This window comes from Chryseobacterium sp. BGA-UO-ETr-SB22 (assembly GCF_059567885.1).
The window spans coordinates 1,095,626-1,153,296 of record NZ_JCAQOV010000005.1 but is presented as its reverse complement, the minus strand read 5'-3'; the positions used below and the strand labels follow the sequence as shown (position 1 = coordinate 1,153,296).

The following is a 57,671-nucleotide window of genomic DNA, read 5'->3' as shown; positions in this document are numbered from 1 at the left end:
TGAAGATGCTTTTTGGAATTATGCTTCAAATAAGTAGTTATCAGATATAGCAAAATCGCATAAGCTTTTCAACCATAAAAGTCACAAATTTTGGTTCTAAAAACTTTTGTGTCTTTTATGGTAAAAAATACCCAGCCTTCAAGTATAAAGAGGAATCATTTCAGTAAGTCTTGCTTTTTAGTGATCAATGATCTGCATAAAAAAAACCGACAGGTAAAGGACCTGTCGATTAAAAACAAAAATTGATATGGATATGATTTAGATATGATGTGTCTATTTTTTGATAATCTTTTCTGTGACTATTTTGTGATTTTTTGTCAGGATTTTAATAAGATACGTTCCCGGAACAAAATTGTTCATAGAAACTGTCATCGAACTGCCTTCCAGCATCTTCTGCCCTGACATATTATAAATTTCATATTTCTCCAGCCCTTCTTTCATCCTGATTGTTACCGAATCTGTTGTCGGGTTTGGATATATTTTAACATTGGTTGAAGCATCTCTAGAAACTTCTACAGTGGAAAGGCTTTCCGGCTGAATATCAATCGTATAATCTTCTGCCTGTCCGATAAACCATCCTGAAGGGCAAGGAAGGTTTTCCAGAGTTCCCATCCATGAATTGGATTCATAGGCTTTTACCAATCTGAAACGGGTTGCTCCAAGCTGTGCTCCTGCCGGAATTGCAATACTGCCAGATGTAATTCCTGATTCTGTAGTAGTCACCGGATTGGAATTGTCCAGATACCCCAGATTAAACTTTTCATCCGCATCAAACTGATTATTATGGTTAAAATCAATATAAGCATAGGCTGATACGGTATTCTGTCCGTGTGTACCTCCTGTTACTGTTATAGGATAGGTATTTCCACGGTTAACCGTAAAGACAGTCGCTGTAAAATTTTCAAGAACGTCTGAGTTCCCATCAATAGCACTGTTTCTTACGGTTCCGGCAAATTCTACCTTGCTTATTTCGCTTACTGTAAGACTGGTTACATTTTCAGCACCACAGTAAGGAGCCGGGAAATTCACTGTATTTCCAATGATATTGACAGTATAATCTTCCGTCTGCCCTGCTCTTAAACCAGAATCACAGGCTGAACTGATAGAGTTGGGAGCTGAAGAATCAGAATAAGCCTGAACATTTGTATTTTTGAGAACGCGCATTCTTGTACTTCCATTGGCTGCAGTAGCAGGAATCATTATTGTATTGTTGATCGTAAATGCATTGGCTGGATTGGCTGCTTCAAGTCTTCCGATATAAAAGCTTTCTCCGGCATCGTCAAAATTACCATTCTGATTAAAATCTATAAAAACAACTACATCACTCGGAAATGTACTGGAAGGACCAGTTACAGATATATTATAATTACTTCCATGTTGCAAATCTGTAGACATTGATGTAAAATTCTCATAAATTTGCGCATTTCCGGACTGAACCGGTGATGAATTATTAATGCTTCCGAAAGTAACATTACTGATCATATTGCTGTCAGCTCCATACTGAAATGCAGGCATGCAATATTGCAATTGGGCATTCACCAGTGAGCAAAGTACAATACCAGAAAGAGTAGTTATTTTTTTCATTTCTTGTTTTAATTTCTTGGGACAAATTTATATTTATTTAGAATGAATAAAAATAAGAACGTGATGATATTTATCAGTTTAGCAAAAATAAGCCTTTTAACACCGAACCGGATTTGTAAAATAATTCATTTTACTATTGGGTAATCAATCTATTATAAATAAAAAAGACCCTTCTCAAATTTTGATTTTAAGAAAGATCTTTTTGTTGTAAAGAATGAAATCTAAAGAATTCTCCTTATTTTCAGCTTATATTTTCGATAAGAACAGCTGATGCTCCACCTCCTCCATTACAGATGGCAGCGATCCCAAGTCTACCCTTTTCCTGGCGAAGTACATTGACTAAAGTCGTCATAATTCTAGCTCCTGAAGCACCAATCGGATGTCCCAGAGCAACTGCTCCCCCATAAGCATTTACTTTATTCAGGTCATAACCCAATATCTGCTGATTGGATAAAATCACTGAAGAATACGCTTCATTAATCTCGAAATAATCAATATCGGATAAAGTAAGACCTGTTTGTTTCAGTAACTTTTGAATGGCAACAGACGGAGAAGTGGTAAACCATTCCGGGGACTGAGCCGCATCTGCATATGCTACGATTCTGGCTAAAGGTTTCAAACTATATCGTTGAACAGCCTCTGAAGATCCTAACAGTATTGCTGCAGCTCCGTCATTCAGATTACTGGAGTTGGCGGCTGTTAATGTACCATCTGCTTCAAAAGCAGGTTTCAAAAGAGAAATCTTCTCCGGAATAAGTTTGTCAATATCTTCATCCTTATCTACTATTGCAACCCCTTTCTTTCCTTCAATCGATATCTGGATCAACTCATCGCTGAAATTGCCATTTTTTGCCGCTTCCTGAGCCCGATGATAGGAAAACAAAGCATATTCATCAAGCTGCTGACGTGTTAATCCATATTTTTTTACCCCTAATTCAGCAGCACTTCCCATATGGAAATCATTATACACATCCCACAACCCATCTTTGATCACGCCATCAGTAAGATGGGTATCTCCTAGTTTTGTTCCCTGACGAAGCTTGACATAATGAGGAACATTGCTCATACTTTCCATACCACCAGTCATCACAATATGTTCCAGACCAAGCTGGATCTGCTGAGCACCAATCATTGCCGACTTCATTCCGGAAGCACAGACTTTGTTTATCGTTGTTGCATCTTTATCTACCGGAATTCCGCCAAAAATAGCGGCCTGTCTTGCAGGAGACTGTCCAAGTCCGGCACTGAGTACATTTCCCATATATACACTGTCTATATGTTCCGGAGCCAATCCGATGCTTTCATAAGCGTTTTTAATTGCTACAGCTCCCAACTGAGGAGCTGTAAATCCGGATAAGCTTCCTATAAAACCACCCACAGGAGTTCGCTTTGCAGCTAATATAAATACTTCTTTCATAGGATATTATTTTTAGTACCGATCGGTATATGTATGATTAAAAAAATTTCCTTTTATTTTTTAAGGAATAATACAAAGATAACTAAAATATACCGATTGGTATATTAAATATTTAAAAAAAACTTACTTAGTATAGTAAGATTTTAATTTTTATGTTCTACTCAACTGATCAAGTTTTTTCAGCAGCGTAGGCATTCTGTAAATACCATGCATTTGCTCTACTTTTAGCTGAACTTCATCTACATCCATTCCTTTGGCCGTTACAAAAAGTGGTGTTTTACTTTCTCCCCGAAATACACTTCTCCTTTGGGAATCCGGAGTTGTAAAACCATTTTTTGCGATCCCAACAATAGGAAACTGTTTTTCCAATGCTTCATAAAGGTGCCCGCCCAACCCAATTTTTCCATCATTATCAAGGGTAACATATCCGTCAACAATGATAATATCTTCTGGTTTCAGTGCTATTTTTGTCAGTAAACTTAAAATGCAGGGTAATTCTCTTTTGTAAAACGCTCCGCTTTCATATTCTGAACTCACAGCGGTCTGTTCTATAAAAACTTCCACTTCTTGTTCAGATGTCCAGTCTTTAAATGCAATACACACGGTATTGGCATAATCCTCATAATAATAAGTATCAAATGCGTAAATCATAGCTTTATTCCCTTAAAAAATTCACCGAAATGCCACAAAATCCCTGACGGATCGTGTACAAAACACTCTTTTCCCCATTCCATAGTCCTTACAGGAGTAAGTCTTACATTTTCATAAGTGTCTGTAAGCTTTAAAGAAAGAAGCTCTTCCCAGAAATCTTCTGTATTGGCCACTTCCATAAAGATCATCGTATTGTCAACCCAATCTTTTGTATAATAATCCTGCAGATAAAAGCCAATTTCCTCCCGTATAAACAAAGATAGTTTGGGCTCGATAACAACTTCTTCAAATCCCAGATCCCGGTAAAAGTTTCTGCTGATCTCAAAATTCTGTGCTCCGATAAAGGGTCTGATAGATTTCAGTTTCGGTGTCATAATTTTTTATTTTTCCAGTCTTCATAGGTCATTTCAAACCTGATCTCTCCTTTTCCATGAATTCCTGTTTCCTTCCAGCCAGATTTTCTATATAAGTTTTCAGCCCTGGTTCCGGGTGAAGTACCAAGCCAGACATCGTCTTTCTTTTGTTCAAAATACCAGTCGAGCATAATGTCATGAAGCTTTCTTCCGATTCCCTGATTTTCAAAACCAGGATGTACAAACAATGCCCAGATATTATTTTCTTTCAGGTCTGCAATAGAAAAGCCTACAATCTGACCTTCTGCTTCGCCTACCCATCCTTTTCCTCTATGAAACAAGAATTCTTCGCAGTCCTTATCTGTAACCAAACCTGGATCTGATAACGTGTTTTCTTTCACAGAATTTCTTACGACCTGAATTTGTGGGATGTCTTCCGGTCTTGCTTCCCTAATGATTATACTCATGGCAATTTGTTGATAAACGCAATTTTTATCTTAATCCTTGTCAAGATTTAAAACCTTGACAAGGATTATAATTACTGATTATTTTTTGTCAACGACAATTCTTTCTTCTCTGTTGGCAATATCCCAAGCTGTAGTAAAAACAAGCTGAGTTCTTTTTTCTAGTAACTGATAATCAATCTTTTCCGGATCATCCGTAGGTTTATGATAGTCTTCATGAATACCATCAAAGAAGAATGCTACAGGAATATTATGCTTGGCAAAATTATAGTGATCTGAACGGTAATACAGTTGCTCAGGATCATTCAAATCATCGTATTTGTAATTAAGCTCCAGATTATTGGTTCTCTTGTTTGCCGCTTCGTTGATTACTTTAAGCTGAGAACTTAACATTTCAGAACCAATCACGTAAACATATTGTTTTCCTCTGTTGGCAGGATCATCACGCCCTATCATATCAATATTAAGGTCAACAACGGTATTGGCTAATGGAAAAACAGGATTTTCGGAATAATATTCTGAGCCAAACAATCCGTGTTCTTCTCCTGTAACATGCAGAAACAGGATTGATCTTTTAGGTCCTTTACCTGCTTTTTTTGCCTGTTGGAATGCTTTTGCAATTTCCATTACAGCTACAGTTCCGCTCCCGTCATCATCAGCTCCGTTGTACACCACTCCATTTTTTGTTCCTACGTGATCATAGTGCGCAGAAACCACCACAATCTCCTCTGGTTTTTCACTTCCTTCTATAAAAGCTAAAATATTTTCAGAATCAGGAAGATTACCTCCACCTCTTTTTTTCATAAACTCAGATGGCACTTTCTGATAGTATGAACCTAATGCTTTAGGTCCTGAAATTCCAAGGTTTTTATAGTAATTAATCATATACTCTCCCGCTTTTTTCTGCCCTTTGCTGCCTGTATCACGGCCTTCCATATCATCTGCTGCAATGACATAGAGGTTTTTCTTCAAATCTTCAGCATTAATTTCCTTGTATGCATTATTAAATGCCTTGTTGTGTTTTGTAGAAACAGGATGTGAAGCATTTCCATCAGCTATTTTTGCTGTCCCACAGCTGGTTACTACAGCCATAGCAAATAACGGAATAAGTATTTTTTTCATAAAGAATAAATTTCTTAAAAATAACAAATTTTATTGAATTCCAATATGAGAAATCAATTATCACCAGATCATATGTTATCCATTGTAAAATTAACAATACGTCAATTTAAAACCCAATACGATATCGAATTTTTATTATATTTGATTAAATTACAAAATAAGTGGACAAGATTTACGGGTTTACTCATTATTCCTTTTTTACAGAAATGTCCGAACTGGCAATCAGGAACGGAAGTTTTGATCTTTCTCTCGGAATTCCCGATTTTGATATCGATGAACGTCTTAAAATATTTCTAAAAGAGGCTGCTGAAAAAGAGACTTATCATTATGAGCCTCTTGCCGGTAATCCCCTTCTGATTGAAAGTATCATCCGTTTCAATGCAAAACGAACTAACAGAATTCCTGTAACAGCTAAGGAAATCACCATTATCCCATGTGCAACCTTTGCTTTATATACTTCCCTCAAATCAATTTTAAATCAATATGATGAAGTGATTATTATTCAACCATCTTATTACACATATGGACCTGCTGTTGTCATGAATGGCGGAATCCCTGTTTATTATGATCTTGATGGCGATTTTATGATCAACTGGGATTTGTTTAAAAACTGTATTACTGAAAAGACCAAAGCCATCATTGTAAACTCTCCTCAGAATCCGACCGGAAAAGTATGGAAAAAGGAAGACTGGAATCAATTGTATGAACTAATTAAGGATCGTGATATTTATTTGATTTCCGAAGAGATATATGACACCTATTGCTATGACGAAGCTGAACATTACAGTTCTTTTATTCATCCTGGGCTTAGGGAAAAGACGTTCTGTATTTTTTCTTTTGGCAAAATGTTCCATACTTCCGGATGGAAAGTAAGTTACATGCTTGCTTCTGAAACTTTAACGGCAAGATTTCAGTGTCATCAACAGTATATTTCTTATAGTGCCAATGCGCCTGCACAATATGCGATTGCAAAGTATCTGGATGTATTTGACCCAGCCATCAATAAAGAAATAATGCAGAATAAAAGGGATATTTTTAATCAGCTGATTCAGGAAACTCCCCTGCAAGTAGAACAACAGGCAGAAGGAAGCGTTTTCCAGGTTGTTAATTTCAGGAATATTTCGTCAACAATGACGGATGTAGAATTTTCAAAATGGCTTACGATTGAGAAAAAAGTGTCTTGTCTTCCACTTTCGGCTTTTTATAATTCAAGACAGAACTCAGATTATGTAAGGTTTAGTTTTGCTAAAAAAGATGAACTGATTATTCAGGCTTTGGAGCATTTGAAAAGGAATCTTTAATTTTTCATGTATTTGTTTTTTTCCGCAGATTACACCGATTTTCACAGATGACTATGGATATCTAATTATTTATCATGCTATCCAAAAACATAATAACAAAAGCACCGCCTAGGCAGTGCTTTTGTTGTATTGTAATGATTTTAAAGAGCCAGAACTCTTACATCAATTCTTCTGTTTTTTGCTTTACACTCATCAGTGTCATTGGCTTCACATACAGGATGCTGTGATCCGTAGCCTTCAGCTTCTACTCTGTCTGCAGAAATACCCAGTTCCAGTAACTTAAGTTTTGCAGTCTGCGCTCTTAGATTAGATAATTTAAGATTACTATCCTCATTACCGCTGTTATCTGTATATCCGCCTAATTTTATTTTCAGGTCGGGATATGCATTTAAAATTTCAGCTAAAGTACTCAACTGGAGTTCATATCCTTCTTTCAAATCGCTTGAACCTGTTTCAAAATAAAGGTTTTCAATCGTGTACCATTTATTAGGATCTAAAGCTGATTTGTCTTTTTGTTTCACCACATTATAAAGCTGATAAAGCTGGCTTCCATCTCCAATGGCAATCGTTTTTCCTCCATCCAGCTTTATTTTCTGAACATTTCCTGTTTCGTATACAAAGTCACCGCTTTCATTAAGGTGCCCCCGAACTTCACCAGGAGAAACCGGAACTGCTGTAAGATCTGTATGACCAGCTGCTGTAGCAGATATTCCTGTAAGGCTTTCAATTTTTGCTTTTCTGTTGGCTTCGATTTTATCTTTATGCAATACTGCTAAAGTAGGCGCAATAACTAAAGAAACGATGGACATTAATTTGATCAGGATATTCATGGATGGTCCGGAAGTATCTTTAAACGGATCTCCTACTGTATCTCCTGTTACAGATGCTTTATGTGGCTCTGAACCTTTATAATAGGTCTGTCCATTGATATCCACTCCTTTTTCAAATGATTTTTTAGCATTATCCCAGGCTCCTCCTGCATTATTCTGGAACATTCCCATCAAAACACCACATACTGTAGCACCAGCCAAAAATCCTCCCAATACTTCAGGGCCGAAAATAAATCCGATTAATAAAGGTGAGATGATTGCTATAGCACCGGGCAGCATCATTTTTCTGATGGATGCATCGGTGGAAATGGCAACACATTTTTCATATTCAGGTTGTGCTTTTCCTTCTAAAATTCCCGGAATTTCGCGGAACTGTCTTCTTACTTCTTCCACCATGGCCATAGCAGCCTGTCCAACCGCAGTGATTGCCAATGATGAAAAGATAAACGGAATCATTCCTCCAATAAATAATCCGGCCAGCACATCTGCTCTGTAAATATCGATTCCGTCAATTCCTGCAATTCCTACAAAAGCGGCAAATAATGCCAGTGCTGTTAAAGCGGCTGAAGCAATTGCGAATCCTTTTCCGGTAGCTGCAGTTGTATTTCCTACAGCATCCAGGATATCTGTTCTTTCGCGTACTTCTTTGGGAAGTTCACTCATTTCGGCAATACCACCGGCATTATCAGCAATAGGTCCAAAGGCATCAATAGCCAGCTGCATAGCTGTAGTAGCCATCATTCCTGCCGCTGCAATAGCCACTCCGTAAAGTCCGGCGCACAGATAAGAACCATAGATTCCACCTGCCAGCACAATAATCGGGAGTAAAGTAGATTCCATACCAACGGAAAGTCCTCCGATAATATTAGTTGCATGCCCGGTAGAAGACTGTCTTACAATACTGGAAACCGGTCTTTTGCCCATTGCAGTATAATATTCTGTTATGATACTCATTAAAGTACCTACAACCAATCCTACCATTATAGCTCCAAACACCCCCATTTTAGTAAACTCATGACCTCTCAGAACCATTTTTTCGGGAAGGATATATGTTACTAGGAAGTAAGATGAAATGGCTGTAATAACAATACTTCCCCAGTTTCCAAGGTTTAAAGCATTCTGAACACTGGAAGTGGATGAGCCTTCGTTATCGTTAATTTTCACAAATAAAGTTCCGATCATTGAAAATATAATTCCTGTTCCTGCGATCAACATCGGTAAAAGGATTGGCGCAAAACCTCCGAAAGCATCATCGGAAATAGTTTCTCTGCCTAATACCATAGTTGCCAAAACTGTTGCAACATAAGACCCGAAAAGATCCGCTCCCATTCCTGCTACATCTCCTACATTATCTCCTACATTATCTGCAATTGTTGCAGGATTTCGGGGATCGTCTTCCGGAATACCGGCTTCTACTTTTCCTACCAGGTCAGCGCCTACGTCTGCCGCTTTTGTATAAATACCGCCTCCTACTCTTGCAAAAAGTGCTATGGATTCTGCCCCTAGAGAAAATCCGGTAAGAATTTCAATGGTTTTTTCCATTTCATGAGAATCTACTGTAGCATCAGGGGCAAAAATCTGTTTAACGATAAGAAATAAAGCTCCTAATCCTAAAACAGCAAGTCCGGCAACGCCCATTCCCATCACAGTACCTCCTGTAAAAGATACTTTAAGGGCTTTTGCCAATGAAGTTTTTGCAGCTTCTGCCGTCCTGACATTGGCTTTGGTAGCGATTTTCATCCCAATAAACCCTGCTAATGCTGAGAATACAGCTCCTACCGCAAAGGCAATACCGATACTCCAATGTGAGTTGGCGTTGCTTGATCCCATTACGGCAAGTAAAATGGCGACTACCACCACAAAGTACATTAAGATTTTGTATTCAGCCTTTAGAAAAGCCATTGCACCATCTGCAATATGACCGCTGATTATTTTCATTTTTTCATTTCCGGCATTCTGTTTATTTACCCAGTTGCTCTGAAGAAATGTATAAAGCAAAGCGACGACACCAAAAATTGGCACTAACATAAATAGATCCATAGTTTAATATTTTTTTGGTAATAGAAAATTAAATATAATAAATAATTACCATCAAAGCATTAAAAACTTTAACAGTATGATGCTTATCATCAAAAAAAATAAAAATATAACGATGGAATACCGATGATTAAAATTTATGAAATAATAGTACTGAACAAGGCTTTCAGAAAGATTATCTGAGTGAAGAATCTTTGAATAATTTGGATTATTAAGATGTTTTTCAGAGTTGAAATTGCTTCACATTCTGTTCGCAATAACTCTTAACCAACAAAAAAGGATAAGCAGAAAACTGCCTATCCTTTTTTGTTTTATGAATAAAGAGAATCTTATCCTCCGAATTTATCTGCGTAATCTGTTTGAGAAGCTTTAATCACTTTTCTTGCATGCTCAGCACCATAAACTTCCTGGATTCTGCATTTTGCAGGCTCATCCGGTAGGTTTTTATACGTAAGGAAGTAGTGCATTAATCTCTTTACCTCTGCTTCTGGTAATTCAGCAATATCTCTGAAGTGTCCGAAAGCGTGGTCATTGATCATTACTGCAACAATTTTATCATCAGCTTCACCTCCGTCGATCATTTTGAAACCTCCGATTGGAATAGCTTCCATCAATAAACCTCCAGCATGGATATTGTGAGAACTTAAAACACAAATATCAAGAGGATCATGATCTCCCATTGTAACATCAGTAGCTCCTGCTTCTATAGCAAGTCTCATCACTTCTTTATCACAGTATGTTCTTGGAACAAAACCATATAAAGCAGGAATAATGTTAGAGAATTTCTGTGGTCTGTCTACCTTTAAGTATCCAGTTTCTTTATCTACTTCATATTTAATAGTATCTGAAGGAACAATTTCCACAAATACGTTTACAACATTTGGCGCATCTTCTCCTGCAGAAATTCCGTGCCATGGATGTGCTTTAAAATTTGGAATCATTATTTATCTGTTATTTTTTAAGTTATTATTAAAATTTCTTTTCTTAAGTCTTCGATTGTTTCAACAATATAATCATTGCTTTCCATGTAGTTCATGATGAAAATCGTTTTGAATTCATCCAGCTGAACCTCTCCTTTCAATCCGTCATAGGTTTTGTGAAGCAGTTCTATGATCGCATTTTTAGAATCTACAATATTCTTCCATGAATTTTTTGTAATGTATAACTGCTGTGAAGAGTTATATTCAAATTCTTCATTGATTGTTTTTTCAGTAAGGAAAATAAACTCATGAACGGCTAGTTCTCTATCAAACCTCTGGATAAGGTTTGACGGCTTCATTCTATCAAGAAACAGGGTCATCCTTTCGTAAGAATGCGCCTTATTCTCTGAATTCGACTTCACGGTGAGTAGTTTGATTTCCTGGTTTTTAAGGGTAATGTACGAGTGTACAAATTGTCTCAGCAAAACCAGAAAAGGAATTGCAATAATCAATGCAAATGCATACGGTAGATATCCTGAAAGACTCGTCATAATTTTAGACTGCAAAATTACTAATTATTTTCCGTCTTCTAAAGAGTTTTTAAAGATATCCACTTTAGAAATCTGTATATAGATCAACGCGAGTATAATTATAAGATAAAAGCCCACCATCATCCTGTTTGCCAGAGACGGAAAAACCAAAAATCTCAGCATGACCGTTCCATAAATAATAGCAAAAAACAAGGCTTGAGCCTGATTATTTTTATTACGGAATGAAAAATGATTAGCCAGAATAATGATTATAAAAATCAACAGAACCGGAAAATAGGAGGAGTTAAACTCCAGCATCATTTTGCTTTTAATAAAGTGAATATAATCAGAAAAGATAAACGCATCAGGCTGTGACACAGGATAGATCTGAACTTTAGTAAACTGATTCATAAAGAGTGCAGACCACGAAACCTGATTAAAAGTCTGTATCAAAAAGAAAGAAAGCAACAGATATCCGTATGATATGAATAATGGACCAGTTTTCACCTGAAGTTTATTCCTATAAAGGTAAATAAGAGTATACAGGAAAGAATAAAAAATAAAATACTCCGGTCTGGTAAGAATACACAGCATAGCAAAAATTCCCGCAAGAAATAAATTTCTTCTTACTAAAAATACATAGAAGCTCAAAAGAAGCAACAGACATGATAATGAATCTGCTGAGACGTGTCTGGCTGATTCTGGAAGAGGTTTAAACAGAGAAATTAAAATCGTGATGATAAAAGCAAGAGGATAATTTTTCAGAATTTTTATCAGAAAACTGAAAATCAGAATAAGAATCAGGGCATAAGAAATAACTGAAATTAAAGAGTTAGAAGCAGACGCACTAAAACCTAATTTAAAGAATGACCAATTGATGAAATTATAAAAAGGTTTCACCACAAAAAGCTGCAATTCTTCTTCATAAGCTTTAGGATTTTGTGATAATACTTTGTAATAAGTACTTTCACCCTTCGCTACTTCTTTCACCATCGGATCTACAGGCCCTAATCCTGCAAAATCAGGATTCTTTTCCCGCAATTCATCATATACTTTCTGATGAATTTCTTCAATTTTCATATCGGGATATTCTGTTTTATACATCAATCCCATATAAGCTTCCATATCAGTATTGTAATAATGGTTGGTATATAGGTAGTATGACATGAGGCATACATAAATTGAAAATATAAAAACAAAAATATTTTCCCTTTTTTTCATACGTTGATATTATAAGTACACAAATGTAAAAAAACTATCATTTAAACTTATATTCTTATAAAAAGCTTTTATGATAAAGGATTACAATTCAAACAATGCCGGCCTTTGGGTCACTTCGTGATAGCAAACACTATTTTCGTCAAAGAAATGATATACAAGGCTTTTTCTTGTTCTCTTTTTATCTGTATGAGGTTCGCCGCCGTGAAGAATATTGGCATGCCAGATCAATAAATCTCCTTTTTTAGCTTTAAAAACTTCTTTTTTCAATCCCAACTCTTTTACTTTATCTTCAAGGAAAGTTTCATAAGCTCTGTAACTTTTCTTACCGATTTTCAGCGCTGTACCTTCATTATCATAATCAGAATTCAGGAAATATGGAAGTTTATGGCTTTTAGGAATATAATGCAAAGCTCCATTACTTTCATCCACATCTTCCAATGCAATCCAGACTCCCAGCAATCCTCCCAAAGGATAGGTGGTCATATGAATACTGTCTGAATGTGTTTTTTGCTGGCTTCCGTTGATGAAGTTGATACTTTGGAAAAGTTTAGATTTCCCATCCATTAAAATGGATAAAAAGTCTAACAGTTCTTTGTCACTTCCGATATTTTTAATGATTTCCGAATGATGAATGGCAAACATCAGTTTTCCTCCATAAATAAACTTCAGTGTTCCGTCTTCCATTAGCTTATCAATTTCTGTATTGATTTGATCAGCCGTTTCCGGAGTCAGGAAATTCTTTAGAATCAGGTAACCATTATCATCATACCGAAGAGTACTTTCTTTATTTTCTTCCGACAGCTTCTTAAAAAAAGGAGTTTCTGTTAGTTTTGCATAATCTACTCCTCTGTTGCTGGCGGGAAGATGAGCAAAATCTTTACTTGAAATACTTGAAAAATAGTTCTTGTTGATACCGTATTTTTTATATAGCGGAATGTTATGTTTTAACTTATTCTTTTTAAATAAGTTATAAAGCATATATGATAGTTTGTACTGACGAATCTGTTGTAACATAACTGTTTTACTAAGGATTTTATAAAGTTACGGAATATTACTTAATTAGAACCAATCTAAACAATGCTTTTCATCATAAAAAGGGCTTCCCTCTCATGATAAGATATCCTAATTTTTTAAAAAGGTTCTTTTTTGAATTTTCAATAATTCCGTAAGGTCTTAATTCTGGACGAAAACCTCTGAAAAACTCTTCAATATTGGGTAATTCTCCCCCTTCAAAATCAAAAATATGAGTTTCAATATTTTCTTTAATGGTATGATCAATCAATACGGATGCTCCCGATAATTTGACATAGTCTTTATCATTAAAATTACCTAAAAGCGCCACCATATTGCAGTCTGAATACGTCGCTATCACATTGACAATTTTATGCTGATAATAAAAAGCCGTAAATTTCAGGTAACCTAGCTTGTGGAAACTTTTGAAAATCCTCATGAATTCATACAGATCATTGTCTTTGCTCAGTCCAATTGTATTAGCTTCAATAAAAGTCTTTGCTTGGTCGTAGGAAATGGCTTGGATTTCTGTTTCTTTTAAAACTTTTTCATCTAACCGAAGTTTTCTTTTTCTTTTGGGAGAATAATTGGCAGATACTTTCTCATAAGTATCAGGGTACAGTAAAAAGTTCTTCTTGATTCTGATCTTGGTACGAAGCTGATTTACATCATTAAACGGATATGCCCTGATCATGTAATTTTTTTCCAGATATTCTAAAAAAGCTTCATTAAGGTCGACATCATCTTTAGTGGAAAAAACACCGAGCTGCTGGCAAAGTTTCGGATTGTGAACAATTTTCATCCCATATTTTCTTACAAAAGGTACGGGCATTACGGCTTCATAATCTTTATAAACCAGAATTTCCCATGGCATGGTAGAAGTTGTATCTAAAAAATCTTTTGCAGCAGAATATTTTCTTTGTTCGGAATTTTCTAAACATTGAGCATATTTTACAAAATCAATTTCATGGTATTTTAATCTTCTAATCATAGTAATCCTGCGTCTGAAAAACTAAAATAGGTATCCTGCGTGACAATAATATGGTCCAAAAGCTGGATACTTAATGTATTTCCCGCCTCTTTTATTTTTTGTGTAATGCTGATATCTTCCCTGCTTGGCTTTAAGCTGCCGGAAGGGTGATTGTGGGCAATGATAATGCCTGTTGAAAAATGCTCCAACGCTGTTTTATAGAGAATTCTGACATCTACAATAGACTGGCTGATTCCTCCTTGGGTAAGCTGCGAAACATGAATCACTTTGTTGCTGTTGTTAAGGAAAATAGCCCAGAACTCTTCCGTTCTTAAATCAGAAAGCTGATTTTTGAGAACCACATAAGCATCATTACTGTTCCCAATGATTGCTTTTTCCGGAATTTCCTGCCCTATTCTCCTTCTTCCAATTTCTAAGGCTGAGATGATCGAAATAGCTTTCGTCTCTCCAATTCCTTTAAACTTTATCAGATCTTTAACGGAAAGCAGACTTAACTGATGCCAGTTATTATTGACGGAAATTAATATTTTCCTTGCAAGTTCTACTGCATTCTCCTCTTTATTTCCACTTCCCATAATAATAGCCAGGAGTTCAGAATCAGAAAGTGAGCTTTTGCCTTTCTGCAAAAACTTTTCTCTGGGTCTGTCATCTTCTGCAAGAAATTTTATAGTCATGGAAAAGAGATTATGAATTAATAAAATGCATATAAGATCACCGGCTTTGTCGACTGATCAATATATTTTGCTGTTTCTTTAAAAGCATTTGCTGAAAGCATCGGGCACCCTAAGCTTAAACATGCCGGAGTCTGGGATTCCAAATCCGGAATACAGCCATAGGAATGAAGAACAATTGCCCTCTGCATTGCATTGCTGTTAGTAGAATCAAGGCCTTTTAAGCGGTAAGCTTTTCCAAATTTTCCTACATAGCTTTCTCCAATGGCATATTTCCCCAGAGATGACTGATAGGAGCCTTCAACATTACTGAATTGTAAAGCATCTGATTTTGGAATGACAGAACCTGAACCATGAGATACAACAGCCTGCTGTATAATTGTATTATTTTTCAGATTATAAATGAAATAACGGTATTTCCCAGAAGGAAGTTTAAAGTTGATAAAAACAGCCAGTTCCTGGTTATATTCTTTTCCTTTGATATAATTTTTAATCTCTGAAATCTTTGCCTGGGGCACAATCAGTGAATTCAACTGCTGGGATTCAGCTTTTGAACAGGAAATTAAAATTATAAAAAGAAAAATAAAGTGTTTCATCATCCGGTGCTGTATACTTTTATTCTATGATCATTCCGTCTTTCATGACCAATTTACGGTCTGTAATTTCTGCTAGATTCGGGTTATGGGTTACAATGACAAAGGTCTGGTTGTATTTGTCTCTCAGATCGAAAAATAATCTGTGAAGATCATCCGCGTTCTTGGAATCAAGGTTTCCTGTAGGCTCATCCGCAAAAATGATTTTAGGTGAATTGATTAAAGCTCTCGCTACTGCTACCCTTTGCGCTTCTCCACCTGAAAGCTGATTGGGTTTATGCTGCAGTCTTTGTTCTATTTTTAAATCTTCAAATAAAGCATAAGCTTTTTCAAGCGCCTCTTTTTCATTAGCTCCGGCAATCTTTGTCGGAAGTAATACATTTTCCAGTGCTGTAAACTCCGGAAGAAGCTGATGAAACTGAAATACAAAACCGATATTCTGATTTCTGAATTTTGACAGCTGCTTATCATTCATATTAATAAATGACTCTCCTGCTATTTCAATTTCAGTATCATATTTGTTTGATTGGCTCGGATGATCCAGCGTTCCTAAAATCTGCAGCAACGTAGATTTACCTGCTCCTGATTCTCCTACAATAGAAACCACCTCGCCCATTTTGATGTGAATATCAACTCCTTTCAGTACTTCTAAATTCCCATAAGATTTATGGATATTTCTTGCTTTAATCATGATTCAAAAATAGTAATTTGATTTTGAAATTCCATCAAAAAATACAGTGATAATTTTTAATTCTCAAATTGATATCATCATAAAAATCTTCGAATAATTCCGAAGGCATATTATATTTTAATTGATTTTCTAAAATTTGTTCTTGTTGATTATGAGAATCAGACATTGGTAGTATAAAATTCAATCTCCTAGTTTTTGCATTTATTTTACACCTATAAAGTTTATGAAATATTATGGCGTTATTCAGCCATTAACAAAAACAAAAAAACCTCCCGATTTGGGAGGTTTCAATATTCTTAATTCAGAAAATTACAGTAACAATGTTAATGGACTTTCTAAATATGTTCTTAATGTTTGTAGGAATTGAGCACCTGTAGCACCGTCTACCACTCTATGGTCACATGCCAATGAAAGTTTCATTGTATTTCCAACTACGATCTGACCATCTTTAACGATTGGCTTCTCGATAATTGCTCCTACTGAAAGGATAGCAGAGTTTGGCTGGTTAATGATACTTGTAAATGTTTCGATTCCGAACATTCCTAAGTTGGAAATAGAGAATGTAGATCCTTCCATTTCGTTAGCTTTAAGACCTTTGCTCTTAGCTCTTGATGCCATATCTTTTACGGATGCAGAAATCTGAGTATACGTCATCTGATCTGTATTTTTCAATACAGGAACTACCAATCCGTCAGGAATAGCTACAGCTACACCAATATTGATATTTCCTCTGTGGATGATCTTATCTCCTGCCCAGCTTGAATTCACCTGAGGGTGTTTTCTTAAAGCAATTGCAGTAGCTTTAATGATCATATCATTGAAAGAGATCTTAGTATCAGGTAAAGAATTGATTTCTTTTCTTGCTTCAATTGCTTTATCCATGTTGATCTCAACCATCAGATAGTAGTGAGGTGCAGAGAATTTACTTTCAGCAAGACGTTTTGCAATAATATTTCTTACCTGTGAGTTTGGAGTCTCTGTATCTTCGCCCTGAACGAAATTTACTGCAACCGGAGCAGCAACACTTACTGTTGGAGCCGAAGCAGCTGGTTTCGCAGCTGGCTGATAGTTTTCAATATCTTTTTTAACGATTCTTCCGTTTTCACCAGATCCCTGAACACTGTGGATATCAACTCCTTTATCCTGAGCCATTTTCTTAGCCAGTGGAGAGATTGCTACTCTGTCAGAAGATGAAGAGTCTACAGCAGGAGCCGTTTTTTCTTCTGTTCTAACTTCTGCTTTTTGTTCAGCTGGTTTTTCTGTTGATGCAGCTGCAGCTTTCGGAGCTCCTACAGCGGAAATATCCGTTCCTGCAGGGCCAATGATTGCTAATACTGAATCTACCGGAGCAGCACCACCTTCTTCTACACCTTGCTTCAATAATACTCCATTGAATTCAGATTCGAAATCCTGTACCGCTTTATCTGTTTCGATCTCAGCAAGAAGATCTCCTTCTTTTACTGTATCACCTACATTTTTGTGCCATTTAGCTACTTTACCTTCTGTCATTGTATCAGAAAGTCTTGGCATTGTAATAACTTCTACTCCAGCCGGAACTTCTGTTGCAGCAGGTACAGCAGTTTCTGCTTTAGGCTGTTCTTCTGATTTTTTTTCTTCAGTTCCTGCAGCGGGAGCAGCAGCTCCACCTGTCAATCCTGAAATATCTTCTCCTTCATTCCCGATAATAGCCAAAACAGAGTCTACAGCAGCAGCACCTCCTTCTTCTACGCCAACGTATAAAAGGGTCCCTTCTATTTCAGATTCGAAATCCTGTACCGCTTTGTCAGTTTCAATTTCGGCTAAAATATCTCCTTCTTTTACTTTATCTCCTACTTTTTTATGCCATTTTGCCACTTTACCTTCCGTCATAGTGTCGGATAGGCGGGGCATCGTAATTACTTCTGCCATAATTTTCTAATATGATAATTTGTTAATGTGATGATGAGAGAATTAAAAAATCTAATTCATTTTCAAATTCTCAAATTATCTAATTATTAATTTTCTAATTTGTCTAGGAATGGATAGTTTTCCTGAGCATATACATACTCATAGATCTTTTCTACTTCTGGATATGGAGAATTTTCCATAAATTCGATACACTCGTCAACAAAGTCTCTTGACTTATTGTCTGTAACTTCCAATTCTGCTTCCGTAGCCCATCCGTTTTCTAAAATTCTGTGTTTTACAAGCTCGATTGGGTCATCGTTTTTATGAATAGCCACTTCTTCTTTAGATCTGTATGGCTCAGCATCAGACATAGAGTGTCCTCTGTAACGGTATGTTCTTGCTTCAATGAATGTAGGTCCGTCTCCTCTTCTTGCTCTTTCAATAGCCTCATAAGCAGCTTCAGCTACTTTTTCAGGATCCATTGCATCTACAGCAAGACAAGGCATTTCGTATCCTAATCCTAATTTATAGATATCTTCGTGGTTGGCAGTTCTTTTTACAGAAGTTCCCATTGCATATTGGTTGTTTTCTACCACAAATACTACAGGAAGTTTCCAGTTCATTGCCATGTTGAATGTCTCATGTAAAGAACCTTGTCTTGCAGCTCCGTCTCCGAAGAAACAGATGTTCACTGCTTTTCTGTCAAAATATTTATCTGCAAAAGCAATACCTGCTCCCAAAGGAATTTGTCCTCCAACGATACCGTGTCCTCCATAAAAACGGTGTTCTTTGCTGAAAATGTGCATAGATCCACCCATACCTCCGGATGTTCCTGTAGCTTTACCGCAAAGTTCAGCCATGATTCTTTTAGGATCTACTCCCATCGCCATTGGATGGATGTGGCATCTGTAAGCAGTAATCATACTATCCTTTGTCAAATCCATTGCGTGCGTGAATCCTGCAGGGATAGCTTCCTGACCGTTATACAAATGTAAAAATCCTCTGATCTTTTGTTTTAGGTAAAGAGAACGGCATTTGTCTTCAAACCTTCTCCACATTGTCATATCTTCATACCACTTCAGGTATACCTCTTTAGAAAATTCTTTCATGTGTTAGCTCTTGCTTTTTTATGATGAAATAGTTGAGCAAAATTATGAAAAAAACTTTGTTTTTATTCTATACATAGATAACTTTTCGCTTTTTCTGTAAAATCTATTTGCAGGCCGAATGGATTATTCTTAATTTTCGACCCGGGGAAAGACTGATAAAGCCACGTTTTATCCCTTCCTTTCTTACCGTGATATATAAAAAATCGTCCTATTCATAAGGTTTTTCTGAAACAATCCATTAGTTGAGGATATCAGAATTCATTACTTTTTGTTCTCTTATTTCTTTCCTCTTTAATTATTGTTAATATATCTTTTGGTTATTTCAACAGCTTTTTTTCCGGGGAAAAATCTGTAAGCTTCAAGGTTCTGTCTTCAATTTCATTAACGAAATTACCATATTGCTTTGCTGTTCTGGCTTTAATTTCCTTCCATTCGTTATCTGCCATAAATCCTTCCCATGCAGTTTTCATAGCAGCTTCATCCTTCCACTCAATCAGGTAAACAAATTCTGATTTTTCCCTGAACTCTGATTCCCATATCGATACAATAGTAAAACCATATTTCTTCATTATTCTGAGTGCATGGTCACGAAAACGATCCAGAAAAACCTGTCTATTCTCTTTGGGAACTTCATAAATCCTTAACTGATGTACAGGAACTGGCAGCGCAGAAGTATTCCCCTGAGAAAGCTTTTGCCCGAAAGTAAAATAACTTGTGATTATCAATAAGAATGTGAATAGATGTTTCATTATAAAATAAGATTAAAACTGATGAATTAAAGGTATACATTTTCGGCAAAATTTAATATTAATTTAAAATGACTGAGAAAGATCTCATTTCACCAAAAGCAACTGATACTGAATTGTTTTTATATGAAACGCTCTCTTTCATACCTCTGTTTTCCGTTTGGTTTTTGAGGTTATAATGGTATATTTGGTTTTTAAACTTGATTATGGAAGAAAAGCAGTCTTCATTATTACACAAAATTTCAAAAGTCATCTCTGATTTTTTCAATCCTCTGGTCTCTCTGATCTTATTTTTTATCTATATGAGCATCCGGGAATATACCCTTAAAGATTCTATGCTGTACTTCATTCCTATATTAGCAATGATTATTATTCCGGTTGTCATTTGGCTGGTATGGAATGTGAAAACAGGAAGATATACCAATATGGACGTATCCAACCGGGTTCAAAGAAAAACGCTGTATATATTTATTGCAGCCTGTGTGATTGCCTATCTTCTTTTCAATTACATCAGAAACGGATCTGTTGATCTTGTCATGCTGTTTATTTTAATTCTTCTTTTTGCTTTACAGATCAGCAATCTTTTCATCAAAAGTTCAATGCATACTGCATTCAATATATTTGTAGCCGCTTTATTCTTTAACCTTGACTGGAAAATGGGTCTGCTATGGCTGGGAATTGCCGCTTTAGTAGGAATTACCCGTGTTATTTTAAAAAGACATACAGTAAAAGAAGTATTTATGGGGGCTGGAATAGCTTTTATGGTATCTTTTATCTATCTTTATTGCAATATTCAATTTCAACATTAGAATACTCTATGAAAATAAATCATCTTACTGCCGCAGAAGAAAACTTCATGAAGCTGTTTTGGAAAATGGAATCTTTCTATCTGAAGGACGTTATGGAGCAGCATCCGGAGCCGAAACCACACCAGAATACGGTTTCCACTTATTTGAAAATATTGGTTGAGAAAGGTTATCTATCCACTGTAAAAGAAGGAAGAATCTTCAAATATACTGTACTTGTTCCTTTGGATGGATATAAAAAATTCCTTTTGAAAGAACTTTCACATAACTTTTTTAATAATTCTGGGAAGGAAATTCTGGAACTTCTATTAAGTGAAAAACTAATTTCACAGGAAGATATGAAAGGCCATTTTGATCTTAAAATCGAAATAAAACCAGCAAAAATTGAAGAACCTAAGTTTGAATTTGCTGAAGAAATCTTGAGTCCTAAAAAAGAAAAGAAAACCAAAGGAAAAGAGAAGGAGAAGGAGAAGGAGAAAGACAAGGACAAAAAGAAAAAGAAGAAAAAAGATTAATCTTACCCTCAAAAACACCAAATCATGAAAACAAAATTCCAGGAAACTTTAAGCCGGGCCGGCGAAGTCATCTTCCGTTATCCGATGGTTTTAGCAGTAGCTTTATTAGCTGCAATTGGTGCCATCTGCATTGCTGAAACAGAGCTTAATGAAGTTACAGCATATATTAAGTTTACCATTTGTGCCTGTCTCGGGATTTCACTGATGTTTGCCCTGAAAATGGTATCACAGAGAATCGGGAAAGAATTACTCTTACACCTCTGTGGAGTTGCTTTCCTTATTGGATTCTATTGTATTCTGCCCGATAAAAAGAATAATTTCACAGAGATCTATATTTATATCATTGCAGTTACAGCACTTCTCTCCCACTTACTGGTTTCTTTCATTCCGTTTCTTGAGAAAGACAAGGAACTCAGGTTCTGGCAGTACAACAAAAATCTTTTTGTCAATTTTTTCCTGACTGTTGTATTTACCGGGGTCTTAACCGGCGGCGTTGAATTGGCTATTTTAGCCGTCGATAAACTTTTTGATTTTCATTTTCATCACAGAATTTATACCGATACATTTTTTGTTCTGGCTATTTTCGGAAGTAGTTTTATTTTCCTTTTGTTCAGTGATAAAGGTTTAAATAATCTTGAAAAAGATGGAACATATCCTGTTGTTTTAAAGTTCTTCACTCAATTTATCTTAATCCCGCTGCTTCTTATTTATGTAGCAATTCTTTATTTTTACTCTTTTAAAATCCTGATCAACTGGCAGCTTCCAAGAGGCTGGGTTTCCTACCTTGTTTTAGCCTACAGTATTGTTGGGATTCTGGCGTTATTACTGGTACATCCATTAAAAGAGGAAAATGCAAAATCATGGGTTAAAATTTTTTCAAAGGCATTCTATTACACCATTGTTCCTTTAATCATCCTTCTTTTCACAGCTATTTTTACAAGAATTCTGGAGTATGGTTACACAGAACCAAGATACTTTGTTTTTCTACTCGCGCTTTGGCTGTTAAGCATTGTTATCTATTTTATTTTCAGCCGAAAGGCTACGATAAAGTTTATTCCGGTCAGTTTATTTTTGTTTGGAGCTTTTGCTTTAATCTTCCCTTACTTCAATGCTTTCAGTGTCGCCAAGAGAAGTCAGAAGGCCGAGCTGATGAATATTTTAAATCAAAATCAGTTAATCAGTGCTGGTAAAATTAATTTCAATAAAAAAGTTACCGATACAGTCCGTAATGAAATTGCTGATAAATTTGAATTTCTTGCAGAAAGAAAACAAGGTGATTTTTTATCAAATTTCCTGAACCCAAAAGACCAAGCTGAATTATCAGACAATATTGAAAAAGGTTCATTTTACAGCGTCAATTATACGATTCAAGATAAATTTTCAAATGTAAATATCACTGTAAAGAACAGACCTTACGACCTCAATAGAATAGTTCTTGTACCTGAAAAACAAAGCATAGGAATCCAAAATTATCAATATTTACTTTCATTCCATCGTTACAGCAATGAGCCACAGAAACTGAATGAAGACCAGTTTCAACTTACAGATCAGCTGACTGACAGATCCTCATTGATATTAAGATTAAATTCTAAGGAAGAAGTAGATTTCGGACCGCAAATCATTCAATTATTTGAAGAAAATAAAAACAAAAAAGGAACTGTAAAGGTTCCTGAAATAACAATGGAATCCGATTTGGGCAAATACCATGTTAAACTTATTTTCAGTGAGATTACAAAAGAAAAATATTCCGACAATGCAGTAGCCAGCATCTATTATGAGAATGTTTATATTCTGATAAGATTAAAACAATAAATTACAAAAAAAGACTGCCCAAAGGACAGTCTTTTTTATTGTATATATGCGTTTTTATCTCTGAGTTCCTGAGCTCCAAATTGGAGAATAATCTCCATAGATTACAAGATTCCCATCATTTTGTACCGTAAGTTTTACAGCTCCTTTTCTGTCAGTATTTGAACTCCATACCGCTCTATTATAAGAATCATATACAACCAGGTTTCCATCCCCTTGAAATTCTGCTCTGCCACCTTTGTTATCTGTTGCAGTAGCCCAGATCGGATTACCGTTTCTGTTAGCCAAAACCAGGTTACCATCATCCTGGAAAACTAAATAATAATTACGGTCAGAAGAATAAAGCTTCACATCTTTACGGAATTTATGGCCGGTTCTTACATAATCATTGCCACGCCCATTATTGTTATTATCCTTTGAACCTCCCTGAGAAGCCCATAAAGGGTTAGACCCATTGTAAATAACAAGATTACCATCATCCTGAACGGATAACTTATCTGCTCCTTTACCATAAGTATTTGAACTAAAAGCAACACCATTCCCTCTTGTGTATACTACAAGATTACCATCTTCCTGAAAAATAGCTCTTACCCCTCTGTTTGTCGTTTTTGATTCCCATGCAGGAGCGCCAGATTTGCTATAATAAACAAGGTTTCCATCATTCTGAAAGATCAGATAATATCTTCCGTTATCTGCCCAGTACTTTCTGTCCTGCTTTATCGCCTGGCCCGCATAGATGCTTTGTGCATTGATTAATAATCCGCCAAACACCACCATTAATGCTAATAAATGTTTTTTCATTATAATTACTTTTTGATTGATTGATAATTTTCTAAAATTATGCCAAAACATCATAATATTTCAATACAAACTCTAATCAAATGATTTACTGGAAATTAAATTGCATAAAAAAAGCGGCTAAAAGCCGCTTCATATTTTTTACCAACGATTTCCGCCGCCTCCGCCACGGTTGTTGTTACCACCACCATAGCCACCGCCACGGTTGTTGTTACCACCACCATAACCTCCGCCACGGTTGTTGTCGAAGCTTCTTCTTGGTTTTTCTTCTCTAGGCTTAGCCTCAGATACGTTTAGAGCTTTTCCGTTGAATTCTTTTTGATTAAGAGCTTCAATAGCCTGCTGTCCTTCTTCATCACCCATCTCTACGAAACCGAAACCTCTAGAACGACCAGTTTCTCTGTCTGTAACGATTTTAGCTGATGATACATCACCAAATTCTGCGAATAGATCGTGCAACTCATACTCTTTAGTTGCGTAATTGATGTTTGAAACAAAAATGTTCATTTTGAATAAATTATAAAAATTAATAAAAATTTGGTATATAAAAGAAAAACAACATAAATTAATGAACAAATATTGATTCCAAATATAAACGTATGCAAGATACAATTAAAAACTTCAAATCAAAGCTTTTTTTTAATATTTCTCACATTATGTTGAGTCTAATAAAATAAAAACCACCAAAAACAACATAAACAAACTGATTATCAATGTATTAAATACAAAAATCAACTATTATAAAATTAGTTAAATTTTCAAAATAAAAATTAACTAAAGCATCTATACGCTTGAAATACATACGATAGTATCCTATTTATAGGTCTCTTTACTATTTGAATTCAATAAAAATATCAATTAAAATCCAGAAAATGAAACAATACACCACCAATTACACCAATACCTTTATAGAAATAGCCGAAGATTGTCCCGTTTCCCAGGCTCAGATCCCTCCTGAGAAAAAAGAAAAAACAGTCGCCAATCTTCAATATGATAAACTTATAAACAACCCTTATCAATATTCATCAGATGACATTATTTTTGAATGCTATGCCATTAAAAATGATATTTCAGAAAATGAAAAACAGGAAGAAAGAGAAAAATTCTTTTCCAAAGGCCAGGCCTGCCTTCGAGCTTCTCCATTAGCCAAAAGATATGGATTCGGAATTCATCATAATAAGGAAGAGAAAGTAGCCCTGGTTCCTATAGACAGCAAGGAATATCACGCGTTACTGAATGATATTTCTATTACAAAAACGAAAGCTATGCGCTCCAAAAGAAAATGATTGAGAAAATGAATCATTATTTTCAGATCAATAAATGCTATTCTGTTGAAAAAATCAGCTATTAACACTAAATTTGTACTACAAAATTATTAAAAGATGAACTACCATACCAGAAAATGGGTAAAACCCGAAGATTTAAATCCTAATCATTCTCTTTTCGGAGGAAGACTCTTGCAATGGATTGATGAAGAGGCTGCATTATATGCTATTATCCAGTTGGAAAACACAAAAGTGGTGACCAAATTTATCTCTGAAATTAATTTTGTCAGCTCTGCCAAACAGGGAGACATTATAGAAATAGGGATTGAAGCTTCTCATTTCGGATCCTCCTCTGTTACTTTAAGATGTGATGTACGAAATAAGATGACCCATCAAACCATTATTACTGTAGAAAAAATCGTAATGGTAAACCTGGATGAGGAAGGCAACCCTTCTCCCCATGGCAAAACTCAGATTGAATTCGTAAAAGACAGGTTAAACAGCAGCTTATGAAGATTTTCATAAAAAACATGGTCTGCAACAGGTGCATTGCGGCAGTGGAAAATATCTTCCGTAATGCAGGTGTAAAAACAAGTGCGGTCTTATTAGGTGAAGCTGAAACAGAAACCGAAGTTTCTCCTGAAAAGATGCAGGCCATAGAAAAAGAGCTGCTTGATACAGGTTTTGAAAGAATTATGGATTCTGCGCATCAGATTGCTGAGAAAATCAAAAATCTGATCATTTTAAAGATTAGCGATCTTGATATTGCTGAAGACTTTCTGCTTTCAGAATTTTTAAGTTCAAAACTTAATAAGGATTACAGTGCCCTTTCCAAAACATTTTCACAAAACGAAAATATCACATTAGAACAGTTCTTTATTCTTCAGAAAATTGAAAAGGTAAAAGAACTTCTTCTTTATAATGAATTTAATCTTACTGAAATTGCAGGAAAGCTGGGCTATAAAAGCGTTCAGCATCTCTCTTCCCAATTCCGGAATACTACCGGGTTTACTCCCACCGAATTCAAAAAACTTAAAGAACACAATCGTAAAGCGCTTGATAATCTATAAGTAAGAGCCTTTGATAGTATGGGGTGAAAGAGTTAAATATTCCTAATTTCACTTACAACCCCTCATACTCTCAAACGCTTTGCACTCTCACACCCTACAATTCTCCCACTTCTTAAACCTCCAACCTAATTTTATAACTAATATCCTTAAATTTATAACAACCTTAATGTTCCTTTTTGGAAATTTGTATTATAATTTTAAGAATCATGGAACAACAGTATAAAATACTCGGAATGACCTGTTCTGGCTGTCAGAAAAAGATTTCTAACCAACTGAACAATATTGAAGGTGTGCAAGCCGATGTAAATCTGGAAAACAATACCGCAACCATTACTTCCGATCATGAAGTAAAACTTTCAGTTTTAAATGAGGCTTTGGCAGAAATAGGAAAATACAGACTTGAAGATCCGAATAATCCTGAGAAAGCCTTTGTAAAGCCTCAGGACCGCGTATCTCCATCTTCAGTATACTATTGTCCAATGGAATGCGAAGGAGATAAAGTATATTTCAAACAAGGTGAAAGATGCCCTGTATGCAAAATGTACCTGGTACCCATTGAAGAAAAACTAGCTAAAGATCCTAATCATAAGCCAACTTATTCTGTAACCAATCTTCCCGAAAACTTTAAAAACAGTATAGGAAAACACTATTGCCCTATGTTTTGTGAAGGGAATAAAGTATATGATGAAAAAGGAGACTGTCCGGTTTGCCACATGCATTTAGAGCCTATCACTGAAGAACTCGTTCAAAAAGGAAGTTCACACCAGCATCATTCTCACGCCCACGCTCATAATCATCATGATCATCACAGTCATAATCACGAAGCTCCTAAAGTAACTGATGAGATGGCAGGCCGATACTACTGCCCTATGTATTGTGAAGGAGATAAAACCTATGATTCCAATGTAGGATGCCCTGTCTGCGGGATGGATCTTGTGAAATATCCGGAAAAGAAAACAGCAAAATATACCTGTCCTATGCACCCAGAAATCATTCATGATGAACCAGGAAGCTGTCCGATCTGCGGAATGGATCTCGTAAGAATGCCAGACAGCGGTGACGATGAAGAAGATGAAACATACAATATATTAAAAAGGAAGTTCATTACCTCATTAGCATTCACCATTCCTGTTTTCATTCTTTCAATGGGCGGAATGTTTATCAATTTTCCCTTTTCTCATCAGATTCAGGGATTTATTGAACTTGCTTTGACTCTTCCGGTAATGTTTTATTCAGGATGGTTCCTGCTGAAAAGAGGTTGGGTTTCTTTTAAAACATGGAATCTCAACATGTTCAGTCTTATCGTTTTGGGCGTGGCAGCTGCATTTATTTTCAGTATTGCAGCGTTAGTATTCCCGGATATTATTCCACACGAAATTCGTGGGCACAACCATGAAATTCCACTATATTTTGAGGCAGTCTGTGTGATTTTAACCCTTGTTATTTTAGGGCAGTTAATGGAAGCTGCTGCTCATAAAAAAACAGGTAATGCCATCAAAGAATTGATGAATCTTTCACCGGACGAGGCCAACCTCATTGTAAATGGCGAAGAAAAGAAAGTGCTTCTTTCTCAGGTGAAAATTGGAGATTTATTAAAAGTAAAACCGGGTGAAAAAATTCCTGTGGACGGAAAAATTACCGAGGGAAATTCTATCGTAGACGAAAGTATGATTACTGGTGAACCTATTCCTGTTGAAAAGAATGTAGATGATAAAGTATCTTCGGGAACGATAAACGGCAATCACGTATTCATAATGAAGGCTGAAAAAGTAGGAGATGAAACTCTCCTTTCACAGATCATTAAAATGGTCAATGAAGCCAGCCGAAGCAAAGCTCCAATCCAGAAGCTTACTGATAAAGTTTCAAAAGTATTTGTTCCTGTAGTAATTCTTATTGCTGTACTTACTTTTATTCTGTGGCAGTTTTTCGGCCCGGAAGGAAAAAGAACTTTATTTGCATTCGTGAATGCTGTGGCTGTTTTAATTGTTGCATGTCCGTGTGCCCTGGGGTTAGCAACTCCTATGTCCTTAATGGTGGGAATCGGGAAAGGTGCTAAAAACGGAATCCTGATTAAAAACGCAGAAGCTCTTGAACAAATGAATAAAGTAAATGTTTTGATCACAGATAAAACAGGAACTTTAACGGAAGGAAAACCTTCAGTAGAACATATTGAAACCGTAACCGGAGATCAGAATCAGATTTTAAAACTGGCCTTTTCATTGAACCAGAACTCAGAACACCCACTTTCCAATGCTGTAATAAAAAGAGCAAAAGAAGAAAATATAACTTCTGAAAAAGTAGATCAGTTTGAAAACATTTTAGGAAAAGGAGTGAAAGGAAATATTAATGGTAAAACGGCTTATTTAGGAAATGAAAACCTGTTAACCTCACATCAGATCATCATTCCGGAAAATTTAAAACAAAAAGCTGTGGAAGTACAGTCAAAGGCACATACCATCTCTTATATTGCACAGGATCAGCAGGTGCTTGGCTTCATCAGTTTTACAGATAAGATAAAGGAGAGCTCCAAAAAAGCCATTAAACAGCTGATGAGCGAAGGAATTGATGTCATTATGATGACCGGAGACAATGAACATACAGCCAAAGCCGTAGCCGATGAATTAGGGATCAAACATTTCAAAGCCAATTGTCTTCCGGAAGATAAACTGAACGAAGTAAAAAGGCTGCAACAACAAGGTAAGATTGTTGCTATGACCGGAGACGGAATTAATGACTCTCCTGCCCTTGCCCAATCTAATGTAGGAATCGCTATGGGAACAGGAACAGATGTAGCCATTGAAAGCGCTGAGATTACTTTATTAAAAGGAGATATTATTGGGGTTGCAAAAGCGAAATTACTAAGTGAAAAACTTCTCAAAAACATTAAAGAAAACCTGTTCTTTGCATTTATATATAATGTACTGGGAGTTCCAGTAGCGGCAGGATTATTGTATCCATTCTTCGGAATTCTGTTATCACCAATGATTGCAGCTGCTGCTATGAGTGTCAGTTCTCTGTCTGTGATTCTGAATTCATTGAGATTAAATTCCGTGGATCTGGATATAAAATAACATCATGACAAAAGAAAATCTTTACATAGGGTGTTCAGGATTTTATAATAACGACTGGAAAGGGTCTTTATATCCTGAAGATGCCCCAAGTAAAGATTTTCTTTCTTTATATTCAAAAACATTCAACTCAGTAGAAATTAATTCTACTTTTTATAGAAAACCCACATCAAAAACACTTTTGAAATGGTATGATGAAACTCCTGATTCTTTCAGATTTTTTATTAAAATCCCAAAAACGATTACCCATATCAACCGTCTTGAAAATTCGAAAGAAGACATTACAGCATTCTGCAGTCATATCCAAAGCCATCTGAAGGACAAACTCTCCGGATTTCTATACCAACTTCCTCCTTCCTTTACAAACACATCGGAAAATAGAGAACGTATCATCAGTTCTATCGATCATACATTTCTGAATGTCATTGAATTCCGGCACAACTCATGGTGGCAAAAAGAAGTTTTTGATCTTTTAAAAGATCTTAATATTGTTTTTTCAGGCGTAAGCTTTCCGGGTGATCTTCCTGAAGATTTGATTGTCAATCATCCAGCCATACTCTATTACAGACTTCACGGAAAACCTGTCCTTTACAAATCTGAATACAGCGAAAGTTTTTTGAATGAACTTGCCGGGAAGATTAAAAATTCTGAACAAACTTCTTTTATATTTTTCAATAACACCTGGGGAACTTCAGCTATTAAAAATTCACTGTACCTAAAAAGTATTTTAGACAAATAAGAATCTTTTTATTTCAGCCACCTGGTTGTACTCAAAAATAATTCCCTATTATATGAGGAATATTGAAACCTTAATAAATATAGAAAACAACTATCGGTTTCGTATTTATAAATGTTAAAAAACAAAGAAAAAGAAACCATAACTTTACTATGCAGAAGTTAATGGAAATCTCCTTTAAAATAAAGTTCTTAAAATAAACTTAAAAAGGCGAAACTCAGTAAAATATGGCATATAATTTGTTAACTTTTAACTGTTATTTTTAACAATCTTTAACAATTTAAATTCCATAACCTTTATGAGAAAAATTTTTGCGGGAAAGTCAAGAAATAAGACTTTTCTCGGGATGTTTGCATTGATGAGTGCAACTTCGGCTTTATTGTACAGCTGTAATTTCAAGAATGAAGTGAATAGTGACCCTGTCGTCAATTCACAGGAACATCCTTCCGCAGAAATAGTCCCCAAAATGGACGATGAAAGCGTAGACCCGGATAAAAGAGTGATCTACCTTACCTTCGATGACGGCCCCAATCAGGGAACCGAAAATCTTCTAAAAATCCTGGACAAAAGAAATGTTTGTGCAACCGCCTTTCTGGTAGGGAAACACGCCTATGGAAGCAAAAAACAGAAAGACGACCTGCTGCTTCTGAAGCAAAACCCTCTTATAGAACTGGCCAACCACAGCTTTAGTCATGCCCACAACAAATACACGGATTTTTATAAAAATGCTGAATCTGTAGTTCACGATTTTGATATCGCCAAAGACAGCCTGAAGCTTTCTGATAAAATAGCAAGAACTCCGGGAAGAAATATCTGGAGACTTAATAATATAAATGTAACCGACATCAAAAGTTCTACTGCAGCCGCTGATGGTCTTAAAAATGCGGGCTATAAAGTAATCGGATGGGATCTTGAATGGAGACCTTCCCAAAAAATGACTTTAAAAGGAAGCCATGAAGCGATGATCAAGAAAGTTGACAGTATTTTCTTTAACGACCTTGAAAAAACTTCAAGACACCTTGTTTTTCTTACTCATGATCAATATCTCAGAGATACAGATTCCATCAATGAGCTGGACCTGTTTATTGAAAAATTACAGAAGAGCAACAAGTTTGTTTTCAGAAAGATTTCTCAATATCCTAAGATCAATGAGGTTTTGAATTAATTTTTCTGTAAAAGCTCCCCATAAAATGGGTTGATGTCTGGCAACTGTCAGCGAAATTTCGGAAATTTGCATCTATGAGTATTAAAGAAAATTATAAATCCATAAAAAACCAGCTGCCATCCAATGTTCAGCTGGTTGCTGTTTCCAAAACACATCCTGCTGCTGCAGTTCAGGAAGTATACGATCTGGGACAAAGAATTTTTGGAGAAAACAAGGTACAGGAACTGATGGAGAAACACCCTCTCCTTCCTCAGGATATCCAATGGCACCTTATCGGTCATTTACAGACCAATAAAGTAAAATATATTGCTCCTTTTATAGATACGGTACAAAGTGTGGATTCTGAAAAGTTATTAGCAGAAATCAACAAGGAATCAGTGAAAAACAACAGGATCATTAAGGTTCTGCTGCAGGTAAAAATTGCGGCTGAAGAAAGTAAATTCGGGCTTGAAATCTCAGAGGCAAAAGATCTGTTTCAGCAGTATATTGAAGGCCAGTTCTCCAATATTGAAATTACTGGTTTAATGGGAATGGCAACATTTACGGATGATGAACAACAGGTCAGAAATGAATTTTTAATCCTGAAGGGGCTTTTTGATGAATTAAATCAATTAAAACCACTAAATACATTATCAATGGGAATGAGTGATGATTTCCCGGCAGCTATTGAGTGTGGTGCTAACTCTGTGAGAGTTGGATCTGCAATTTTTGGAAGAAGAGACTATTCAAAATAGAATATTTAGGTATGGTTTTTGCTAATAATTGAAACAAAAAATTTAAATTTGCAACTATGCAAAAAATCCTTATAGTAGAAGACGAAAAAGCAATCTCGGGAGTACTTCACAGTATTCTTTCGGATGAACTAACCGATTATGAATTTGTTATCGCTGAAGACGGCCTTGAAGGTTACAAGCAGGTAGAAAAAGAAGATTTCGCATTGGTGATTTCTGATATTAAGATGCCTAAACTTTCAGGAACTGAACTTTTGAAGCAAAGTCTCGCATTAAAACCAGAAACTACTTTTATCATGATCTCAGGCCACGCAGATATTGATTCTGCTGTTTCCTGTTTGAAAGAGGGTGCATACGATTTTATCTCCAAGCCTATTGATATCAACAGATTGATCACGAGTGTGAAAAATGCTTTGGTGAAGGAAACTCTGAAGAAAGAAAACAAAAATCTTCAGACTGAAAATAAAACCTTAAAAAGAAAAGTAAACAAAAAATACCAGATGATCGGTAATTCTCCTGCTCTTCAAAAGATTCAGGATATGATCGAAAAAGTAGCCGTTTCTGACGCCAGAGTTCTTATTACAGGGCCTAACGGTGCCGGAAAAGAATTGGTAGCTCATGCAATCCACAATCAAAGTGAACGTGCAAGAGGACCTATGATAGAGGTAAACTGTGCTGCAATTCCGTCTGAGCTTATTGAGTCTGAACTTTTCGGACACGTAAAAGGATCTTTTACAGGAGCTATTAAAGATAAGCAGGGAAAATTTGAGCAGGCTAACGGTGGTACGATCTTCCTTGATGAGATTGGTGACATGAGTCTTATTGCTCAGGCTAAGGTATTGAGAGCTCTTCAGGAAAGCAAAGTTTCTCCTGTAGGAAGTGATAAAGAAATAAAAGTTGACGTAAGAGTAATTGCGGCAACCAATAAAAATATGCAGAAAGAAATTGAGGAAGGGAAATTCAGAGAAGACCTTTACCACAGACTTTCTGTTATTGAAATCTATGTTCCACCACTAGATGACAGGAAAGATGATATCAAATTGCTGGTTGAGCATTTCTCAGGTATGATTGCTGATGAACATGGTACTGCTATGAAAAAGTTTGATGATAAAGCTGTTGATGCTTTAAAAGCTCTTTCATGGACTGGAAATATCAGGGAATTAAGGAATGTTGTGGAAAGATTGATTATTCTTGGTGGAAACACTGTTTCTGAAGGTGACGTTGCAAGTTTTGTAAGGAAATAATAAAGCTATTATTTACAATATTATACAAATTTGCAGTGTACCCACACTGCAAATTTTTTTTGTCCCTATTTTAATTATAAACTATATGAATCTTAAAATATTATGAAATTTTTAAACAAAAACTATACGAAAGAATGCCTGACTTTGGCTCTGCCTGTGATGCTCACCCAGGTGGGGCAGGTTTCGGTAAACTTATTCGATAATATTATTGTCGGAAAACTTTTGGGTGCTGATGCATTGGCATCCGTATCATTGGGGAATGCTGTGTTTTTCTCAATATTTGTATTAGCCCTGGGCTTTTCGTTTGCCATCCCGCCACTGGTTTCGGAAGCACATTCAAAGCAGGATCATGCTACCATCAATTCTGTTTTCAGTCACGGTTTTATCATCAATATGTCTGTTGGGGTGATCCTGATGGTTATTTTACTTTTGGGGATGCCTCTACTCTATCACACAGGGCAGCCGGCCAAGATTATCCCTGATACGGTAGGCTTTTTAAGTATAATGGTAATCAGTATGATCCCGTTTATGGCATTCCAGACGCTTCGTGAAGTTTCTGAAGGACTATCTTATACCATTGGAGTTACCAAAGCAACCATTATTGCGAATATCATCAATATTGCTTTAAACTATGTCTTCATTAAAGGACTTTGGGGAATCCCTGCAATGGGTGTACAGGGATCTGCTCTGGCAACTCTGATTTCCAGAATCTTCATGGTTGTTTTCCTTTATTTTGTTTTGGTAAAAGAAGAAAAAACAAGACGTTATATTAAAGATTTCTCTTTAAAAATTCAGGATTTCTCAAAGCAGATGTTTGATAAAATGGTGAAACTGGGATTACCTACCGCTTTACAGATGTTCTTTGAAGTAACCGCTTTCGCCGGAGCTGCATTTATCTGCGGACTGATTTCTGCTCATGATATTGCTTCTCACCAGATCGCCTTAAGTATGGCTTCATTTACCTTTAACTTATGTGTTGGGTTTAGTGTTGCCTCTACGGTAATGATCGGCAGAAAAGTGGGTGAACAGAATTTTGTGGAACTCAGAAAAGTAGGAATCAACAACCTGAAGATTGCCTTTATTTTCATGTGTATCTGTGGATTGGTATTTATTTTAGGAAGAAATATACTTCCGACTTTCTTTACGAAAAAAGAAGAAGTAGAAGTAATTACCCTGGCATCAAAACTAATGATTATTGCAGCACTATTCCAACTTTCTGATGGAATTCAGGTGACTGCTTTAGGAATGCTGAGAGGGTTGCAGGATGTAAAAATTCCATCTATTTATACTTTTATCGCTTATTGGGTGATTACCATTCCTTTGGGATATTTCTTCTGTGTTACCTTGGAAATGGGAGCATTCGGAATGTGGATTGCGCTCGGATTAGGATTAACAGTTTCTGCTGTTTTCCTGGTGAAACGATTCCTGAATATGTCTGCGAAAAGAATTAAGCAGAATTCATAAACATAAAATATAAGTAAATATTGACGCAGAGCTCAAAAACTCTGCGTTTTTTATTTAACTTTATTATTTAGTAATTATGATGATATAAATCAGCTATGGATTTAACTAAAGAAGACCTTCGAAACGATGCTCTAGCTTATGATTTTAGTTTTGAAAGATTAAAGATTATCATTAATGGGCTTAAAAATGCTTTAACTTATTTATTAGATAATGAACTTAGCATTGATTGGTGGGAAACTATGGATGAAAAATATGAACATGAATCAATATATAATCTGGCTATTTTGGCTTTTGAACATTATTTAAAAACAGTATTAACAGACTATAAACTAGTTAATGAAGAAGACAACCCACAACTTTACTATTCCGATCCCGATATTTCCTTAATTTTTGTTCTGGCAAAATATATAAAAAATGAGCTGGAATCTCCACAAAAAGCTTTGAGTCATTATAATTTAAATATTCACGATTACCCTGTATACAATGGTATTATTGCCCTAAATCCCCAAAGAGATCTAGAGGAAATTGTGAAGCAAATAAAAACGTGGAGAAATAAAATTATTAATTTATATTATCAGGAATCAAAACAAAAATAATCTGCCAGGTAAAAAATAAGATGGTTTAAAATTGGAAGCGATCTTGCTAATTTTTAAGATTTTATAAGCACAAATTAAATTCACAGATAGACACAATTTTCTATCCAGCTTAATCTATTCTCTTTCCTAAAATCTTTAGACTTCTCTCAACGCCATCCAAAATTGCTACATTAGGCAGGCTTCCCCAATCTTCAAATCCAAAATATCTAAACAGTTTCAAACTTGGTTCATTATGAAGGAAAATAAGTGCTACCAGGTTTTTTACTCCAAATTTTCCAGCGTTATCAATACAATACTGAAGAATTGTTTTACCATATCCTTTTCCTCTGCAGGTTTCATCCAGATAAATGCTTACTTCCACCGTTCCGTTGTATGCTGCTCTCTCATGGAATGAACTGAAGCTTACCCATCCGATCATTTGGTTTTGATCATCTTCAACCACCCAAAGTGGTCTTGTCTGAGGGTTATGTTCTTCAAACCACTGCAGCTTGCTTTCTACAGACACTTCTTCCATATCTGCAGTTACCATTCTTGAAGCAATTGTTGAATTATATATAGCTACGATTTTATTTAAATCGGCCAATTCAGCATTTCTGAACTTTAATTTTTCCATTGATGAATATTCAACTTAATTTTACACAAATGTAATAAATTTCCAAAACACCCCATAAAAATCATTACTTAATTATTAAATATCGGTATTTAAAACAAAACACCCCTAAAAATAACAAATAAACAACTTACTATTTTATTTAAATACGCAAAGGCGCAATAGAATTAAGAGATAACATACTTTTAAGGCGCAAAGATTTTTTCTTCGATAAAATTGAATATTGCTTATTTCTAGTCACACCCAAACAGATAATAATGAAAAGATCTGCATAATTTACTTAATCTGCGAGAAAACTTATCATTATTTGCTGAAAATCCTCGATTTTCTTGCGCCTTAAAATTCTAAACATCAACATGAAAAGCCTTTGCGACTTTGCGATTTTCCAACAAAGAATAGGAATATTACTTATATATTTTTCCAACAAAATCATTTCAAATCCTTTAAGATTCGATTGAGACTTCTCACTGTGATTCCCAGATAGGCAGCCATGTCTTCTTTTGAAATCTGAATTCCCTGTTTGGACTGCATATTCAATAATTGGGTTAAAGTATGTTCTACCGTATAAAGCTGTTGGTAAGAAGCCCTGCTGGAAGTATTGATAATTCTTTCTGCAAATGAATCCAGCAATAAATGATTCAGAGTCAGATCATTCTTGATCAAAGATTTAAAATAAGAAATGGTTGTTTCATAAACAGCTACATCAGATACTGCTTTTACCCCGCATAAACAGCTGATGTTTTTAATCAATTCTACTTCTCCAAGGACTTCACCGTTTCCCAGAAATTCGACAATGTATTCCTTTCCATTTTCTTCGGTAAAATAGCATTTGGTGATCCCTTCTTTGATCAACATGACCTTTGATAATAGCTGATCCTGAACCAAAATATTTTCATCCCTGGAAAAAGATTTTAAAACGACTTCTTCTCTACCCTCCTGTTTATGATAAAGTTCTTCAAAATAATTTAAAAATGCCTGATTCGTTCGTAACATATGGATCCGGGACAAATGTCCTTTGCTTATTGAGTTTTTATACTGAATTTTGAGAACAGAAAATTACAAAACAAAAATGAATAATCATATTACTACGATTGCCTTTGATGCAGATGACACGCTTTGGATTAATGAACCCTATTTTCAGGAAGCTGAGAAAGAATTCTGTATACTGCTTGAGGATTATCTTCCGCAACATTCGGTATCACAGGAATTATTTAAAATGGAAATGCAGAATCTTCACCTTTACGGTTACGGCGTAAAAGGATTTATGCTTTGTATGATTGAAACCATTGGCAGGGTCTCCAATAACACCGCTCCGTTGGAACTGGTAAGCAAAGCCATTCACCTGGGTCAGAATCTTCTTCAGAAACCAATTGAATTATTGGATGGGGTTACAGAAACTCTTGAGAGCTTAAAGGGAAAATACAGACTGGTTGTGGCTACAAAAGGAGATCTTCTGGATCAGGAGCGCAAACTGAAAAACTCAGGGCTGCAGGATTATTTCCATCATATTGAGATTATGAGCGATAAAAAAGAAAATGATTATAAAAAGCTTCTGAAACATCTGGACTGCAACCCTGAAAATTTCCTGATGCTTGGGAATTCAATAAAATCAGATATCCTTCCGGTATTGGAAATCGGGGGAACGGCAGCTCATATTCCTTATCATGTCACATGGAGCCATGAGCAGCATGATATTAATCTGGAGCATCCGAATTTTATGGAGTTTAGGAGTGTTGATGAAATCTTGAAGCATCTTTAATATGTAAACCATTAAGGTTTATTAAGGGGGTAAGATTATTCAGATGAGCTTCGCTTTAAGCAAGTATCTCTAATGGTCTATTTATGGAGTTTTTGGATGATACCTTTAGCTTCTTTATTATTTGTTTTAATCAAAAAAAGAGACTGTTTATGATAAACAGTCTCTTTTGTAATTTATTTCTTCAAACACTTTTCAAGGAACTGATCCTGTTCCCATAAAAGGTGTAAGATATTTTCTTTAGCCTGATATCCATGGGCTTCTTTTGGAAGAAGAACCATTTTTACCGGGGCACCAAGATTTTTCAATGCCTGGAAGTATCTTTCAGTCTGTAATGTGAACGTTCCCGGATTGTTGTCTGCATCACCATGAATCAGAAGAAGCGGTGTTTTCATTTTATCCGCATTCATGAACGGAGACATCTTGTTGTAGATCTCCGGAATATCCCAGTAATTTCTCTGCTCGCTCTGGAATCCGAATGGTGTCAACGTTCTGTTATAAGCTCCACTTCTTGCAATACCACATGCAAAAAGATCAGAATGAGTCAAAAGGTTAGCCGTCATAAAAGCTCCGTAAGAATGTCCTCCTACCGCTACTTTCTTTCTGTCGATATATCCAAGATGATCTACTGCATCAATGGCAGCGGCAGCATTCGCCACCAACTGAGGGATAAAGGTATCGTTAGGCTCTGTTTTCCCTTCACCAATAATCGGGAATGCAGCATCATCCAGAACTGCATATCCTTTGGTTGTCCAGTATACAAAAGATCCGTAATACGGGAATGTAAAGTCGTTCGGGTTTTGAGTATTCTGCCCTGCTGTATTTTTATCTTTATATTCAGTAGGATAAGCCCAGATTAGCAACGGAAGCTTCTCTCTTTTCGCTTTTCTGTCGTAATTAGCAGGTAGATAAAGAGTTCCTGTTAAAGTAACACCATCATTTCTCTTATACGTAATCACTTCTTTGTAAACGTCTTTGATGCTTTCAAAAGGATTGGCAAAGTTAGTTACAGCTTCTGCTTTATTAGATTTAATATTCTTTTTAAAATAATTAGGATAAAGGCTCGGTGATTGTTGAGTTGTAAGAATTTCACCCTTTGAAGCATTAAGAATATCAATGATATCTTCTTTACCGTTTTTTATATTAGAAGTATAAAGTCTCTTCTTTTTCAGTGATTTAACGTCCATTTCATCAATAAAAGGATGCTGTCCGTCTTTGGTAAATCCATCTCCGATCAGATAGGTCTTTCCTCCTTTCATATCGATTACATATCTCCCATACTGGTTTTTCGTTGTGTTAAAGTTTCCCGGATCACTGTAAACATCCTGATAATTTCTGTCATCAAAAACTTTGGATTCTCCGTTGTTAAGATCTATCAGGTAAGATTTTGTATTTCTTGTGTCATACCAGCCTTCAGAAACAATCGCATAATGATCATTAGTCCAAACTACATCCTCATATCTCTGTTTTGTTTTGAAGAATGATTTCGGAGCTGCTGTAAATGGTGCTTCCCAGGTAAATATCTCGTCTCTGTAGTCTGCTGTTTTAGACTGATCTCCTCCGTCTAAAGCTTCAGCATAGGTAAGCGTAGCAGGAGCATCACTTCTCCATGACATGTCTCTTTTTCCCGTTCTTACAGATGAGAATCCTTTCGGCATTATTTCATTCAAAGGAACTTCGTTTACTGTTTTCACAGCATTTCCTTTCATATCATATATAACCATTGTTGACGGAAATCTGTTTAATGGAACGATATAAGAAAACGGCTTTTTAATTGTTGTAGCCATCAGGTAATTTCCGTCTGGAGAAAAACTCAAGCCGGCATACATATCCTGATCTTTCACTTTCTTAAGATTTCCTGTAAGATCTACATTATAGATTTCAGAAGCTGTAAGTGTCTCAAAGTTTTTTTCATCCTGAGGATTTTTCAAAAGATCCTGATACGTTCTGTTTTGAGAGACTTTACCATCTGCTGTTGAAACAATCGGGCCTGTCGGAAGATCTTTGGCTGCATCTATAAGGGCAGGTCTGTTTTGTGGTAGTATTCTGATCAGGAAGCTTTGAGAGTCATTATACCATACGTAAGGCATTCCCAAGTTGGCATTCAGATTATCAGCGGTAATTTTTTTGGCAGAGGCCGTTTCCATATCTACAACCCAAAGCTCTACCCCTTTATTTGTTGTATTGGTAAAAGCTAGTTTTTTCTCATCCGGTGAGAAAGAAACATATGCAATTTTTGGATTGGAAGGCATATTTTTTACCTGAATCTCATTTTTATCATTGATCTTTCTGATCTTCAGATTATTTGAGTAGGTCATGCTGCTCGAAATATTAGTAACCGGATTGATTCTCAGTCCACCCAGTTTCATTTCATTCTGGCTAAGGTCTTCCAATGTTTTATATGTTGGACGATAAGTAAAAACTACCCAGTCTTTTTTGCTGTTCATCAAAACACTTGGAGGTCTTTGATAATCTGCAAGTTTTAAAATCTCAGCAGAAGGTTTCTGATAAGTAATATTTTCCTGTGCATCATAAAAATTGAGAAATGCCAATAGGCAAATAGTCAGTTTTATCTTCATATAAATTCATTTTCTACGAATGTAGTGAATTTTAACAAATTTCTAACATGAAAAAATAAGACTCTTTTTGGTGTCATATTTGTTTTTTTATTACTTTTATCTTACAAATTAAAATAATATGAAAAATTTAAGAAAATTATCAAAAAGCAATTTGAAAACGATTAAAGGAGGAAGTGCACCATTATGTGATTCAGGCTATATGGCTTGTAGAGTAAGAGACGAAAACGGAGCCCTTATTTGGGAATGCTTACCTCATTGCAACTATTAATAACAGAAAAGGCACTTCATTTCCTGAAGTGCCTTTCTTATTTATATTCTTGTTAAGATTACCAGTCTGAAGCTCTTTTTCTTCTTTCAATCATATGATCTACCGAAACTTTTCCTGCTCCAATTACCATGAGTAAAAGATAAACGGAAAGATAAACAAGTGCCATTTCTCTTTTCTCAAAAGGATCTGCTCCATGTACTGCAAAAGCAGCGATGATCATGGTAAAGATCAGAAAACCTAAAGAAACTCTTGTAAAAAGCCCTAATATAAGTAGTATTGAACAAACAAATTCAGCAAAGACCGTAAGAATCAGAGATATCTGAGGCCCAAGTCCCATAAAATCGAAGAACTCAATTTTACCACCTGCCAATAGCATCTGAAGTTTTGGAAAGCCGTGAGACAGCATTGCAAAACCAACAAATACTCTCACTGCTAATAAAATAATATCTTTAGGTATTGAGCTCCAATTTGAATTATTATAGTTCATTTACTAAAAAATTTATACTAAGGTAATAAAAATCTTTTAATACAACGGGATTACAGCCGTTTTAGTTTATCTGTAACCGAAATTTTTAAGATCTCTGTCGTTCTTTCTCCAGTCTTTTTTCACTTTTACAAATAAATTTAAGTGAATCTTCTTGGTGAAAAACTTCTCAAGGTCTAATCTCGCTTCTGTACCTACTTTTTTAATGGCCTCTCCTTTGTGCCCGATAATAATTCCTTTCTGAGTATCTCTTTCTACATAAATAATAGAATCGATAAAGATAATTCCTTCTTTCTCCTTGAACTGCTCAGTCACTACTTCTACTGAATATGGAATTTCCTTATCATAGTTCAGAAGGATTTTCTCACGTATTGCCTCGTTTACAAAGAATCTTTCGGGTTTATCCGTATACTGATCTTTGTCGTAGTAAGGAGGATTTTCAGGAAGTAAAGATTTTATTTTAGGTAAAATAATCTCTGTATTAAAGGCATTTAACGCAGAAATAGGCAGAATTTCAGCTTTTGGAATTCTATTGTGCCAGTCTTCTACTAATTTTTCAAGGCCCGCCTGATCGGTCTGATCTACTTTGTTTAATAAAAGAAGTACAGGTACGGGGATTTTATTCAGTTTATCAATTAAAAATTCTGATGGTTCCGCTTTATCGGTAACATCTACAATAAACAGGAAAACATCAGCATCCTGTAAAGAGTCCTTTACAAAATCCATCATTTTCTCCTGCAATCCGTATTTTGGATCCAATACTCCCGGAGTATCAGAAAATACAATCTGAAGGTCATCTTCATTATAAATACCAAAAATTCTGTGGCGGGTTGTCTGAGCTTTCTGCGTAACAATCGCCAACTTCTCTCCCATTAATTGGTTCAGCAAGGTCGATTTTCCCGCATTGGGCTTTCCAACTATATTTACAAATCCAGCTTTGTGCATAAAAATAATATTACGAACTGCAAAGTTACTAAAACAAAATTGGTCTTTACGGTTAATCTTAATTTTTAAAAGAAAAAAGAGAGTTATATCCCCAGATATAGTATGAGGAAGGGAAATATTTAATGATATGTATTCTGAATCGGAATAATTTTGATTATCTTCATTACAATATTTCTTATAAAAATTACTGATAATTTTGTATTGCATTAGTTAAAACTGATATTTTTGAATATTAGAATTCATCTTTATGAATATAGACCAGATTCTTGACCAGATTTACATTCTGCCTGAAACATCAAAAAACAGTTTAAAAGAGCACATTACAGAGGTTTCTCATCCTAAAGGTTTTTGCCTGATGGAAGCTGATAAAGTGATTCCTTATCTTTATTTTATCCGCAAAGGGATCGCAAGAGCTTATTCTTCAACAGCTGATAATGATATTACTTTCTGGTTTGGAAGTGAAGGGCAATGCATCCTTTCTATGAAAAGCTATGTGGAGGATAAACCCGGCTATGAAAGCATCGAATTGCTGGAAGACTGCGATCTGTACAGAATGGAAACGGAAAGTCTCAGAAAACTGTTCAATGAAGATATTCATATTGCCAACTGGGGAAGAAAACTGGCAGAAGCAGAGATGATAAAATCTGAAGAACTGATTATTTTCAGACAGTTCAAAACTTCGCTGGAGCGCTATAAAGATATTATGACTTATCAACCTGATCTGCTTAAAAGGGTTCAGCTGGGGTATATTGCATCCTATCTTGGGATTACGCAAGTAAGTTTGAGCAGGATACGGGCAGAAATCAAGTAGATTGAAAAATTGAAGGATTGAAAGATTTAAAAATTCTGTAATTCTTAATTTAAGTTTTGGCAAAAGCCAAAGGAACGATTGTTATATTGAAAGCGGACTAAAGTCCTCTCCTACTGATATGACCATCCTTTACTTCCAGCTTCATTCTTCCCGCTCCCATCTACCTTTCTTAAATCTTTCCTCAACTTCATTTTTTAACAATTGTAAAATTTTTTCTCCTTTCAAATTCTGAACTTTGCGGTAGAAAAATTTAAAAAATGAATTGGTTACTATTAGTTATTGCGGGATTATTTGAAGTTGCCTTCGCATCATGTCTGGGAAAGGCAAAAGAAACATCAGGAACTGAGATGTATCTGTGGTATACCGGTTTCCTGATCACCATGACCATCAGTATGGTTTTATTGATTAAAGCGACCCAAACCTTACCTATTGGTACTGCTTATGCGGTATGGACAGGAATTGGAGCGGTAGGAACGGCTTTAATGGGGATTATCTTCTTTAAAGATCCTGTAAGTTTTTGGAGAGTTTTCTTTATTGTAACGCTTATTGGTTCTGTAGTAGGCTTGAAAGCCGTGTCTTCATCACACTAAAAGGCATAAACTTCTATCTATATTTAAAAATGGAGCCGTCTTCGTCATGAAGGCGGTTTTTTCGTTCTTAATTTTGATCTTTATGATCCTGATCAACTGATAAGTGGGAATGATTTCTTTTTATATCTTTACCGGAAACTTTTAACTATGAAGAAATTATTATTCTTTTTAGCGGGTAGTTTACTGACTGCCCAGCAAACTTCTGAACTGCTTTCCAACAACTGGTATATTTCCAAGATGGTAACAAGCGGCGGCCAGACAACCAATACTCCTTTAATAGACAACGGAGTTCCTGCTACAACCTTCAATTCAGCGGGAGGTACCAGCTATGTTATTAATTCCAAATATTACAATTCATCGATGATGAGTTTTGGGATCATGCCTGGAACAAATAACCTTATCAAAACAGCAAGCTCGTGTACTCTTCTGTATTATAACGGAGGAAATGCCGGACCTGTTCGTGCCTACGATCAGAAAAACTGTGATATTTACGGTTTGGCAGCGTATGCATCTATATACAGTTATCAGATCACAACCAACGGTAATCTAAAGACACTGGCGATCACAGATCCTTCAGGAAACAAAATATATTATAACAACAGTGCGCAATTAAGCACTAAAGAAAGTGAAGCGGTTAAGAAAACGTTCAAAGCGTACCCTAATCCTGTAAAAGAGGCTTTACATCTTGAAAATATCGAGAGAAGGCTTGCGCTTAAGATTTACGACTTATCAGGGAAGCTGGTATTTGAAACTACGACAAATGATATTACACTATCAATTAACACAAGCGGTTTTCAAAAAGGACAGTATATTTTAGTTTTGGAAAATTATAAATCATATCCTTTTACAAAAGAGTAATAAAGAAATAAAAAACCCGTTTTCAATAATTGAAAACGGGTTTTATTTTATTTTTTATAAACTATAGGTAAAATTTCATTGTGTCTTAACCCATATTTTTTAATTTCTTCTTCCGGGAATTTCTGTGAATAGAAGTTCGGTTCTGCTTCAAAACCGGCTTTTCTTAAGCGGTCAAAATAATCCATTCCGTACCAGCGGACGTGATCGTATTGGCCGAAGTGTTTCTGACGTTCTTTCGGATCTTTAATGGTAAAATCTTCATAGGTCTGTTCCAGTGAGTTTTTCATCGGAACCTGAAGAATTCCCCATCCGCCGGGCTTCATTACCCTGTACAGTTCACTTATTGCTTTGGCATCGTCTTCGATATGTTCCAGAACATGATTACAGAAAATAATATCAAAACTTTCGTCTTCAAAAGGTAAATCCAGAATATCTGCTTTCACATCTACAATGGGAGAATATAAGTCTGCCGAAATATAGTTCAGGTTACTCATTCTCTTGAATTTCCTTAAAAATTCCTGTTCGGGAGCAATATGCAGAACTTTATAATTTTTAATGAAAAAATCAGTTTCATTCTGAAGATACAGCCACATCTGGCGGTGTCTCTCCAGGCTTAAAGTTCCCGGAGAAAGAGCATTTTCTCTTTGCTTTCCATATCCATACGGAAGGAATTTTCTGTAAGATCTTCCATCAATAGGATCGTAGAACTTATCTCCTTTGAAAAACTGATAAATAAGCGGTCTTGCCCAAATACTCATTTTAATAAGCATAGGACGCGGAATTTTATTCAGTAAAAGTTTCGTTACCTTTTTCATTAAAAATCCAGTTGGAACTGCTTTTCTTCATCACTTACAATCCCTAAAGCTTCATATACATAGTCAAATGTTGAAAGCAATACCGGTTTACCATTAATTACCGCTACATCATGTTCAAAGTGAGCAGATGGCATGTTATCAAGAGTCGTCACTGTCCAGCCGTCATTATGGAACTTTACTTTTTCAGTACCCATATTAACCATCGGCTCAATAGCAATCGCCAAACCGTCTTTAATTATTTTTCCACTTCCCTGTCTTCCGTAGTTAGGAACCTGTGGATCTTCGTGCATTTTTCTTCCTAAACCGTGTCCTACAAGTTCTCTTACTACTCCATATCCTTCTTTTTCACAATGTGCCTGGATGGCATGGGAGATATCTCCTATTCTTTTTCCTCTGACAACCTGCTCAATTCCTTTGTATAAAGATTCTTTGGTCACCTGCAGTAATTTTTTAACCTCAGGCTTCACTTCCCCGATTTCAAAAGTGTAGGCATGATCTCCTACGAAACCGTTAAGAATAACTCCACAGTCTACGGAAAGAACATCTCCTTCTTTTACTACGTCGTTATTTGGAAAGCCATGAACTACCTGCTCATTCGGAGAGATACAAAGAGAATTCGGGAATCCTCCGTATCCTAAAAATGCAGGCTCAGCACCATGATCTTTAATAAAATCATGAGCCAGTTTATCTAAATATAAGGTCGTAATCCCTGGTTTAATTTCTTTTGCCAACATTCCCAATGTTTTAGAAACAAGTCGGGCACTCTCCTTCATCAGACGCAATTCGTCTATCGTTTTTAATTGAATCATTGTTGTATAGATGTTAGATATTAGATGTTAAAAGCCAGATTACAGCATGTGCCTATTTCACTTATAACAATCTATAAACTCTTTCTGATAAAAAATAGAAGCCTGGATTTTATAATATTAAACTAATTTCCAATATCCGGCTTCTCATGTTATATCCTACCAGAAAAGTCCTTTTTTCTTTTCTTTTTTAAGTTTTGAATAGGCAAGAACTTCTTTTCCTTCTACACGGAATTCTATTCTTTCCTGAATAATATTGTAGATCTCACCCCATCCAGGGAATCCTCCTAAGTTTCTGTCGTCAATAAACCAGTCTGCATCCAGTTTTCTGGATTGAGTTTCAGGATCAAAAACTTCACCTTCAAAGCTTGAATTTACTGCATAAAATTCTATTCCATTTTTTTGACAGAATTCTACGGCTTCATCTAAGGTTTTTCCATGTCTGTAAGTCCAAAGAATAAGTCTGAATCCTTCAGCCTGAAGTCTTTTCAAAGTTTCGAATGCAAAAGTTTTTGGTTTTCCGATTGCCGGGTAAGCATCATCAACAATAGTCCCGTCAAAGTCAACAGCAATCTTTTTATTATTTAACATTTTGTCTTTTTTTAGCTTTGCAAAGATAAGAAATAAAAAGAGTGCCCAAAAGAAAGGCACTCAATACTTTTATAATTTAAATAATAATATCGTTCTATTAGCTTTTCACCCATTTAAATTCGAACTGAAGATCCGGAGTAGAAATTCTGTCTGTGATTTTCTGTAGTCTTCCCGGAAGTTTCATTAAATATTCCTGAGCTTTTTCAGCTTTTTCAGTCAATCCTTTTACATGTTCAATCTTCCATTCATCCAACAGGTCAGATAAAATATTGATATAATCATTTCCTGTATAGACCATACATCTTTGTGCTGCATCTGAGAAATGCCCCCAAAGCTCACCTGCTTTCTGACCAGACTGTCTCATCATGTGAGCCGGCATTACGATCTTTTTACGCATCATATCTTCAAATGCAAGAATCATTTCTGAAGGATCTATTTCTAAAATTTTAGCAACGAAATGTTTGTACGCTTTTGCGTGTCTTGCTTCATCAGCAGCAATCACTCCACACATTTTCGCCAGTTTTCCGTTTCCGGACTGTTTAGCTAATGTACCAACTCTTCTGTGAGAGATATTGGTTGCTGTTTCCTGAAAACTTGTATAAACGAAGTTTCTGTAAGGATCCATGCTTGTCCCTAAATCGAAACCATCATTAATTAGATATTGAGTGGTAACTTCCAGTTCTCTCATGTTTACTCTTCCACACAAATAAAGATATTTGCTCAAAAGATCTCCATGTCTGTTCTCTTCACCCGTCCATGCTCTGATCCAGTTGGCCCAGCCGACTTCATTTTTCTCCTGATCAATTCCGTCAACTCCCATTAACCAAGACTCATATGAAGGAAGAGCTTCTTCCGTGATACAGTCTCCGATAAGAGTTACAAAAAGATCATAAGGCATTTCACGGGCGAAAGTCTGAATTTCTTCCAGGTCGTGTTTAAAGTCATCGCTTGAAGGATCTGGCAAATAATCGGAAGGCTGCCATATTTTTTCAATTGGCGTTAAAAATTTATCAAGAAAAGAACCTACTTCCTTTTCCAATAATCCCATTACTTCTTTCCTAACAAGCTTTTGATACATTTTACTATTCAGTTTTAATTTACAAAGATATAATTTATTTATTATTTAACGCATAATAAAGTATGCAACTCATACCTTATCTGACATAAATCATAAAAGAATGCCATCATACAAAGTATAACGGCATTCTTTTGACAATATTATTGAATTTTAGCTAACTAAAACATCTCCATTTATAGCCGGTATTTCAACTCCCATTACATTAAGAATTGTAGGTGCTACATCTCCCAGTTTTCCTGGTTTTAAATTCCATGTCTGATCTTTGTCCATTACAATGAAAGGAACAAGATTGGTTGAATGCTGTGTATTAGGAGTTCCATCCGGATTCATCATTACATCTGAATTTCCGTGATCCGCAAGAATAAAAACAGCATATCCGTTTTCATAAGCAGCCGTTGCTACTTTTTCTATGCACTGATCTACTACTTCAGCAGCTTTTACAGCCGCTTCAAAAACTCCTGTATGTCCTACCATATCTGTATTGGCGAAATTCAGACAAACAAAGTCAGCAGTTCCCTGTTCCAGTTCCGGTACTATTGCATTGGTAATATCATAGGCTGACATTTCCGGTTTAAGATCGTAAGTAGGAACATCTTTCGGGCTTGGGCAAAGCAGTCTTCTTTCTCCTACAAATTCTTCTTCTCTTCCTCCTGAAAAGAAGAAAGTAACGTGAGGATACTTCTCTGTTTCTGCGATTCTGATCTGAGATCTTCCATTTTTTTCAAGAATTTCACCCATTGTTTCCGTCAATACGTTTTCGTCAAAAACTACCTGTACATTCTGGAATGTTTTATCATAATTCGTCAACGTAATATAATAAAGGTTCAGTTTCTTCATAGAATATTCCGGGAAATCCTTTTGGGAAAGTACTTCTGTGATTTCTCTACCTCTGTCTGTACGGAAGTTGAAGCAGATCACAACATCATTATCAATGATTTTTGCTACCGGCACTACATTTCCTGTAGCGGTAGTATTCATTAAAATGATCGGTTTCAGGAATTCGTCTGTAACGTTATTATCATAGGACGTTTTAATGGCAGCCAAAGCATCAGTTACTAGCTCACCTACTCCTTCTACAAGAGCATCATAAGCTAACTTTACACGCTCCCATCTTTTATCTCTGTCCATTGCATAGTATCTTCCTACCACTGTTGCCAGCTTTCCGGTAGTAGCATCCATATGCTTCTGAAGTTCGTCAATAAATCCGAATCCTGAATGTGGATCACAGTCTCTACCATCGGTAAATGCATGAACAAATACGTTCTCATTTAAACCGAATTCTTTTGCAGCAGTCAATAATCCCTTTAAGTGATTGATATGTGAGTGTACTCCTCCGTTGGAAACCAACCCGATAAAGTGTATTTTTTTATTTTCTTTTTTTGCATATTCGAAAGCATCCTGAATCACTTTTTCCTGACCCAGTGTTCCGTTTTCAACCGCCATATTCAGTTTCACCAGGTTTTGGTAAACCACTCTCCCCGCTCCCAGGTTCATGTGCCCAACTTCAGAATTTCCCATCTGTCCTGCAGGAAGACCTACAGCCAGTCCACTCGCTTCAAGTGTAGTATGCGGAAATTTTTTGTAACAGCTGTCTATGAATGGTGTATTTGCTTTATCTATTGCAGAAACGTCAGGGTTTGTTCCCAATCCCCATCCGTCAAGAATTGCCAGTATTGCTTTTTTTGACATTTTGTAAAACTTTTGTTAGACAAATTTACCTAATTTCCTATGAATAGAAGAATTTGAAGTCTTGAATTTTATTGATTACTGATGGTCAGGGTGATATCGCAGCTAATCAAACCCTGTTAAGGTTTAAAATGAAAAATTGAAATTTCGTTGATTATTTCAGTTCATTAATCAGTAAATCTTTTTAATTTTGCTTTATGGATTTACGAGATCAATTGAAGAATCTTTTTCCTGATCATGATGAGCAGGATTTTGAGATGCCTGAAGAGCAATTCAAGCAGAAAGAGCCTTTGGTATGCAAGTTTGAGAAAAAAGGGAGAAATGGTAAGCCTGTTACCGTTGTTGAAGGCTGGGAAGGCAGCGAGGAAGACCTGAAAAAAATCTCAAAGAAAATAAAAACCACCTTAGGTATAGGCGGTTCTGAAAAGGATGGAACGATTATCATTCAGGGGGACAACCGTGATAAAATAATGAATATCCTTAAAGAAATGGGATATAAAACCAAACGTGTTGGCGGGTAGATCTAGAAGTAGATCTGCGTATCCGGCAGTAAGGTTTTTAAATTTTCAATAGTAGATTTTTCTATAGGATTTCCTGTAAGAATCAAAGTTTTCAGATTTTTCAGCTGCTTGATTTCTACAGGAATATCTTTCAGATTATTGTTGGCTAGATTCATGCTGACTACATTTTTCAACCCTTTTACTTTGGGTGATATCTCTGAGATATTGTTTCCACTTACATTCAGAAATTCAAGGTGTTGAGCTTTGAAAAGATTTTCCGGAAGCTTAACAATTGCATTCTGCTGAAGTTCAAGATATTTTAAATTTTTAGGAAAAGACAAATTCCCAAGGTCATTGATCTGATTATCCGAAAGATTCAAAAATTTCAGATTCCTGATCTTATCCAGTTTGTCAGCAATAAAACTGATCTGGTTTCCCTGAAGATTAATTTCTTCCAACGCTGCAATTTCCATAAGTGCTTCGGGGAAGGTATTCAGGTTGTTGGCATCAAAATGCACTACTTTTAATTTTTGAAGCTTTGCAATATTGGGATTAATGCTTGTCAGACTATTCAGATTCATTGAAAAAGTCGTCAGTTTCTTCAGCTTGCTTACCTCATCCGGAATATATTTGATGCTGTTTTCATTCACATTTAAAATTTCCAGTTCTTTCAATTCAAAGAGTTCCTGATCCATTTTTTCAAGCTTATTGGCCATGATATTCAAAAAGAATAATGAATCCAGTTTCACGATCTGAGGCGGAAGATTGAACAATCCCTTTTCTCTGAAACTCATACTGTAGACTGCTTTTTTACTATGTAAAGCGTCTTCAATATTGGTAAAAGTGGGATATTTCACAGGATCAATCTGAGCTTTGATCTGCGAAAGTGATAGTATGGAAATAAGTAAGAAAAGCTTTTTCATAAACATAAAAAGGTCTGCCAGCAACAGAAGTCACTGACAGACAAGAATTATAAATAATTTATTTCTTTAAAAGTTTAACTGTTTTCTGGAATCCTCCTTCAGCTTCAATATTTAAAACTAAAACACGAGATCCTTCCAACTGTTGTGTGAAGTCAAGATCCAATACTTTATTTGTTCCGTTGAACTTCTTCGTAAATACGATTTTCCCGTCCATGCTGTAAGCTGTTACTGAAATATCTTTCAATCCTTTTACTGAATTGATTTTTACGATTCCTGAAGTCGGGTTTGGTGCTACCGTTACTGTATTTTCTGCAGTTTTGCTGTCGATAGTACCTAAAGTTCCTTCAGTTCCTAAGTTGTTTTTAAGTGCAATTACGATGGTTGCTGATTTTCCTTTATAATTGATTGTATTTCCTGTAGCATCCACATCTGTAGAGATTGTTGAATCCGGGTGCTGAATAGAGAAGAAACCAAATTTATGATCAGGCGTAAATGTCAATCCTGTAGGTTCTGAACCTGCCGGCATAGAAGCAAATAATTTTACTTTAGGGTTGGCCTGTGTATGATCTGGAGCAATTACCCAGATATAGTTTTTACCTCCATCCTGAAGTACCCAAAGGTTTCCAAGCTCATCAAAAGTAAGGTTGTCATTTCCGTCTCCCCAAGCTTCAGATTTCATTCCCTGAGCTGTATTGAAAGAATATACAGAAGAACCACCTCCTACAAATGTTTCTACCTGAGAAGCTGTAGTTCCGTTATCCTGTAAACGATATACTCTGTCTAATCCTTTTGCTGTAAAATAGATTCTCCCGTCTAATGGGCTGATGTCAACATCTTCTACTCCATTAAATTTTGTTCCACCCAATGACTGTGCAAGTGTAGCTGTATTGTTTTGGTCTGCTTTGGTTTTATTAGGAACCTGAATCCATGTTGCTGTAGTTCCTACCGGATCTCCTGCAGTTGATAATCCCTGGTCTAATTTTAAAACATACAGGTTTCCTGAAGAAAGATTATTTGGAGTATCCATTACATATTTATACACCATATGCGTTCCTCCGTCTTCCCCATAATAAGCAGTTGTTCCTGCGTTATTTACCACTACGTTTTCGTGGTTCATGATTCCCATCTGCCAAAGTTTTCCTTTAGATCCGTCAGTATTTTTAGAAATTACCTGAGCTGTTGCAGGATCAATCTCTACCAACCAACCGTAATCTTTATATCCATCATTGTTCACGTCATTGGAAGTAACAGATTCTTCCGCGGTCACAACTGTTCCCCAAGGGGTAATTCCTCCTGAACAGTTTCTAATAGTTTGCACCAGACTTGGATCTGAGAAACTTACCGCTCTTGATTTTGTCAGCTGCCAAAGCTTTGAAGTAGCATTATAATTGATTTCTGCCATGGTAACTCCTCCAGGATTCGTTTCATGGTTTACAGAAAGATATCCGTTGGTACTGCTTCCTGTTTTTGGAACATAAGCTGTAAAGTCATTCTGACCTCCTACTAATCCTCCTCCTTCAGTATAGCTGTCTCCTTCTTTTAAAATAAGCTGATATTTATGTTCAGCAGGGATAATTAACTTATCAGTCTGTGCTGTAGGTACAATGGAAGTAAAGCAGCTGATGTGCGTTCCATTACAAGCTACAGGAATGGTTGTATTCGCTGTTGTTTTCAGATAAGCATCAATTCTTAAATCTGAACTGGTTGTGCTTCTGTTGTGCAATTCTATAGAAAGCCTGTTGACACCGTTTGAAAATTTTGATTTTGGAATAGAGAAAATGTTGTAAACGCTTTCTGCTGCCCCATCAATAGTTGTAGACGAAAAAGTATTGAAAGTAACAGCACCTGCCGGCATGTTATCTCTTACTACTTCTTCACCGTTAAGGTATACTATAATACCATCATCTCTCATTACTCCCAATTCCATATTATCAGAAAGAGTTGAAAAATCTACCGTGAAATCTTTAGCAAAATAAGCTGTAGTAAGTCCTGAATTGATGGTTGTAGTTACAGGATCTCCATATCCTAACGGACCATTTCCTGCTGACCATGCTGAAATATCATAGGTCTTGGCATTCCACCCTGCAGGCTGAGCCTGGTTGTTATCTTTGTAATTCCAAGATGCATTCTTATTGAATATCATAGTTTGCGCCTGGATACCTGAACTGGCCAGTATAGCCAACGCTCCCATTGTTAGTAGTTTTTTCTTCATTTTTATTTGATTTATTAGACAATGCAAAACTATTTTTTTAGCTCTTTTTCTCTGTTAATAGGATTTTAAATATAAATCAGCAAATATTAACTTATCAAAAACCTAATGTTAATGGGATTAATTTTTTGTTAAATAATACGGGTTTCGAGGTTTCGAGGTGCGGGATTCGAGATTAGGGGTTTTGAAGTGCGAGGTTCGGATTATGATGTATTCTAATTGAAAACACACAAAAAAGAAACATCAGCTACTCAGTTCATTTTCATCCTGAATTTCTTTATTTGCACCCACATCCCGAAACCCGAAACCCGAATCTCGAATCACGCACCCTGCCTACTTCGCTTTACTCACATCCGTAAGAGCATTCAGAAAGACTATAATCTGTTTTATTTCTGTTTCTGTGAGGTTTAATTTATCCGGTGCAAGAGTTTGGTTTTTCATTTTTAATCCTAATCCTTCTCCGCCTCCTTCATTATAAAAATCAAGAACTTCTTCTAATGTATTGAAAGCTCCGTTATGGAAATAAGGTTTGGTAAGAGCAATATTTCTGACAGTGACTGTTTTGAATGAATAATCATAAATCCATGATTTTTCTTTTTTTACAGGACTGTTTCCTCTTCCCAGGTCCTGATCAAGTTCTACAGGAAGTTCTTTAATAGGTCTGGTGGGTATTCCCAGTACTTCAGATTCGTTTTCATTGAAAAACGGTGGTACCAATCCTGAAAAGTGAGGCGCAAAGTGACAAGTTGCACAATTGGCTTTTCCCATAAACAGGTTGAATCCTTTTTTTACATCATCAGAAACATTCTTCTCATTTCTCATAAAACGATCAAAATCACTGTCAAATGAGTATAATGAAGCTACATAAGAACTTAATGCTTTCGAAAAGTTCTCTTTACTGATCTTTCCATCTTTGAAAGCCGCACGGAAAGCCTTTTTATATTCAGGTTTTGTTTTTAGTTTCTGAATGATATTTTCATAGCTTGTATTGAATTCCTGCTCATTATAGATGACATGTTCTGCCTGCTGCTCCAGATAAAAAGCACGAAGGTCATAGAAAAACCTCTTGGCAAAAACAGCATTATATAAAGACGGGGAATTTCTCAGTACTGTTTTTCCTTCCACATTGCTTTGTGATTTTGATTTAAGGTCTGTAAAGGCATTTTCCTGAAGATGGCATGTCGCGCAGCTCATTTTTTCGTTGCCGCTTAAATTCTGATCATAGAAAATTGATTTTCCAAGATTGCGGAGTTCAGGGTTATCTTCTGAAGATTTCAATAAGGTATAAAAATACGGATCTAAAAAGTCACTGCTGAAAAAGTTCTTGTTTCCTACATTCCAACCGGAAAATTCTTTAAGATCATCAGCTCTTCCGTCCCATTTCCCAAGCTCTTCATATAAAGGCTGTATGTATTTTTTATAGAACTCAATCCTGTCAAAAGTTTCAAAATCTGTATTTTTTGAAAGGTAGCTGATTCCTTCTGTTAAAATCTGATTGGCTTTCTGGGTATTATAATTTTTAAAATAAGGATCATCATTAATGTATTTCTGCATCCCTGAAAAAGCATGGTTTGTTTCCTCAGAAATATTCAGAGAACCGGGAGTATCAAAACCTGTTACTCCGAGAGAATAGATTCTGATCAGCTCAATACGTAAGGGTAATGTCTTGTTATTGCCCTTGCTCAATCCATTTTTTAAAGCACTTAGATAAAACCCGGAATAACTGTTGTATAAAAAGGTTGTAATTGTTTTGATCTTTTCTTTTTCATTTCCTGCTTCATCTGAAAATATCAATTCATCCAGTACCTGCAATCCTTCAGGGGGAAGTGTATAAGCAGACGTTCCAGCAGCTTCAATATGAAACAAAGGAGCTGCATTCAGATGGGTTTTGGTAAATTCTGGATAATGATAAGCCACATAAAATTCTATTTCTTTGAATGAATTTCTTGTACTGCTCAGTGATTTCTGTAGTTCTTCCAGAGAAATACGGTCTTCAGAGAACTTATCAACATCTGATTTCAGCTGTTCAAGCTTGGTTTTGAAGTTGGACAACCCTTTATTGACAAACGTATGTTCGCTTTCTTTTCCTTTATAAACAGGATTAAAAGACATTACTGCAAATCCTATCAAAAGGACGATTACAAGCAGTGGATAAGATCTCATGAATTTTTAGCGGCAAAAGTATTCATCTGATGTTATCTCAGTTTTAATAGCAGATTAAATAATGTTTATATTTCTGATATCATATTTTTCACTAATTTTAAACCCCGAAATCAAATTCATTATTCTAAAGGAAACGGTTTTTCGAAATACCGGTAAAAATAATGGCGGGAGATTATTGGGCGAGGATTTTTTTTTAATTGAATTCAACACATCAAAAAAACTAAAATAGTATTATGAAAACAAAACTATGGTTTGCTGTTGCAGCAAGTTTCCTTTCTCTGACGGCATTTTCACAGAAAAAAAAGCAACCGGAAAAACAATCCGGAAAGCCTCAGGAAATGGCTGTCTACGCAGAGAAAAGAGGTTCTGATTATTATCTGGTCCGCCTGGAAAAGGACAAAAACATTCCCAATGTGTATGTTTATTCCAATGGGATCACCAAACCCTATAAAAATTATACGGATCTGAAAGATGTTGTTATGGATTTCCCCGGAATGATGACTTCCAACAATTCAACAAAAGAAGAACTTGTTTCAATTCTTAAAAAAGATGATCATTTCTACGAAATCACTTCACAGCGAAAAGATCCCAAAAATATTGAAAAAACGGTCGTTACGGTATACGAAGTGATGAACGGCCAGAAAAGAATTGTAGAAGAATACAATGACATCTACGAGGTAATGGCATCTCCTTATAAAGATGCGATTATGATTAATTAAAAAAAACAAAAAATATACATATTATGCTAAACAAACTTGCTGCCTCAGAACTTGTTCTGAATGAAGACGGAAGTGTATACCACCTGAACCTTTTACCTGAAGATATTGCTGACAAAATCATCCTTGTGGGTGATCCTGACAGAGTGGCAAAAGTTTCAAAATACTTTGATACTATAGAGATCAAAAAAAATAAAAGAGAATTTTATACGCATACAGGAACGCTTCGTGGAGAAAGAATTACTGTAATGTCTACCGGTATTGGAACAGAAAATATCGATATCGTGATGAACGAACTTGATGCTTTGGTGAATATCGATCTTAAAAATAAAGAGTTTAAGACTGAGCACAAAGCCCTTGAGTTATTCCGTATGGGAACTTGCGGAAGTGTAAACCCTGATGTACAGGTTGATAATATGCTGGTTACTCAAAATGTAGTAGGATTAGACGGATTGATGCATTTCTATCAGGATTACAATTTTGAAAATGAGTTTTCTAAAAACTTCTTAGAAAAATTCCCTTACGAAAAAATCAAGCCAATGCTTTACTTCTCAGATTGGGCTGAAGAAATGGGTGACTATTACAAAGATGCCAAATACCACGGAAATACAGCAACATTCCCGGGATTCTATGCTCCACAGGGAAGACAGCTTCGTTTAAAAGCAGTAGATGACAAATTCTTAGAAACATTGAATGATCTTGGAATCACCAATTTCGAGATGGAAACTTCTGCAATCTATGCGCTTTCAAAATTATTAGGCCACAAAGCCATTACTGTAAACAACGTTATCGCAAACAGAAGACGCGGTGAGTTCTCTGCAGACCACCATGCTTCTGAGAAAAACCTTATTAATTGGGTATTGGAAAGAATTATTAAGTAATTATTTTATTGATATCATACAAACCCCTCCAGAAGCAACTTTCGGAGGGGTTTTTTATAGGTTTTGGCTGAAGCCAACTGAATCTTTATCTATTAAAAATGGACTAAAGCCCATTCCTATTGAATTTGATTTTGCTGAATTTTGAGTCTTTCACAATGAATAAAACGACCTATTCAGCTTGTCATTCCATAGAAATCCAGATACACAACTTTTAAAAATAGCGTCGAGATTCCTACGGAATGACAAAGGTGTCAATAGAAATTTCGTAAGCAAAATAGGTTAAAAGCAAATGATCAATGATACAAATGCCAGGATCACATATGAAATCTTCTAGGATCCGGATACTGAAATGTATAATCCAATTCTGAAACCAGCTTTGAAGACAGAACCTTCTTTCCTTTCACTTCAAAAACTTCTTCATCAGGGATATTTTTCTGTGCATTAATCACCTGACTTTTTGCCGGATGAATAAGAGCTGTAACATTATAAAGTTTTGCTTCTGTTTTGCTTTCAATCATTTGTGTGATAATAGCACTGATATCAGCATAATGAATATGATTCACGGCATGATCAAGATTACTAACATTATAATTTTTCAAAAGTCTATTGTCTCCCATCAGACCTCCAAGCCTTAAAATATTGAGCTGAGGATATTTGTTTCTCAACATTCTTTCTCCCGATACATTCTCCAAAGGAACATCTTCTTCTGTAAAATCTTTTGGAAGATCGGGATAAACTCCTGTGGAGCTCATCAGAAACATCTGCCCTTTAAAATCACCGATAAATGCTGATAAATTCTGAATCCTGTTATATAAAGAACTTACACAGCAGCTTTTTTCAGAAACCGGAATGGTAATAATCAAAACATCACTATTTTTAATTTCCTCCCATTGAGAGATAGGTTCTGTCAACTGATAGTCAGGGAAGGAAGCTACTACAGCACTCATTCCTTTGGTATTCAGGTCGCTGGCTTTACTTTCTGTTGTTGTCGTTACAGATAGTGTAT

At 35.9% G+C, this 57,671-nt stretch carries 57 protein-coding genes (2 of these 57 running past the window's edge); 23 read left to right on the top strand and 34 right to left on the bottom strand.

Going from position 1 to position 57,671, the window contains the following annotated elements; genetic code table 11:
* Window positions 1-37 carry the final stretch of a nuclear transport factor 2 family protein gene (locus tag AC57AW_RS12480; protein ID WP_496352131.1) on the top strand. 368 nt of this gene lie to the left of the window's left edge, so 37 of the gene's 405 nt are visible here — the last part of the coding sequence; the start codon falls outside the window, past its left edge; its stop codon occupies window positions 35-37.
* A 236-nt stretch (window positions 38-273) separates the two neighbouring features.
* On the opposite strand, the gene AC57AW_RS12475 is transcribed toward AC57AW_RS12480, so the two are convergent.
* The 6 genes from AC57AW_RS12475 to AC57AW_RS12450 form a co-directional block, all read right to left on the bottom strand.
* The gene (locus AC57AW_RS12475; RefSeq protein WP_496352130.1) at window positions 274-1,584 is read right to left on the bottom strand and encodes a T9SS type A sorting domain-containing protein; all 1,311 of its coding nucleotides are present in this window, start codon (window positions 1,582-1,584) and stop codon (window positions 274-276) included.
* 241 nt (window positions 1,585-1,825) lie between these two features.
* Entirely contained in the window at window positions 1,826-3,001 is a 1,176-nt protein-coding gene (locus AC57AW_RS12470; protein WP_496352129.1) for an acetyl-CoA C-acyltransferase, read from the bottom strand.
* Window positions 3,002-3,151: 150 nt separating this feature from the next.
* Window positions 3,152-3,652 (bottom strand): endonuclease V, encoded by a 501-nt coding sequence (locus AC57AW_RS12465; RefSeq protein ID WP_496352128.1) that lies wholly within the window; start codon window positions 3,650-3,652, stop codon window positions 3,152-3,154.
* The gene (locus tag AC57AW_RS12460; protein ID WP_496352127.1) at window positions 3,649-4,026 is read right to left on the bottom strand and encodes a VOC family protein; all 378 of its coding nucleotides are present in this window, start codon (window positions 4,024-4,026) and stop codon (window positions 3,649-3,651) included. Before AC57AW_RS12460 ends, AC57AW_RS12465 begins: the two co-directional genes overlap by 4 nt.
* Complete coding sequence (locus tag AC57AW_RS12455; protein WP_496352126.1) at window positions 4,023-4,472, bottom strand: GNAT family N-acetyltransferase; 450 nt, start codon at window positions 4,470-4,472, stop codon at window positions 4,023-4,025. The genes AC57AW_RS12460 and AC57AW_RS12455 overlap by 4 nt, the downstream gene beginning before the upstream one ends.
* A gap of 78 nt (window positions 4,473-4,550) precedes the next feature.
* Entirely contained in the window at window positions 4,551-5,591 is a 1,041-nt protein-coding gene (locus AC57AW_RS12450; RefSeq protein WP_318846096.1) for a M28 family metallopeptidase, read from the bottom strand.
* 161 nt (window positions 5,592-5,752) lie between these two features.
* Here AC57AW_RS12450 and AC57AW_RS12445 point away from each other — a divergent pair, with 161 nt between their 5' ends.
* Window positions 5,753-6,892: an aminotransferase class I/II-fold pyridoxal phosphate-dependent enzyme gene (locus tag AC57AW_RS12445; RefSeq protein WP_496352125.1), complete on the top strand. Its 1,140-nt coding sequence runs from the start codon at window positions 5,753-5,755 to the stop codon at window positions 6,890-6,892.
* 140 nt (window positions 6,893-7,032) lie between these two features.
* Here AC57AW_RS12445 and AC57AW_RS12440 read toward each other — a convergent pair whose 3' ends face one another.
* The 12 genes from AC57AW_RS12440 to AC57AW_RS12385 form a co-directional block, all read right to left on the bottom strand.
* Complete coding sequence (locus tag AC57AW_RS12440) at window positions 7,033-9,762, bottom strand: sodium-translocating pyrophosphatase (protein ID WP_496352124.1); 2,730 nt, start codon at window positions 9,760-9,762, stop codon at window positions 7,033-7,035.
* 326 nt (window positions 9,763-10,088) lie between these two features.
* Window positions 10,089-10,700, bottom strand: a complete 612-nt coding sequence (locus AC57AW_RS12435; RefSeq protein WP_496352123.1) for an inorganic pyrophosphatase — start codon at window positions 10,698-10,700, stop codon at window positions 10,089-10,091.
* A gap of 17 nt (window positions 10,701-10,717) precedes the next feature.
* Window positions 10,718-11,230, bottom strand: coding sequence for a DUF7935 family protein (locus tag AC57AW_RS12430; RefSeq protein WP_103232836.1), 513 nt, complete (start codon window positions 11,228-11,230; stop codon window positions 10,718-10,720).
* Window positions 11,231-11,254: 24 nt separating this feature from the next.
* A complete protein-coding gene (locus tag AC57AW_RS12425; RefSeq protein ID WP_496352122.1) occupies window positions 11,255-12,376 on the bottom strand; it encodes a hypothetical protein in 1,122 nt (373 codons plus the stop codon).
* Window positions 12,377-12,511: 135 nt separating this feature from the next.
* Entirely contained in the window at window positions 12,512-13,444 is a 933-nt protein-coding gene (locus tag AC57AW_RS12420) for a phytanoyl-CoA dioxygenase family protein (RefSeq protein WP_496352121.1), read from the bottom strand.
* 73 nt (window positions 13,445-13,517) lie between these two features.
* Window positions 13,518-14,432: a hypothetical protein gene (locus AC57AW_RS12415; RefSeq protein WP_496352120.1), complete on the bottom strand. Its 915-nt coding sequence runs from the start codon at window positions 14,430-14,432 to the stop codon at window positions 13,518-13,520.
* On the bottom strand, window positions 14,429-15,106 hold the full coding sequence (gene radC / locus AC57AW_RS12410; protein ID WP_496352119.1) for a RadC family protein: 678 nt from the start codon (window positions 15,104-15,106) through the stop codon (window positions 14,429-14,431). Before radC ends, AC57AW_RS12415 begins: the two co-directional genes overlap by 4 nt.
* Window positions 15,107-15,123: 17 nt before the next feature.
* Window positions 15,124-15,636 (bottom strand): murein L,D-transpeptidase catalytic domain-containing protein, encoded by a 513-nt coding sequence (locus AC57AW_RS12405; protein ID WP_496352118.1) that lies wholly within the window; start codon window positions 15,634-15,636, stop codon window positions 15,124-15,126.
* An 82-nt stretch (window positions 15,637-15,718) separates the two neighbouring features.
* Window positions 15,719-16,387 (bottom strand): ABC transporter ATP-binding protein, encoded by a 669-nt coding sequence (locus tag AC57AW_RS12400; RefSeq protein WP_047384594.1) that lies wholly within the window; start codon window positions 16,385-16,387, stop codon window positions 15,719-15,721.
* 309 nt (window positions 16,388-16,696) lie between these two features.
* Window positions 16,697-18,295, bottom strand: a complete 1,599-nt coding sequence (locus tag AC57AW_RS12395; RefSeq protein WP_496352117.1) for a dihydrolipoyl dehydrogenase family protein — start codon at window positions 18,293-18,295, stop codon at window positions 16,697-16,699.
* Window positions 18,296-18,381: 86 nt separating this feature from the next.
* Window positions 18,382-19,383 carry a pyruvate dehydrogenase (acetyl-transferring) E1 component subunit alpha gene (pdhA, locus tag AC57AW_RS12390; protein WP_496352116.1) on the bottom strand — a complete coding sequence of 334 codons (1,002 nt, stop codon included), beginning with the start codon at window positions 19,381-19,383 and terminating at the stop codon, window positions 18,382-18,384.
* 317 nt (window positions 19,384-19,700) lie between these two features.
* Entirely contained in the window at window positions 19,701-20,132 is a 432-nt protein-coding gene (locus AC57AW_RS12385; protein ID WP_496352115.1) for an NIPSNAP family protein, read from the bottom strand.
* A gap of 203 nt (window positions 20,133-20,335) precedes the next feature.
* Between AC57AW_RS12385 and AC57AW_RS12380 the strand changes: the two genes are divergently transcribed.
* Genes AC57AW_RS12380 through AC57AW_RS12370 form a run of 3 tightly spaced genes read left to right on the top strand, consistent with a single transcriptional unit; the run spans window position 20,336 to window position 23,262 of the window.
* The gene (locus tag AC57AW_RS12380; RefSeq protein ID WP_496352114.1) at window positions 20,336-20,938 is read left to right on the top strand and encodes a phosphatase PAP2 family protein; all 603 of its coding nucleotides are present in this window, start codon (window positions 20,336-20,338) and stop codon (window positions 20,936-20,938) included.
* Between the two features lie 8 nt (window positions 20,939-20,946).
* Window positions 20,947-21,450 carry a BlaI/MecI/CopY family transcriptional regulator gene (locus AC57AW_RS12375; RefSeq protein ID WP_496352113.1) on the top strand — a complete coding sequence of 168 codons (504 nt, stop codon included), beginning with the start codon at window positions 20,947-20,949 and terminating at the stop codon, window positions 21,448-21,450.
* Window positions 21,451-21,474: 24 nt separating this feature from the next.
* A complete protein-coding gene (locus AC57AW_RS12370) occupies window positions 21,475-23,262 on the top strand; it encodes a DUF4153 domain-containing protein (protein ID WP_496352112.1) in 1,788 nt (595 codons plus the stop codon).
* Between the two features lie 54 nt (window positions 23,263-23,316).
* Here AC57AW_RS12370 and AC57AW_RS12365 read toward each other — a convergent pair whose 3' ends face one another.
* Both AC57AW_RS12365 and rbp read right to left on the bottom strand, forming a co-directional pair.
* Complete coding sequence (locus tag AC57AW_RS12365) at window positions 23,317-24,060, bottom strand: hypothetical protein (RefSeq protein ID WP_496352111.1); 744 nt, start codon at window positions 24,058-24,060, stop codon at window positions 23,317-23,319.
* Window positions 24,061-24,198: 138 nt separating this feature from the next.
* Window positions 24,199-24,564 carry an RNA-binding regulator gene (gene rbp, locus AC57AW_RS12360; protein WP_047384580.1) on the bottom strand — a complete coding sequence of 122 codons (366 nt, stop codon included), beginning with the start codon at window positions 24,562-24,564 and terminating at the stop codon, window positions 24,199-24,201.
* Window positions 24,565-24,929: 365 nt separating this feature from the next.
* Here rbp and AC57AW_RS12355 point away from each other — a divergent pair, with 365 nt between their 5' ends.
* From AC57AW_RS12355 to AC57AW_RS12310, 10 genes are all read left to right on the top strand, one after another.
* Complete coding sequence (locus tag AC57AW_RS12355) at window positions 24,930-25,343, top strand: DUF6157 family protein (RefSeq protein WP_496352110.1); 414 nt, start codon at window positions 24,930-24,932, stop codon at window positions 25,341-25,343.
* A gap of 96 nt (window positions 25,344-25,439) precedes the next feature.
* The gene (locus AC57AW_RS12350) at window positions 25,440-25,835 is read left to right on the top strand and encodes an acyl-CoA thioesterase (protein ID WP_318846114.1); all 396 of its coding nucleotides are present in this window, start codon (window positions 25,440-25,442) and stop codon (window positions 25,833-25,835) included.
* Complete coding sequence (locus AC57AW_RS12345) at window positions 25,832-26,392, top strand: helix-turn-helix domain-containing protein (RefSeq protein WP_318846115.1); 561 nt, start codon at window positions 25,832-25,834, stop codon at window positions 26,390-26,392. Before AC57AW_RS12350 ends, AC57AW_RS12345 begins: the two co-directional genes overlap by 4 nt.
* Before the next feature lie 206 nt (window positions 26,393-26,598).
* Window positions 26,599-29,463 carry a heavy metal translocating P-type ATPase gene (locus AC57AW_RS12340; RefSeq protein WP_496352109.1) on the top strand — a complete coding sequence of 955 codons (2,865 nt, stop codon included), beginning with the start codon at window positions 26,599-26,601 and terminating at the stop codon, window positions 29,461-29,463.
* A gap of 4 nt (window positions 29,464-29,467) precedes the next feature.
* Window positions 29,468-30,199, top strand: a complete 732-nt coding sequence (locus tag AC57AW_RS12335) for a DUF72 domain-containing protein (RefSeq protein WP_496352108.1) — start codon at window positions 29,468-29,470, stop codon at window positions 30,197-30,199.
* A gap of 295 nt (window positions 30,200-30,494) precedes the next feature.
* Window positions 30,495-31,361 (top strand): polysaccharide deacetylase family protein, encoded by an 867-nt coding sequence (locus AC57AW_RS12330; RefSeq protein WP_496352107.1) that lies wholly within the window; start codon window positions 30,495-30,497, stop codon window positions 31,359-31,361.
* 74 nt (window positions 31,362-31,435) lie between these two features.
* Entirely contained in the window at window positions 31,436-32,095 is a 660-nt protein-coding gene (locus tag AC57AW_RS12325) for a YggS family pyridoxal phosphate-dependent enzyme (RefSeq protein ID WP_496352106.1), read from the top strand.
* A 56-nt stretch (window positions 32,096-32,151) separates the two neighbouring features.
* Window positions 32,152-33,336 (top strand): sigma-54-dependent transcriptional regulator, encoded by a 1,185-nt coding sequence (locus AC57AW_RS12320; protein ID WP_318846120.1) that lies wholly within the window; start codon window positions 32,152-32,154, stop codon window positions 33,334-33,336.
* Between the two features lie 102 nt (window positions 33,337-33,438).
* On the top strand, window positions 33,439-34,800 hold the full coding sequence (locus tag AC57AW_RS12315) for an MATE family efflux transporter (protein WP_318846121.1): 1,362 nt from the start codon (window positions 33,439-33,441) through the stop codon (window positions 34,798-34,800).
* 95 nt (window positions 34,801-34,895) lie between these two features.
* Window positions 34,896-35,396 (top strand): hypothetical protein, encoded by a 501-nt coding sequence (locus AC57AW_RS12310; protein ID WP_496352105.1) that lies wholly within the window; start codon window positions 34,896-34,898, stop codon window positions 35,394-35,396.
* 109 nt (window positions 35,397-35,505) lie between these two features.
* Here AC57AW_RS12310 and AC57AW_RS12305 read toward each other — a convergent pair whose 3' ends face one another.
* Window positions 35,506-36,009, bottom strand: a complete 504-nt coding sequence (locus AC57AW_RS12305) for a GNAT family N-acetyltransferase (RefSeq protein WP_318846123.1) — start codon at window positions 36,007-36,009, stop codon at window positions 35,506-35,508.
* Between the two features lie 426 nt (window positions 36,010-36,435).
* Window positions 36,436-36,999 carry a Crp/Fnr family transcriptional regulator gene (locus tag AC57AW_RS12300; protein ID WP_496352104.1) on the bottom strand — a complete coding sequence of 188 codons (564 nt, stop codon included), beginning with the start codon at window positions 36,997-36,999 and terminating at the stop codon, window positions 36,436-36,438.
* A gap of 76 nt (window positions 37,000-37,075) precedes the next feature.
* On the opposite strand from AC57AW_RS12300, the gene AC57AW_RS12295 reads away from it, so the two are divergent.
* A complete protein-coding gene (locus tag AC57AW_RS12295) occupies window positions 37,076-37,765 on the top strand; it encodes an HAD family hydrolase (protein ID WP_496352103.1) in 690 nt (229 codons plus the stop codon).
* A 173-nt stretch (window positions 37,766-37,938) separates the two neighbouring features.
* Here AC57AW_RS12295 and AC57AW_RS12290 read toward each other — a convergent pair whose 3' ends face one another.
* A complete protein-coding gene (locus AC57AW_RS12290; RefSeq protein ID WP_496352102.1) occupies window positions 37,939-40,341 on the bottom strand; it encodes an alpha/beta hydrolase family protein in 2,403 nt (800 codons plus the stop codon).
* 118 nt (window positions 40,342-40,459) lie between these two features.
* On the opposite strand from AC57AW_RS12290, the gene AC57AW_RS12285 reads away from it, so the two are divergent.
* Window positions 40,460-40,609, top strand: coding sequence for a bacteriocin-like protein (locus AC57AW_RS12285; RefSeq protein WP_413228574.1), 150 nt, complete (start codon window positions 40,460-40,462; stop codon window positions 40,607-40,609).
* Window positions 40,610-40,667: 58 nt separating this feature from the next.
* On the opposite strand, the gene AC57AW_RS12280 is transcribed toward AC57AW_RS12285, so the two are convergent.
* Window positions 40,668-41,096: a DoxX family protein gene (locus AC57AW_RS12280; RefSeq protein ID WP_496352101.1), complete on the bottom strand. Its 429-nt coding sequence runs from the start codon at window positions 41,094-41,096 to the stop codon at window positions 40,668-40,670.
* A 66-nt stretch (window positions 41,097-41,162) separates the two neighbouring features.
* Window positions 41,163-42,038, bottom strand: a complete 876-nt coding sequence (era, locus tag AC57AW_RS12275; protein ID WP_318846128.1) for a GTPase Era — start codon at window positions 42,036-42,038, stop codon at window positions 41,163-41,165.
* A 247-nt stretch (window positions 42,039-42,285) separates the two neighbouring features.
* Between era and AC57AW_RS12270 the strand changes: the two genes are divergently transcribed.
* The 3 genes from AC57AW_RS12270 to AC57AW_RS12260 all read left to right on the top strand — a co-directional run bounded on the left by AC57AW_RS12270 (window position 42,286) and on the right by AC57AW_RS12260 (window position 44,297).
* Window positions 42,286-42,849 (top strand): Crp/Fnr family transcriptional regulator, encoded by a 564-nt coding sequence (locus AC57AW_RS12270; RefSeq protein WP_496352100.1) that lies wholly within the window; start codon window positions 42,286-42,288, stop codon window positions 42,847-42,849.
* A 257-nt stretch (window positions 42,850-43,106) separates the two neighbouring features.
* Window positions 43,107-43,439, top strand: coding sequence for a DMT family transporter (locus tag AC57AW_RS12265; RefSeq protein WP_318846130.1), 333 nt, complete (start codon window positions 43,107-43,109; stop codon window positions 43,437-43,439).
* A 147-nt stretch (window positions 43,440-43,586) separates the two neighbouring features.
* Window positions 43,587-44,297 (top strand): T9SS type A sorting domain-containing protein, encoded by a 711-nt coding sequence (locus AC57AW_RS12260; RefSeq protein WP_496352099.1) that lies wholly within the window; start codon window positions 43,587-43,589, stop codon window positions 44,295-44,297.
* Window positions 44,298-44,344: 47 nt separating this feature from the next.
* Here AC57AW_RS12260 and AC57AW_RS12255 read toward each other — a convergent pair whose 3' ends face one another.
* The 5 genes from AC57AW_RS12255 to gpmI form a co-directional block, all read right to left on the bottom strand.
* Window positions 44,345-45,112, bottom strand: a complete 768-nt coding sequence (locus AC57AW_RS12255; protein WP_496352098.1) for a class I SAM-dependent methyltransferase — start codon at window positions 45,110-45,112, stop codon at window positions 44,345-44,347.
* The gene (map, locus tag AC57AW_RS12250) at window positions 45,112-45,921 is read right to left on the bottom strand and encodes a type I methionyl aminopeptidase (RefSeq protein WP_496352097.1); all 810 of its coding nucleotides are present in this window, start codon (window positions 45,919-45,921) and stop codon (window positions 45,112-45,114) included. Before map ends, AC57AW_RS12255 begins: the two co-directional genes overlap by 1 nt.
* A 156-nt stretch (window positions 45,922-46,077) precedes the next feature.
* Window positions 46,078-46,509, bottom strand: coding sequence for a BT0820 family HAD-type phosphatase (locus tag AC57AW_RS12245; RefSeq protein ID WP_318846133.1), 432 nt, complete (start codon window positions 46,507-46,509; stop codon window positions 46,078-46,080).
* 97 nt (window positions 46,510-46,606) lie between these two features.
* Entirely contained in the window at window positions 46,607-47,587 is a 981-nt protein-coding gene (locus tag AC57AW_RS12240; protein WP_496352096.1) for an acyl-ACP desaturase, read from the bottom strand.
* 150 nt (window positions 47,588-47,737) lie between these two features.
* Window positions 47,738-49,276 carry a 2,3-bisphosphoglycerate-independent phosphoglycerate mutase gene (gpmI, locus tag AC57AW_RS12235; RefSeq protein WP_496352095.1) on the bottom strand — a complete coding sequence of 513 codons (1,539 nt, stop codon included), beginning with the start codon at window positions 49,274-49,276 and terminating at the stop codon, window positions 47,738-47,740.
* Window positions 49,277-49,470: 194 nt separating this feature from the next.
* Between gpmI and AC57AW_RS12230 the strand changes: the two genes are divergently transcribed.
* Window positions 49,471-49,794 (top strand): translation initiation factor, encoded by a 324-nt coding sequence (locus AC57AW_RS12230; protein ID WP_236858998.1) that lies wholly within the window; start codon window positions 49,471-49,473, stop codon window positions 49,792-49,794.
* 2 nt (window positions 49,795-49,796) lie between these two features.
* Here AC57AW_RS12230 and AC57AW_RS12225 read toward each other — a convergent pair whose 3' ends face one another.
* The 3 genes from AC57AW_RS12225 to AC57AW_RS12215 form a co-directional block, all read right to left on the bottom strand.
* Window positions 49,797-50,696 carry a leucine-rich repeat domain-containing protein gene (locus AC57AW_RS12225; protein ID WP_496352094.1) on the bottom strand — a complete coding sequence of 300 codons (900 nt, stop codon included), beginning with the start codon at window positions 50,694-50,696 and terminating at the stop codon, window positions 49,797-49,799.
* Between the two features lie 58 nt (window positions 50,697-50,754).
* A complete protein-coding gene (locus AC57AW_RS12220; RefSeq protein ID WP_496352093.1) occupies window positions 50,755-52,908 on the bottom strand; it encodes an alkaline phosphatase PhoX in 2,154 nt (717 codons plus the stop codon).
* Window positions 52,909-53,238: 330 nt separating this feature from the next.
* Complete coding sequence (locus AC57AW_RS12215) at window positions 53,239-55,068, bottom strand: cytochrome-c peroxidase (RefSeq protein WP_496352092.1); 1,830 nt, start codon at window positions 55,066-55,068, stop codon at window positions 53,239-53,241.
* Window positions 55,069-55,301: 233 nt separating this feature from the next.
* Between AC57AW_RS12215 and AC57AW_RS12210 the strand changes: the two genes are divergently transcribed.
* Both AC57AW_RS12210 and AC57AW_RS12205 read left to right on the top strand, forming a co-directional pair.
* Window positions 55,302-55,787: a hypothetical protein gene (locus AC57AW_RS12210; protein WP_496352091.1), complete on the top strand. Its 486-nt coding sequence runs from the start codon at window positions 55,302-55,304 to the stop codon at window positions 55,785-55,787.
* Window positions 55,788-55,810: 23 nt separating this feature from the next.
* Window positions 55,811-56,665 carry a nucleoside phosphorylase gene (locus tag AC57AW_RS12205; protein ID WP_496352090.1) on the top strand — a complete coding sequence of 285 codons (855 nt, stop codon included), beginning with the start codon at window positions 55,811-55,813 and terminating at the stop codon, window positions 56,663-56,665.
* A 314-nt stretch (window positions 56,666-56,979) separates the two neighbouring features.
* Here the strand turns inward: AC57AW_RS12205 and AC57AW_RS12200 are convergent, their stop codons facing one another.
* Window positions 56,980-57,671, bottom strand: partial view of a Rossmann-fold NAD(P)-binding domain-containing protein gene (locus AC57AW_RS12200; protein ID WP_496352089.1) — the 3' portion only. It continues 70 nt past the right edge of the window; only the last 692 of its 762 coding nucleotides appear in the window; its start codon lies beyond the right edge, outside the window; it ends in the stop codon at window positions 56,980-56,982.

Coding starts and splice junctions, on each gene's coding strand:
- AC57AW_RS12290 (WP_496352102.1), bottom strand. CDS start 40,341: ATGAAGATAAAACTGACTATTTGCCTATTGGCATTTCTCAATTTTTAT.
- AC57AW_RS12205 (WP_496352090.1), top strand. CDS start 55,811: ATGCTAAACAAACTTGCTGCCTCAGAACTTGTTCTGAATGAAGACGGA.
- AC57AW_RS12325 (WP_496352106.1), top strand. CDS start 31,436: ATGAGTATTAAAGAAAATTATAAATCCATAAAAAACCAGCTGCCATCC.
- AC57AW_RS12335 (WP_496352108.1), top strand. CDS start 29,468: ATGACAAAAGAAAATCTTTACATAGGGTGTTCAGGATTTTATAATAAC.
- AC57AW_RS12365 (WP_496352111.1), bottom strand. CDS start 24,060: ATGAAAAAACATTTATTAGCATTAATGGTGGTGTTTGGCGGATTATTA.
- AC57AW_RS12220 (WP_496352093.1), bottom strand. CDS start 52,908: ATGAAGAAAAAACTACTAACAATGGGAGCGTTGGCTATACTGGCCAGT.
- AC57AW_RS12340 (WP_496352109.1), top strand. CDS start 26,599: ATGGAACAACAGTATAAAATACTCGGAATGACCTGTTCTGGCTGTCAG.
- AC57AW_RS12395 (WP_496352117.1), bottom strand. CDS start 18,295: ATGGCAGAAGTAATTACGATGCCCCGCCTATCCGACACTATGACGGAA.
- AC57AW_RS12350 (WP_318846114.1), top strand. CDS start 25,440: ATGAACTACCATACCAGAAAATGGGTAAAACCCGAAGATTTAAATCCT.
- pdhA (WP_496352116.1), bottom strand. CDS start 19,383: ATGAAAGAATTTTCTAAAGAGGTATACCTGAAGTGGTATGAAGATATG.
- era (WP_318846128.1), bottom strand. CDS start 42,038: ATGCACAAAGCTGGATTTGTAAATATAGTTGGAAAGCCCAATGCGGGA.
- AC57AW_RS12225 (WP_496352094.1), bottom strand. CDS start 50,696: ATGAAAAAGCTTTTCTTACTTATTTCCATACTATCACTTTCGCAGATC.
- AC57AW_RS12435 (WP_496352123.1), bottom strand. CDS start 10,700: ATGATTCCAAATTTTAAAGCACATCCATGGCACGGAATTTCTGCAGGA.
- AC57AW_RS12285 (WP_413228574.1), top strand. CDS start 40,460: ATGAAAAATTTAAGAAAATTATCAAAAAGCAATTTGAAAACGATTAAA.
- AC57AW_RS12310 (WP_496352105.1), top strand. CDS start 34,896: ATGGATTTAACTAAAGAAGACCTTCGAAACGATGCTCTAGCTTATGAT.
- AC57AW_RS12245 (WP_318846133.1), bottom strand. CDS start 46,509: ATGTTAAATAATAAAAAGATTGCTGTTGACTTTGACGGGACTATTGTT.
- AC57AW_RS12370 (WP_496352112.1), top strand. CDS start 21,475: ATGAAAACAAAATTCCAGGAAACTTTAAGCCGGGCCGGCGAAGTCATC.
- AC57AW_RS12295 (WP_496352103.1), top strand. CDS start 37,076: ATGAATAATCATATTACTACGATTGCCTTTGATGCAGATGACACGCTT.
- AC57AW_RS12315 (WP_318846121.1), top strand. CDS start 33,439: ATGAAATTTTTAAACAAAAACTATACGAAAGAATGCCTGACTTTGGCT.
- AC57AW_RS12280 (WP_496352101.1), bottom strand. CDS start 41,096: ATGAACTATAATAATTCAAATTGGAGCTCAATACCTAAAGATATTATT.
- AC57AW_RS12460 (WP_496352127.1), bottom strand. CDS start 4,026: ATGACACCGAAACTGAAATCTATCAGACCCTTTATCGGAGCACAGAAT.
- AC57AW_RS12305 (WP_318846123.1), bottom strand. CDS start 36,009: ATGGAAAAATTAAAGTTCAGAAATGCTGAATTGGCCGATTTAAATAAA.
- AC57AW_RS12260 (WP_496352099.1), top strand. CDS start 43,587: ATGAAGAAATTATTATTCTTTTTAGCGGGTAGTTTACTGACTGCCCAG.
- AC57AW_RS12465 (WP_496352128.1), bottom strand. CDS start 3,652: ATGATTTACGCATTTGATACTTATTATTATGAGGATTATGCCAATACC.
- AC57AW_RS12380 (WP_496352114.1), top strand. CDS start 20,336: ATGGAAGAAAAGCAGTCTTCATTATTACACAAAATTTCAAAAGTCATC.
- AC57AW_RS12320 (WP_318846120.1), top strand. CDS start 32,152: ATGCAAAAAATCCTTATAGTAGAAGACGAAAAAGCAATCTCGGGAGTA.
- AC57AW_RS12300 (WP_496352104.1), bottom strand. CDS start 36,999: ATGTTACGAACGAATCAGGCATTTTTAAATTATTTTGAAGAACTTTAT.
- AC57AW_RS12430 (WP_103232836.1), bottom strand. CDS start 11,230: ATGACGAGTCTTTCAGGATATCTACCGTATGCATTTGCATTGATTATT.
- AC57AW_RS12450 (WP_318846096.1), bottom strand. CDS start 5,591: ATGAAAAAAATACTTATTCCGTTATTTGCTATGGCTGTAGTAACCAGC.
- AC57AW_RS12210 (WP_496352091.1), top strand. CDS start 55,302: ATGAAAACAAAACTATGGTTTGCTGTTGCAGCAAGTTTCCTTTCTCTG.
- map (WP_496352097.1), bottom strand. CDS start 45,921: ATGATTCAATTAAAAACGATAGACGAATTGCGTCTGATGAAGGAGAGT.
- AC57AW_RS12455 (WP_496352126.1), bottom strand. CDS start 4,472: ATGAGTATAATCATTAGGGAAGCAAGACCGGAAGACATCCCACAAATT.
- AC57AW_RS12265 (WP_318846130.1), top strand. CDS start 43,107: ATGAATTGGTTACTATTAGTTATTGCGGGATTATTTGAAGTTGCCTTC.
- rbp (WP_047384580.1), bottom strand. CDS start 24,564: ATGAACATTTTTGTTTCAAACATCAATTACGCAACTAAAGAGTATGAG.
- gpmI (WP_496352095.1), bottom strand. CDS start 49,276: ATGTCAAAAAAAGCAATACTGGCAATTCTTGACGGATGGGGATTGGGA.
- AC57AW_RS12345 (WP_318846115.1), top strand. CDS start 25,832: ATGAAGATTTTCATAAAAAACATGGTCTGCAACAGGTGCATTGCGGCA.
- AC57AW_RS12375 (WP_496352113.1), top strand. CDS start 20,947: ATGAAAATAAATCATCTTACTGCCGCAGAAGAAAACTTCATGAAGCTG.
- AC57AW_RS12420 (WP_496352121.1), bottom strand. CDS start 13,444: ATGTTACAACAGATTCGTCAGTACAAACTATCATATATGCTTTATAAC.
- AC57AW_RS12400 (WP_047384594.1), bottom strand. CDS start 16,387: ATGATTAAAGCAAGAAATATCCATAAATCTTATGGGAATTTAGAAGTA.
- AC57AW_RS12425 (WP_496352122.1), bottom strand. CDS start 12,376: ATGTCATACTACCTATATACCAACCATTATTACAATACTGATATGGAA.
- AC57AW_RS12475 (WP_496352130.1), bottom strand. CDS start 1,584: ATGAAAAAAATAACTACTCTTTCTGGTATTGTACTTTGCTCACTGGTG.
- AC57AW_RS12385 (WP_496352115.1), bottom strand. CDS start 20,132: ATGAAACATCTATTCACATTCTTATTGATAATCACAAGTTATTTTACT.
- AC57AW_RS12240 (WP_496352096.1), bottom strand. CDS start 47,587: ATGTATCAAAAGCTTGTTAGGAAAGAAGTAATGGGATTATTGGAAAAG.
- AC57AW_RS12440 (WP_496352124.1), bottom strand. CDS start 9,762: ATGGATCTATTTATGTTAGTGCCAATTTTTGGTGTCGTCGCTTTGCTT.
- AC57AW_RS12415 (WP_496352120.1), bottom strand. CDS start 14,432: ATGATTAGAAGATTAAAATACCATGAAATTGATTTTGTAAAATATGCT.
- radC (WP_496352119.1), bottom strand. CDS start 15,106: ATGACTATAAAATTTCTTGCAGAAGATGACAGACCCAGAGAAAAGTTT.
- AC57AW_RS12330 (WP_496352107.1), top strand. CDS start 30,495: ATGAGAAAAATTTTTGCGGGAAAGTCAAGAAATAAGACTTTTCTCGGG.
- AC57AW_RS12470 (WP_496352129.1), bottom strand. CDS start 3,001: ATGAAAGAAGTATTTATATTAGCTGCAAAGCGAACTCCTGTGGGTGGT.
- AC57AW_RS12270 (WP_496352100.1), top strand. CDS start 42,286: ATGAATATAGACCAGATTCTTGACCAGATTTACATTCTGCCTGAAACA.
- AC57AW_RS12255 (WP_496352098.1), bottom strand. CDS start 45,112: ATGAAAAAGGTAACGAAACTTTTACTGAATAAAATTCCGCGTCCTATG.
- AC57AW_RS12215 (WP_496352092.1), bottom strand. CDS start 55,068: ATGAGATCTTATCCACTGCTTGTAATCGTCCTTTTGATAGGATTTGCA.
- AC57AW_RS12230 (WP_236858998.1), top strand. CDS start 49,471: ATGGATTTACGAGATCAATTGAAGAATCTTTTTCCTGATCATGATGAG.
- AC57AW_RS12355 (WP_496352110.1), top strand. CDS start 24,930: ATGAAACAATACACCACCAATTACACCAATACCTTTATAGAAATAGCC.